This is a genomic window from Mucilaginibacter sabulilitoris, from assembly GCF_034262375.1.
GTDB lineage: Bacteria > Bacteroidota > Bacteroidia > Sphingobacteriales > Sphingobacteriaceae > Mucilaginibacter > Mucilaginibacter sabulilitoris.
Map to the genome: position 1 here is coordinate 4,093,880 of NZ_CP139558.1, position 57,228 is coordinate 4,151,107.

The following is a 57,228-nucleotide window of genomic DNA, read 5'->3' on the forward strand; positions in this document are numbered from 1 at the left end:
TAGTATTCCGGACGGTACAGGAACAGTACCATATCCGCATCCTGCTCAATTGAACCAGATTCACGTAAATCCGAAAGCATTGGTCTTTTGGAGTTACCTGGCCTGGTCTCAACCGCACGGCTCAATTGGGAAAGTGCTATTACCGGTACATTGAGTTCTTTAGCTACCGATTTTAAAGCCCTTGATATACTACCAATCTCTTGCTCACGGTTACCGCCGCCGGCTTTACCTTCGCCTTTCCCATGCATTAACTGCAAGTAGTCGATAATGATGAGCTGTATATCATGTTGCGATTTTAACCTACGGCATTTGGCCCTGAACTCGAAAATATTGAGGGCAGGTGTATCATCAATAATTAATGTAGCTTGTTCAAGACGGCCAATTTTAGAGTGGATTTGCTGCCATTCCCATTCTTCCAGTGTGCCTTTACGAATCTTTTCCTGTTCAATTTCTGTTTCACCGGATATTAAACGGTTAACCAACTGAACGGATGACATTTCGAGCGAGAACACCACAACCGGTTTATCAAAATCAACCGCCGCGTTACGGGCACAGCTTAGCACGAATGCGGTTTTACCCATCGCAGGGCGGGCAGCAATAATTACAAGGTCAGATTTTTGCCAGCCGGAGGTCATACGGTCAAGATTGGTAAATCCTGAAGGTACACCTGTTAAACCATCCTTTTTATCTTTGAGGGCCTCAATATCCTTTAATGCTTCATGAACCAGGTCGTCCATTTTACGGGCATCCCGGCGCAGGTTACTTTGTGCAATTTCAAATAGGTTTTTTTCTGCCCTGTCTAAAAGGTCAAGTACATCAGATGTATCCTCATAGGCGCTTTGAATTACATCAGTAGATATCCTGATCAATTCGCGCTGGATAAACTTTTGTATGATGATACGGGCGTGAAACTCAATATTAGCAGCCGATGCCACACGGCTGGTAAGTTCAGTGATATAATATGCACCACCAATCATTTCCAGTTCGCCCTGCTTGCGCAGTTCGGCAGTAACGGTAAGAATATCAACCGGTGATGATTTTTCAAACAGCTGTTTGATGGCTGCAAATATTTTCTGATGGTTATCGCGATAAAAAACTTCGGGTTTCAGAACGTCGATAACTGAAGATAAGGCATCTTTTTCGAGCATGAGCGCGCCCAAAACGGCCTCCTCCAGATCGGTGGCCTGGGGTGGTAGTTTACCCAGTCCGCCATAAGGGGTTGGATTAGTTATTCGGCTTCGACGGTCGTTGGTATTGGGCTTGTTTTGCAGGTTATCGTTCTCGAAAATCATAAGTTGACAAAAATATACAAAATTAGTTTCGATTTGTTTAGTAAAGCGCTAACATGCCTTTTTTAGGCCCAACTCAAACATTAACAACAACATAAATTTGAGTATTTATTAATTAACAGTTTGTGTTAAGTATCAATAAGTAATTAACACCCGATGTTGGTAATGTGTTAGTAATGTAAGTTAAGTATTGATAATCAAATTATTAAACAAATGTGGATAAACATTGCGATTGTTAATTATTTATAAAAAACCAAAATGCCTCAACAGTTCAATAAGTGCTTAATCAATTAATATAGCTACTTTTGGCAAAATATTAGAGCTTTTAGAAATGACATTTAATTCAAGACCCCAGCGCGAAAGTAACCAGATGGTTTTTGGCATCAGGGCTATTATGGAGGCCATTACCTCAGGAAAAGAAATAGAGGCTTTGTATGTCCAACGGGGCATTGGCGGTGGTTTATCACAGGAGTTAAAAGCTCTTTTAAGCGAATATAATATTACAGCGCAGCAGGTACCGGTTGAAAAGCTCAATCGTCTTACAGCCAAAAATCACCAGGGTGCTGTCGCTTTTATTTCACCAATAGTTTACCAGAAGATTGAAAACATTATTCCAGAAATATTTGAAAAGGGGGAGGTGCCGCTCATATTGGTTCTGGATTCTATTACCGATGTACGCAATATGGGAGCTATTGCCCGTACAGCGGAGTGCGCTGGTGTACATGCCATTGTTATCCCGGCCAAAGGCTCAGCTCAAATAAATCCGGACGCTATAAAAACATCGGCGGGGGCCCTGTATAAGATCCCTGTTTGCAGGCATGATAATTTTATGCAAACCGTTAAGTTTTTGCAGGAATCGGGCCTACAGTTAGTTTGCTGTACCGAAAAAACACAGGACGATATTTATAAACCTGATTATACCGCCCCAACTGCCGTAATCATGGGCTCGGAAGAGGATGGTATACGCAATGAAATTATCCGCATTGCTGACTACTTAGCCAAAATACCAATGTTTGGTGAAATTGAATCACTTAACGTATCTGTATCCACAGGAATTATACTTTACGAAGCTATAAGGCAACGCGTCGCCCCCCCAACCCCCTAAAGGGGGAGCTTTTTGATTTGTAAATGTGCAGATTTCAGATGTGCAGATATTAAAACAACAAAGCCCGATTCCTAAAAAACCGGGCTTTGTTGTTAAATAGAATTTTTAAAAAGCTCCCCCTTTAGAGGGCTGGGGGGTTAAATATACTTAGTACCGAATTTGCTTTTCACATCGGCCACTACTTGTTTTACATTCTGTTCCTGGTCGCGAGGGCATACCAGCAGGGTGTTGTTTGATTCTACCACGATGTAGTCATGCAGCCCCTGCAATATCACCAGCTTTTCGCCCGGTACATTTACCATACAGTTCGAGGAGTCATACATGATCACTTTTTCTGAAGGGATCACCGCATTGCCCACATAATCCTTTTCAGCCAGGTCATAAATGGAGGCCCAGGTACCCAGGTCGCTCCAGCCAAACTCCGAGGGCAGCACATACACATTGTCTGCCTTTTCCATTACACCATAGTCTATCGAAATATTGATGCATTGCTGGTACGCTTTATGGATATAGGCTTTCTCCTCTTCGGTGTTATAAACCGGACGGGCATCGGCAAATATCTCGTGCATTTCGGGTAAATGCTGGCCAAAGGCCTTCACGATCGCCTCGGCCGACCATACAAAGATCCCCGCGTTCCATAAAAAATCCCCGCTTTGTAAAAACGTTTTGGCTATCTCCAGCGTGGGTTTCTCGGTAAAGGTTTTTACCTTATGAAAATCATGGTGGATCACCTGGTCGGTGTACTGGATATAGCCATAGCCCGTATCCGGCCGCGAGGGTTTAATGCCCAGGGTGATCAGGCAGTCATTTTCGGCCGCTGTCTGCAGGGATTTGTCAATGGCGCTTACAAAGGCTTCCTCATCCAGGATCTGCTGGTCTGAGGGGGCTACCACAATAACGGCATTGGGGTTAAGGCGTTCTATTTTAAAACAGCCATAGGCCACACAGGGGGCTGTATTACGCATGACCGGTTCGGTCAGTATCTGCTGGTCGGTTAACTCCGGCAGCTGGCTTTTAACCAGTTTGGTATAGTTTTCATTCGTTACTATATAGATGTTCTCCTGCGGGCAAACTTTCAGGAACCTTTCGTAGGTGTTTTGTATCAGCGTTTTGCCTGTGCCCAATATATCTATAAATTGCTTCGGGTGGGATGATCGGCTAATTGGCCAGAAACGGCTCCCAATCCCTCCCGCCATTATGATCGCATAATTGTTTTTATTCATCTGTGTAAAAGAGTTATTATTTGGTTTAGCCAGGGCAAAAGTGTACAATAATCTGTTAAATAAGTATTAAATAAAACTAAATAATTACTTAGCCATTTTGTTCGCAATTTAAATGCGTTAAATAAACAAATTGTTTTTCATTCAATAATCATATTAGTATAAAATTAAAAAGTAAATCCATCGTTTATTCATTAAATTTTGTTACTTTAAACTTTTAAAAATAATACTACATCACGTTAAACAATGATAGAAACTAAGAAGTCGCTATTTGATAATCTCCAGAATTTTTTCGGATTCGACAACTTTAAGGGGGAGCAAGAAGCGATTATAACTAACATACTGGCGGGCAACGATACCTTTGTTATTATGCCTACCGGTGGTGGTAAATCCATGTGTTATCAGCTGCCTGCATTAATGAGTGAAGGCACTGCCATAGTAATTTCACCACTGATAGCCCTGATGAAAAACCAGGTAGATCAGTTAAGAGCTTTCGGAGGCTCTGATAGTATAGCCCATTTTTTAAATTCATCCCTTACCAAATCAGAGATAACCCGGGTTAAGGAAGACGTTTTAGGCGGAAAAACCAAGTTATTATATGTTGCTCCCGAATCATTGACCAAACAGGAGAATATTGATTTTTTGAGGCTCAACCAGGTTTCATTTGTAGCCGTTGACGAGGCGCACTGTATTTCTGAATGGGGACATGATTTCCGACCGGAGTATCGTAAAATACGGCAGGTAATTAGCAATATCGGCGAGAATATTCCTATCATCGCATTAACCGCTACAGCTACTCCAAAAGTTCAGCAGGATATACAAAAAAACCTGCAAATGAACAATGCAACTGTTTATAAATCATCATTTAACCGTTCCAATCTTTTTTATGAGGTGCGTGCCAAACGAAACGTAATAAAAGAGATTGTAAAGTTTGTAAGGCAAAACCAGGGAAAATCAGGCATTGTTTATTGCTTAAGCCGTAAAAAGGTAGAGGAGGTTGCTGAAGCACTTAACTTGAACGGTGTGAAAGCATTGCCATATCACGCCGGTTTAGATCCTAAAGTTCGTGCGGATACACAAGACAAATTCCTGATGGAGGATGTTGATGTAATTGTTGCAACGATAGCCTTTGGAATGGGTATTGATAAACCCGATGTGCGGTATGTTATACATCATGACGTGCCTAAAAGCATGGAAGGCTATTATCAGGAAACCGGCAGGGCTGGCCGTGATGGTGGCGAAGGCGTATGTGTGGCTTTTTACTCGGAAAAAGATATAGATAAGCTTCAGAAGTTCATGAAGGACAAACCCGTTTCTGAACGCGAAATTGGTACCCAGATATTAAAAGAAGTTATTGATTACTGCGAATCATCAGTATGTCGCCGTAAACAGTTGTTGCACTACTTTGGTGAAAACTTCAATGAAGCCGGCTGTAACAATATGTGCGATAACTGCTGCGGTTCAAAAGATCATTTTGATGGCGAGGAGCATCTGCACAGAGCGTTAAGCCTGATCAGGCATATCGGCGAAAAATTTGATGATCATCATATCATCAGTATATTGATGGGTGAGGAGAATGCCCAGATCAAGAATTATCAGCATGACCTGCTCGATTATTACGGATCGGGTAAAGAACAAGGCAAAAACCTCTGGAACTCTTTACTAAGGCAGGCTTTACTCAATAACTATCTCTCAAAAGATATTGATCAGTATGGCTTACTGCGATTAACCAAGTCTGGTAATAGCTTTATTGATAACCCACATAGCATCCGCTTTATATTAAACAAGGTTATTGAGGCTACTGATGACGATGATGATGCAGACGGCCCAAAACAGGGCGGCGGCGCATTGGATGCCCAGTTACTGCAAATGCTGAAAGAGCTGCGCAAAAAACTGGCCAAGCAAAAGGGGTTACCTCCGTTTGTTATATTTCAGGACCCGTCGCTTGAGGAAATGTGTACGCATTATCCGGTTACCACCGAAGAGTTAAAACAGATTTCGGGAGTAGGAGCAGGCAAAGCATTGAAGTTTGGTAAACCGTTTACCGATCTGATACAAAAATATGTGGATGATAACGATATTGACCGCCCTGTTGATATGGTGATCAAGAGTGCGGCCAATAAATCTGCCCTTAAGGTGTTTATTATTCAAAATATTGACCGTCACCTTAACCTTGATGACATTGCGGCCTCTAAAGGACTTACCTACGAGGAGATATTGAAGGAGGTAGAGACTATAGTTAACTCTGGTACAAAACTTAACCTGAACTATTATATTGATGAGGTGATGGACGAAGATAAACAGGACGAGGTGTTTGATTACTTCCGTACTGCCGAAGCCGACTCTATTGATGACGCGCTTGCTGAATTGGGTAATGATGATTATACCCGCGAAGAGGTACAGTTGATGCGTATCAAGTTCATATCCGAAATGGGAAATTAAAATCGAATTTTCATAAATAGAAAGCCTTTAGATTAATTACTTCTGAAGGCTTTTTATTTAAACTCTAAATAGTCCAAATTCATATTACCGTTGGCTACAATGTGTACGGTAATCATATGAACCCCCTTTTTTAGATTTATTGTAGTTAGGGAGTCGGATCTGTTCCAGTGGTGCCATTGCCGCCATTTAACTGTATCCCGGTCATCGTGGGTGGAAACTATCTTCAGGTCTTTTGCAATAGTCTTGCCATCCAGATCAAGCGCAATGGAGCCATCACCGTTAGAGGTATACATTACACCAACTCGGTAATTTCTTGATTCGTTTACATTTACAGTGTATTTAATCCATTCGCCAGGTGCTGTCCAGCCCACGTACAGCTGATCCATTTTTGGCGGTACTACATTATGCGGATTATTATCAATACTGTCATGTGCTTTGGTGTAAGATATATCTACCCCTTCGCGCATCCTGAATTCATTTAAAAATGTTCCGTTAGCCGGGTTTAGTTTGCCGCTGCCATTATTAACGCTATCGGTGTCATGATAGGCAATACCTTCACCACCGGTATTGTAATATTCACATTCTATTCTGCCGGGTATTTGCTGTATTTGATTTTGCCATGGTTTACCAGAGGTGCTAAGCATATGATTAACTGAACAGGAAACAAATACAATTGCAATAATACCGGCTAATGCTTTTCTCATTTTGAAATGATCTTAAATTCTGTCCTGCGATTTTTGGCGCGGTCTTCATCACTATCATTCGGGGCTATAGGCTGCGTTTTACCATAGCCTTTATAAATCAAACGGGTAGTAGCTATTTTATTATTTATAAGATATTGATATACGGATTTTGCCCGGTTTTCTGAAAGGGTTTGGTTGATTTGGTCGGCGCCCACATTGTCTGTATGGCCTGATATTTCTATATGCACGGTTGGGTTTGCTGTTAAAAACTCTATCAGTTTTAATAGCTCCGATTTAGATTCTGCTTCCAGATCAAATTTATTGGTGTCAAAGAATATGTTCTTGAGTATTACTTTATTACCCACTTCAATTGGCGATAGTGATACGGAAACGGTGAACGGGGTTTTGGTTTTATAACCAATCAGCGAAAAGTTCTCTGAATAAAACAGATATCCGCTTTTTGAAATATTTAAACCATAATTTTTGCCTGATGTTATAGTTGCCAGAAAGCTCCCGTCTTCTAAATTGGTATAATCCTGATAAACAGGTTGATTGCTTTGCAGGTCAATAATCTCTACAGCCGCCTCTAATGGCTCTTTGTTCCTGGAATCATTTACGTTGCCTTTTACATAGATCACTACATGCGGCCTTACCTTCACGGGCAATTCAAAAGTATAAATGTCATATCCGCCATAGCCATTTAAATTGTTTGAGGCAAAAAACGCATAGTTGCCGTTTGCTGTTAGGGTAAGCCCATTTTCGTCGCCATTGGAATTTATGGGATATCCTAAATTCTCGGGTTTTTGCCATTTACCATCCTTACCCAGGCGGCTTACAAAAATATCCTTATTACCTAAGCCCGGCCATCCGTTTGAACTAAAATAAAGGGTACTATCATCGGGGTGAATAAATGGTGATTGTTCATCATAAGAGGTGTTTATATTAGGCCCCAAGTTTTCTGGCTGGCCCCAGCCTTTATCGGTGAGGGCTGATTTCCATATATCATAACCTCCATAACCTCCGCTACGGTTACTTACAAAATACAATGTTCGTCCGTCTGCACTAATAGACGGCTGTGATTCCCAACCTGAAGTGTTTACAGGGGGGCTAAGGTCAAAGGGTTTTGCCCAATCGTTGCCCCTTTTTCGCGCTATGTAAATATCGCATCTGCCCAAACCATCGGGGCGGTTACAGCCTGTGAAAAACAAGTATTTGCCGTCTTGCGATATAGATTGCGCACCTTCATTATACTGCGCGGTATTAATCTGATCGCTAAGGTAGCTGGCTGTTTGCCATTTGCCCCCATTGTTAAGGCTTTTATAAAAATCTTCGTTATTGTTAATCTTACGTGTAAATATCAACATGCTTTCGTCGGCCGTGGCAACGGGCAGGTATTCATCATTTGCGGTGTTAATCTCCGGTCCCATATTAATGGGTTTAAAAGCTACCGGGTGCTGAACCGCCTGGATGCTGAACTTTGCATCATTGATCAGTTTTTGAGCGTATGTGTTATTTTGAGGGGTAATATTAGGGAAGGTTAAATATTTTTCGAGATGCTGTTGAGCCTGAGCGTACATCGCCTCATATATTTCACTTTCGCCAATTTTAAGATAGACTGCACGACTAAATTCAGGATTAAGTGCAATGACCCTTAAATAATGTTCAATAGCTTGCTTGTAGTAATGTTTTAAACGCGATACATCGGCCAATTGAGCTTGAGCCTCAATGAATCTTGGATCTTGTGTAACGGCTTTTTTGAGGTTGGAGATCGCGTCATCGTAAGCATGGTCATCAATGTCCTGGTGGGCTTTATTATAATAGTTTACAGCCCCCTTATCATTAGTACTGTAAGGTGTTTGCTGTGACCATGCCGAAATAGATAAAAAAATTGATAAAACCGAGATGATTACAATTTTCATCTGTTGTGATACGATAATTATATCGTAAGTTACGAATATTAGGGAATATTCAAATATTTATGTGTTTGTAAAGATATTTCCCATTGCGGGTTATTCATCACATAATCAACTATAAGCGGAGTCATTTCTTTTGATTTTGACCACTCTGGCTGTAAATACAACTTACAATCGGGCGATACCATTTTAGCATGATATTCGGCCCATTCAAAATCAGATTTGTTAAATACAATTACCTTTAACTCATGTGCGTGTTCGGCCACCATGGGTATAGGAGCTTTAAACTTTTTGGGCGACAAACATATCCAATCCCAATCACCTGAAAGTGGGTAGGCCCCGGATGTTTCGATAAAGGTTTTAATACCCTTTTCATGAAGCTGTGTTGTGAGGTAATCCAGATTGTAGATCAGGGGTTCGCCACCGGTTACAACCACTGCTTTTGACGGATGTACGGAGGCATTGCTTACAATCTGATCGGCTGCGGTAAGTGGGTGTAATTCAGCGTCCCAGCTTTCCTTAACATCACACCAGTGGCAGCCCACATCACACCCGCCAAGGCGTATAAAATAAGCTGCTTTGCCTGTATTGTATCCTTCACCCTGTATCGTATAAAATTCTTCCATTAGTGGAAGCAGCGTGCCGTCGTCTGGAATCTGGTGTGCCATAATAATTTTGCAAAGGTACCTAATTTATACTTAACGCATAGCGGTGAATGGTAAACGTAGCGTAAAACGATTTTTTTCTTTGCTTTTTATTTTCGTTAATAATATCTATTATTACTTTAATTTTTAATTAAACGGTTTGTAATTCGTTAACGCTTGTTGCTTCCGTAATTTTATCGCAGTTATGAAAGTCTGATCACCCTTAAAATCCTAAGCATGAAAAAACTTTACCTACCCCTGATTTTTTTGGCAGTGCTTTGTTTGAGTTCATGCGTGGATATAGAGGAACAATATGATTTTAAGGCCGACGGAAGTTGTAACGTGATATATGGTTTTGATATGAGCAAGGCTGTATCAGTATTGGTAAATCTCATGTCCGATTCACTGAAAGAAACTCCCCAGTTTAGTTTGGTTAAGGATACTACGCTCAATTTTTACAGCGCTATGCCCGATAGCACCCAGCAGAAAATGAGTTTGGAGGAAAGCAATATGGCCAAAAGCAGCGATCTTTCCATTAACATGAACCTTAAAAAGAGTGTCATGAAGGTTAATATTAAGCATGTTGCCAAAAATGCTGCCGATCTGCAATACTATCTTCAAAACCTTTCCAAAATAGCCCTTAATAGCCAGATCAATGCTTTTTCGAGCCCCGATAAAGCCTCCCGCACATTTGACGCCCGGCAAATGGTAGCAGGGCAGGATTATTATTCGTATGATATTACCCCTCATAAGTTTTACCGCATAATTGACAAAGCCAAGTTCAATGCTTTTTTAAAGAAAACCCAATCAACCTTTATGATGGCTAAGGCTATGCTGATTGATATGCCTTATAAGGTGATCCTGAGGTTTGCAAAGCCGGTTAAAAAATTAAACAACTCAAAAGCCGTATTATCTGCCGACAGGCGCAGCGTTACCCTGGTTACCAGTATGGATGAGGTGATTAAAAATCCTGCGGTAATGAATTTAAAGATAGATTTTTAATATCTTCATTACTTTTGAAATTCATTGATTCCCTATAGTTTATGAAGTGGTACAAAATTTCCAATATTCAAAACAGGGACAAGCCATTTATAACCAAAGTTAAAGCCGGAAGAAAAAACATTTGCCTGGTTGGGTTTGAGGGACAGGTATATGCGCTTTCATCCAATTGTCCGCATGCTGGTGCTGATTTGAGCGACGGTTTATGCGTTAACGGGAAAATTGTTTGCCCATATCACAGGTACACCTACAATTTGGTAACAGGCAAAGGTGGGGAGGGGCAAAATGATTTTGTAGCTATTTATCCGGTAAATATCAAGGATGATGAAATTTATGTAGGTATCAGCTCCTTTTGGGATAAGTTAAGAGGAAAGTAAATAACTGATTGGTTAAACCAATCAGTTATTTTAATTTATTGATATACTTCTTTATTGGCAGATGCCAGTGTATTTTTAAGCAGCCCTATGATGGTCATTAAACCAACACCGCCGGGTACCGGAGTTATCCATGACGATTTGGGCGCGACATTTTCAAAATCAACATCGCCATATAATTTATAGCCCGATTTGGTTAGGGCAGAAGTTTCGCGGTTCATACCCACGTCAACTACAACAACACCATCCTTTACCATATCGGCAGTAATAAAATTCTTTTTACCTATGGCTACAATCAGGATATCTGCCTGCAGCGTGATGCTTTTAATATCAGGTGTGCGGCTGTGGCAAATAGTTACTGTACAGTTACCTGGAGTAGTGTTACGGGCCATCAAAATGCTCATTGGCGAACCTACAATATTACTACGGCCAACAACAACGCAATGCTTGCCTACGGTATCAATACCATATTCTTTAAGCATCAGGGTTATGCCGTAAGGGGTAGCGGGTATAAATGACGGTAAATTGCGCTGCATGCGACCCAGATTAACCGGGTGAAAACCATCAACATCTTTACGGTGGTCAATTCTTTCCGTTACTTTTTCCGGGTCAATATGTTTAGGCAGTGGGAGTTGTACAATGATGCCATCAATATCGGCATCAGCGTTCAGTTCCTCTACTTTTTTTAGCAGTTCGTCTTCGGTTACATCATCCTCATAACGCACCAGGGTTGATTTAAAACCAACCTTTTCGCAGTTTTTCATCTTGCTGGCCACGTACGTTTCGCTGCCACCATCATGCCCAACCAAAACTGCTACGAGGTGCGGCTGCCTGCCGGTTTTCTGTAATATTTTAGCCGCTTCTTCGGCTATTTCAACCTTAAGTTTTTCTGATACGTATTTTCCGTCGAGTAGTTGCATTGTAGATAATGGATAAAGGATAAAAGACAAAAGAATTGCTTTTCCAATCTTTCATCTTTTGTCAATAAGTCTTTAGTCTAATTTCAAAACCGCCATAAACGCCGACTGTGGTATTTCTACGTTACCAACCTGGCGCATGCGTTTTTTACCTTGTTTCTGTTTTTCTAACAGTTTTCGTTTACGTGATATGTCACCGCCGTAACATTTGGCGGTAACGTCTTTACGTAAGGCTTTCACTGTTTCGCGTGCAATGATCTTGGCACCTATGGATGCCTGTATAATAATCTCAAACTGCTGACGAGGTAAAAGCTCTTTTAACTTTTCGCAGATTTTTTTGCCAAAATCGTACGAGTTGCTCCGGTGTATCAGTGACGACAGGGCATCTACAGGTTCACTATTCAATCTGATATCCAATTTTACGAGGTCCGATTGCCGGTAGCCAATCTGGTGATAATCAAACGATGCATAACCTTTAGATATAGTTTTTAGCTTATCATAAAAGTCAAAAACGATCTCACCCATAGGCATCTCGAAGATCATCTCTACACGGTCAGAGGTTAGGTAAGACTGATTGGTGATCATACCACGTTTTTGTATACAAAGCGACATCACAGAGCCAACAAAGTCAGACTTGGTGATGATGGTAGCTTTAATAAAAGGCTCCTCCACGAAATCTATCTTGCTTGGGTCAGGCAGATCAGAAGGGTTATTTACAGTGATAATTTCACCTTTAGTACTATGAGCAATATAAGATACGTTAGGAACGGTAGTAATTACCGTCATGTTGAACTCACGCTCCAGCCGCTCCTGGATAATTTCCATGTGGAGCATACCTAAGAAGCCGCAACGGAAACCAAAACCTAATGCCGCAGATGATTCCGGTTCAAAAACCAGTGAGGCATCATTTAGCTGCAGCTTAGCCATCGACTCGCGCAGTTCTTCATAATCTTCAGTGTCAACCGGGTAAATACCTGCAAATACCATTGGCTTCACCTCTTCAAAGCCCTGTATACCTGCTTCACACGGACGGTCAACACGGGTAATGGTATCACCAACCTTAACTTCACGTGCTTCTTTGATACCTGATATAATATAACCTACATCGCCGGTTTTTATCACATCTTTAGGTAGCTGACGAAGCTTTAAAGTACCTACCTCATCAGCGAGGTATTGCTTTTCGGTAGCCACAAATTTTACTTTGTCGCCTTTCCTGATCTCGCCGTTCACTACTTTAAAATAAGCGATAATACCGCGGAAAGAGTTAAAAACAGAATCAAATATCAAAGCCTGTAAAGGAGCTTCTGGATCACCAACCGGAGCCGGTACACGTTCAACAATGGCACGTAGTATATCATGCACGCCCATACCTGTTTTACCAGATGCTGCGAGGATGTCTTCACGTTTACAACCAATAAGGTCAACAATCTGATCTTTCACTTCCTCTGGCATAGCCCCGGGAAGATCCATTTTGTTGAGTACCGGAATAATTTCCAGGTCGTTTTCTAAAGCCAGGTAAAGGTTTGATATAGTTTGTGCCTGTATGCCCTGGGCGGCATCAACAATAAGTAAAGCGCCTTCGCAAGCCGCTATAGAGCGGGAAACTTCGTACGAAAAATCCACGTGGCCAGGAGTATCGATCAGGTTCAGCGTATATTTCTGCCCGTCAAGCTCATAATCCATTTGTATGGCATGGCTTTTTATGGTGATACCGCGTTCGCGTTCCAGGTCCATATCGTCAAGCAATTGCGCCTGCGATTCGCGTTGCGTTATGGTGTTGGTATATTCTAATAACCTATCGGCAAGTGTGCTTTTGCCGTGGTCGATATGTGCTATGATACAAAAATTACGAATGTGCTTCATTGAACCGCAAAAATAGCATTTTAAGGCGATAAATCGACATGCTGTTTTTAATTGCTGTGTAGTATCTAAAATTCAGTTTTTCAGCTATTTGTAACGTTAAATTAAACCGGTCATCTTGAGCCCGTTTCAACAAACAAAGGGGTTTCGCTCACAGTAATCTCCAATTTGCCATTGTTTGTAGTCACTGCTTTTTTATCCATGACGTCGGCGCCTGGCTTTGGCGTATAAACAGTAGCCGATGCGGTACCGGTATTTAACTGATAACTTGCGGTACGGCCTTTTTGATCTGGTATGGTTAAAACATAAATGGTGCTGTTGCCCGACTGATATTTATCTACAATGGGCTCTTTATTAATAGTTCCTTTATAAGTGTAATCTCCCATTAACTTATTAGCCTGTAATATATAATCAGCGGCCGGTCTGCGCTTTCCGTCCTCGGCCAAGCCAGATGTGGCATATTGTGTGATGCCGTTTGGGGTATCATCTAAAAGTTGATAAAAGAACAGCCGCTTAACACCGTGTCTTATATAAAGCAATGAGGAGCGTAGTATCCAATCAGCTTGGGTAAGCAACACCGACTTTTTGCCTATCGCTATTGCCTTTTGATAACTTTGCTGATTTATGTCAAACCCGTTTTCAGTTACCCAAACTTCGGGATGCTGAGGAAGGCTTATAGAAAGCGCCGCGAAGCTATTGGCTATGCTGCCAGCTGTTGAAAGCTCAGGTGCCACACCTGTTGTTACCTGCGAGTGTTGCAAAATGTTTCCGTCATTGGAATACAAGTGATAGTTTATTACATCGAAACAGAGGTCAATGCTGCCGTTGGCCCTATAGCCCCGATTGGTTTTACACCATTCAATCATGCGTTTTACATAGTTAACGTCGGCAGTGGCGAGCCCGCCCATAACTACCTGCATAGCGGGATCGGCAGTTTTTACGCCCGCGTTATTACCAAGCTTGCCTTTATTACCATCATAAAATGCCGACATATTAGCCGCATATTCTTCAGGTGTTTGTTTGGTTGCATCGCTTTTCCACCATTTGTCGCGTTCATTATCACATTCGATGTATTTAATGAGGCCAAGCCCAATTTTAACCTCATTTGGTGGGTCATTAGTCCAGCGCGGCCGACTATCAACCTTAACCAGTGCGGGGTTAACCGATGCGTTATATCCATACCGTGCCGCAAACTGGAAGGCGGTGCGGGCCTGATCTGCATAAGTTGCGGGGTCGCTGCGGCTCGGGCCGTATGGTGCAGGCACGTTTTCATCGTCCTGCAGGTTTTGCGGATAGGTGCTTACCAGCCAGGTAGGGCAGTTTTTCAAATCTGCTAATACCAGGATTCCTTCTTGTTTGCACCTTGTATATATCAGGTCATAATCCCAACTGCCGTTGTTGGTAGGATTATAAGTGTAGTTGCCTTTAGTATTTTCGAGCTTATTCCAGTTCATATAATGTCTTACGGCACTAAATGATTTAATAACAGACATATTTGCTTCATAAATATGACTTTTAAGATTTGGATTGGCCGGATCCTGCAGGAAATTCCATTCATATCCATTTACTCCGAACATGTTTTTTAAAGGCGTATTCTGAGCCGCGCTCACTGCCATGATGCTATCACTGTTAATATTTTCAATTTCATCGCCCGGTTTTACCTTATCAGGCTTACAATTATTGAAAAACAGGGTAACAATTGTTAATATTATCAGGAATTTATATGGGAATAACATGGTTATTAGTTTGCCGGATCCTTCGCTCATAAACTACTACAATTTCACCAAATAAAAATAACCAACCCCGTAAGGAGGAGTTACCTGTTTTTAGATTGAGTTTATTGATTAATTTATCTTACGTAATGCAACTTATTTAGTTGCCTAACTGTATTAAAAATGGAGTATTTAACGAAGTTTTACGTAGGTTTCAATAATTATATGATCTACTTTAAGGCTATCAATCTTTTCAATTCCTGTTTGTGTGAGCGTGTCTCCACTAAATTTAACGGTGAATTTGAAATCGAGATTTTCCCAATCCCGCGCATTACAGTAAACCAGGTGTTCTGAATAATCACTATCACGTAGGGTATAGGTTCCGCTACCAGAACTATAAACAGGGTTTGTAGTTTTTCCCTTTTTTAAATCATGAGTAAAAAAAGCGAAATCAGTGCCGTTAAATATTTTAACCATTTCCTGGTCTTTAGGTGGCGTGGTTACCGTAGTATCACCTTTCTCAATGCTTTTACTTGATATTAAATGCCAGCTGCCAATAAGCGGTTGATCCGGTTTTTGTTCAGTCTTGGTTTCTTTTTGCTGACATGATGATATGCCAATAACACAGATTAGCAGGGGAAATAATAATTTCATGGTGTATTCAGGTTTATACAATGGTAAGTAATTTAGCCCAATAAAAAAAGCGGCTTGCACAGGGCAAACCGCTTTTTATAAAATGAATAGTATTATTATTCGCCTCTTTTGAGACCGAATTTTTCAATTTTACTATAAAGGTGGCTGCGTTGTATATCAATATCATCAGCCGTTTTTGATACGTTCCAATTGTTTTTTTCGAGCTTGAACTTGATGTATTCGCGCTCGGCAAAATCTTTGTATTCCTGGAAGTTGTTAAACTGTTCAAAATCCGTTTGGGCTGCACCGCTATTATCTCCGCCCGCCACCGCCGGTGCCGATGGATTGGCAAATGCCCTTACGTCATTATCGGTTATGGTTTTATCGCTCAATATAATTAAACGCTCTACCATGTTTCTGAGCTCACGGATGTTACCCGTCCAGGGTAGAGCCTTTAACGCTTCCAGTGCTGCGTCTGATATTTTTTTAACAGGCATACCATATTCACTGCATATTTCATCCAAAAAGCTCTGGGTAAGCAGCGAAATATCGTCCTTGCGCTCAACCAAAGGTGGAACATGTATTAATATAACGCTGAGGCGGTGATAAAGGTCCATACGGAAATTACCGGCCTCAATTTCCTTCAGCAGGTCTTTATTGGTGGCAGCTACCACACGTACATCAACATCTATCTCTTTTTCACCACCAACACGTGTAATTTTATTCTCTTGCAGGGCGCGTAAAACCTTGGCCTGTGCAGACTGGCTCATGTCGCCAATTTCATCAAGAAAGAGGGTGCCACCGTTGGCCGATTCAAATTTACCAATACGTTGCTTAATTGCCGAAGTAAAGGAGCCTTTTTCGTGGCCAAATAATTCGCTTTCAATTAATTCAGAGGGGATGGCGGCGCAATTAACCTCAATGATAGGGGCGCTTGAACGATTTGATTTTTCATGCAGCCAGCGTGCTACCAGCTCTTTACCGCTACCATTGGCACCTGTAATTAATACGCGAGCATCAGTAGGGGCTACCCGGTCAATAGTTTCTTTTATTTTAACAATGGCCTGTGAATTACCCAAAATGGAACGGACCTTTGAAACTTTACGTTTTAAAACTTTGGCCTCAACAACCAGGCTTCCCCTGTCAAGCGCGTTACGTACGGTAATTAGTAAACGGTTTAGATCGGGTGGTTTTGATATAAAATCAAATGCTCCCTTTTTACTGGCTTCAATAGCTGTTTCAACAGTACCGTGGCCCGATATCATGATAAACGGCAGATCAGGTTTTATTGATAAACCTTCAGTTAATACTTCCATGCCATCCATGCGGTTCATTTTAATATCGCACAGTACGAGGTCATAATCCTTTTTTTCTATTAGTTGTAAACCGTCTACACCATTGTCTACGTCTTCAACTTCATAATCCTCATATTCAAGTATTTCACGCAAGGTATTCCGGATAGCCCGTTCATCATCAATTATTAAAATTTTAGCCATGTTTATAAGTAAATTGGAAGTAATGTTCTGGTTGCTAATATATAAGATTTTGTATAGAAAAATAAACACTTTAGCTGCTAACAAAAATAACCCCTTCCTGTTTGCAGGAAAGGGTTATATAATTCAGCAGCAAATCTGTAAGCCGGGTTCTGTATTGCCAAAAGGCAACTTCTATCATTAATCTGGCCCTGCCATTGCTGACAGGTTTAAACAACCTACCCATTCCAGAGTCGTCTGCCCGAAGGGCAGATTGCGGGAGCGAGCAACTCCGCTTCCGGAACCTATTTGGTTTTTCAACTCCTGAGGTTTACCGCCATCTCCGGTCGCCCGGAAATGCCGTGAGCTCTTACCTCACGTTTTCACCCTTACCCCGATAAATCGTGGCGGTATCATTTCTGTGGCACTTGCTGTCGCCGGCTGCCGGCGCCTTCCCGTTAGGAAGCAGGATGCTCTGTGTTGCCCGGACTTTCCTCCGCTATACAAAGACAGCAGCGATAGAACGCTTTGCAGCTGTAAAGGTAAGTAATTTTTTAATGAGCTGCTAAGGCGAGAGTACAAGTGGCCAAGCTCATTTATATATGTTTTTAATCAATGGTCAAATAAAATGAAACCCAATTAAATTCCTTTTATTAATTTAGTGATTTAACCAAAACCTGTTTACAATGATGAGAAAAAATAACCGGCAAATATGGGCAGTACTCTGTTGCCTTAGCCTGGCTTCCTGTGCCACTTTTCAGCGTAGCGACTTGTATTTCGGAAGGGGTATTCCCAACGGCGGCCAGGTAAGCGAACAACAATGGAAGGCGTTCAGCGACAGTGTTATCAGTCGCTATTTTCCCGAAGGATATACCGAGTGGGATGCTTCGGGCCGATGGAAAGACACCCAAACAAAAGTAACCATAACAGAACCGACTAAAGTAGCCACGTTTTTTGGGAAATCAAGTAAGCAAAGAGACGCTGCGTTAGACAGCATTGCTCAGCAATATATAAGGCGGTTTCATCAGCAAAGCGTATTGCGCACGGATAGTAAATCAAGTGTGCGCTTTATTAGTAAAACACCCTGATCAATCTGATAATATTAAACTACCTGCATTTAGTCAGATCGGTTTGAACCTGCTGCAAATTAATTGTACCGCCTTTATTGCCAAAGGAATTGGTAACGTAGGTAAGTACTTTGGCAATTTCAATAGGAGACAAGTCGCTGGCAGGCATTTCACCTTCAAAGGGCCTGCCGGCTATTGTTATTTTACCTTTAAGGCCGTTTTTTAGAAAACAGGCTAAAGATGTGCGATTGGTCTGTAAATAACCATTATCAGTAAGCGGAGGGATCAGCGCTTGTAAACCTTCTCCTTTTTCACCATGACAGTTTTGGCAATGGGCAAGATATATAACACTGCCACCCGAATAATAGCGGTTAAATTCTACCTGTTCATCGCTTTGGCAGGAAGCTATCAAGCCAACCAGCAAACCTATGCCAACAGTTATAAAACCTGCTTTCATTTAGCAGCATTAGCCTCATCCGGTTCGGCCTTTAACGTTTTTATATCGGCAATTAGTTTTGTTACCTGGGCCGGGTCGGTGCCATCATAGGTGCCGCGCAGGCGTTTTTGTTTATCAACCAAAATAAAATAACCGTCATGAATAAATTCTCCTTGTGGGTTTTTATCCATTACCGATACTAGGTAGTTTTTAGCAATTTGATAAATATCCTCTTTGCTTCCGTGTAAAAGCCACCAGGTATTTCCACTGATGCCCATTTTGTCGGCATATTTTTTCAATACCGGAACGGTATCATATTTAGGATCAATAGAGTGTGATAGTATCCTGAAATTGTCATCTGCCTTAAACTCATTATATACGTTTAGCATATTCCGGTGCATTATCGGACAAATAGAAGGGCAGGTGGTAAAGAAAAAGTCGGCCACATATATCTTACCGGCAAGGCTTTTACCGGTAATCGTATCGGCATATTGGTTTACAAATTTAAAATCGGGTATGGTTGAATAAACGGTATCGGTAACGGTTTGTCCGTTAACGGTTTTGGTAACCGGCTCGCGGTTGCCTAAAATGGGAAGTTTTGCCTGATCGCTTTTGCCCGATTTACATGCGCTGTATAATGATATAATAATAGTTAGCGCACTTATTAATTGTTTCTTCATTTTTTAGTAGTTGTACTCAAATATTTATTTGAACTGGTAACTGCAATATTTATTTGTGAATCAATAACGGTTATCTTCTTTTTTTGATCCGTTAAATAATCAATGATCTCCTGGTGTGATTTTCCTTTGTTTTCAGCATCAAAATTATGCATCCAGTCGCTCATGGCATCATCAGCGTCATCAACTAATTTTAAATATACTTTGGCCGAATCAACGTTTATTGTAGTTGAATCGTGCTTGATCAAACTATCAATGATCATTTTATTTTTCATTAAATGCTCGTCACTGGCCATTACTTTATCATGTACGGCAATAACGCTGTCTAAAAGTAATTTTTCCTGTTTTTTAGTATCCGCACAACCCATTGTTATTGCTGCTGTTAAAACGGCGAAGATGTATTTTTTCATGATTTTATGTCGATAGGGTAAGCAATGGCAAATATTGTAAATAAACCGGTTAAATATTACTTTTTAACACTCTTAAATAATGACTATAGTCAGTAATGGGTAAACTTTGCGCCCCTGCAAATTTTAATTGCTGACCTGCCTGAGCCCGGGTGTGCGTACCGTGATTGATCACATGAGCAAAAACGTCGCTCAGTTGATCCTGGAAATGATCGCCTTTGAAATTTTGGTAGTTAATTATTCTGCTAAAATCACTTTCAGTTAATTCTTTTAAATAGTTTATCCACGCCTCATGATATTCATTTATGAGTTCGGAGCAATGCGCGGCTGTAAACTCGGGCCAGGCATTATTCATGCCAGAGGGTAAGCCTTTACACCTTCTGAGCCATACCAGCTCTGTAGTTAATAAATGCGAAAGGAGTTGTACCGGTTTTTGAGGTTCACTTGCTTTAAATATAGCTTGTAATATGAGCTCATTGGCAAAACGGTCATAATTGAACATTTTAATAAAATGTGTTTTCATCCCGGACAAACAATTAATGAAACAAGTATCCGTGTTAAATCGTTCTGTTCAAAGTATTTGGGATTAATAATATGATAATATAACTGTTACAATTAAGTTATACGGGCGTCTTACCTTTAAGTATACAAAAAAACATAGTTATGAAACTCATCTCAGTTTTTTCAAGGCTTATCAATGGTCTCCGCGAATGGATGATCCTGAAAAGTATGAAATCATCTTTCATACATTAAGTTTTCCGTTATAATTTTTGTTTTATAAATATAATTGCACTTTTGGGCTTTGTGTAGCTCAATTTAATGGAATTAACTGATCAGGATATAAAACTTCATAGACAACTTTTTGGCGCCGATTTTATTTGGGGAGTATCCACTGCCGCCTTTCAAATTGAGGGTGCCCATGATGTGCACGGCAAAGGCGAATCTGTTTGGGATAATTTTACCGCTAAGAAAGGGAAAATATTAAATGCCGATCACGCGCGTATTTCCTGCGACTTTTATAATCGGTATAAAGAGGATATTGATCTGATCAAACAGCTTAATATTCCAAATTTCAGGTTTTCGATATCATGGACGCGGTTGCTACCAACAGGAACCGGCCAAATAAATCAGGCAGGAATTGATTATTATAACCAGGTAATTAATTACTGTATTGAAAAAGGGGTTGAACCCTGGATTACCATTTATCATTGGGACTTGCCACAGGTGCTTGAACAGAAGGGTGGGTGGACAAACCGGGAGGTTGTTGATTGGTTCAGTGAGTTTGTGACGCTGTGTGCCCAAAGCTTTGGCGATAGGGTTAAACATTGGATGGTAATGAACGAGCCTGTTGTATTTACCGGTGCGGGTTACTTTTTTGGTATACATGCCCCGGGTCGCAGCGGTATTAAAAACTTTATTCCAGCCATACATCATGTTGTTTTAAGTATTACTGCAGGGGCCAAAATTTTACGGAACTTATTACCCCAGGCGCAAATAGGTACTACATTTTCATGCTCACAAATAGAGCCGCTTACAAATAAACCGCGTGATATTGCTGCCGCCACAAGAGCCGATGCATTGATAAACAGGTTATTTATTGAACCTATTTTAGGCATGGGTTATCCAGTAAAAGAGTTACCAGTATTAAAAGGCCTGCAAAAGTATTTTTTGCCCGGGGATGAGGATAAGATGCAGTTTGATTTTGATTTTATTGGGATACAGAACTACACCCGCGAAATTGTAAAATACTCTTTTTTTACACCATATATTAACGCCCGTATGGTTAAGGCCGAAAACAGGGATGTTGAGTTAACGGCTATGCGCTGGGAGGTTTATCCTCCATCAATCTATCACATGATTAAAAAGTTTGACGCTTATCCGGGTGTAAAAAATATTATTGTTACTGAAAATGGATCTGCTTTTCCTGATTCGGTAAAAGATGATAAGGTTGATGACCCTAAACGGCTGCAATATTTACAAAACTATATTGCACAGGTTTTAAAGGCAAAAAATGAAGGTTGTAAGGTTAATGGATACTTCGTTTGGACGCTTACCGATAATTTTGAATGGGCCGAAGGTTACCATCCGCGTTTTGGTTTAATTTATGTTGACCACACTACACAACAACGCATTGTGAAATCATCTGGCCAATGGTACGCAGATTTTTTAACTGGACAATAGATCACTCCTGATTAATTACTTGGGTAGCGAAAGATAAAAAGTGGTGCCATCTTCCGTATCACTTTCAAACCATATCCGGCCATTATGTTTTTCCATGATCTGCTGACAAATGGATAGACCGAGCCCAAATGATTTTTCACCTTCTGTACCCGGACGTTTGGCATCAGTAAACATATTAAATACCTGGTTTTTTAATTTATCAGGTATTCCGATACCATGATCTTTTACCTGAATATGAACCTCCTGTTCAAGGTTTACCGCTTTAACAAGTATATGACCATTTGCCGGACTGAATTTTATCGCATTGCTTATAAGGTTGCTGATAACGCGCCATATTTTTTCCCTGCTCATCATTATTTCCTGCGGGTAGCATAGCAATTCAAGATTTATCACCTGGTTTTTTTCAGCCGCTTTAAAACGCAATAATTCTATACTATTGCTTAGTAAGGCATTTATATCAACCGGTTCCTTATTAAGCGGTGCTGTTGCCGTATTGGTAGCTTCAAGTATCTCATTAATTAGTTCGAGTGAGTTGAATGATGTTTCCTTTATGAGGTTGAGCATTTCTTTTTGTTCATCAGTATAATCGTCATCAGTCATTACACTGGTTAATGAGGCTATACCTCCTATAGGATTTCTGAGGTCATGTGCAACTGTACGTAATATCCGGTCTTTTTCCTGGTTATTTAGTTTTAGTTCGTCCAGTGTATATTCCAGATGGTTGTTCTGATCATTGATCTGATCATTTAAAGTCTTAACGGCTATAATATCCTGTTTTGATCTTTTTAAATTTCTGAAAACAAGAAAAATAATGATTACCGCCATGATGGAAAATAATACGGTTAGGTAAATGTAAATAAGCTGTAGTTTGTTATGATCCTTGAGGCTTTCTATCTGGTTTTGTTTATCAAAATTAGCCTGTTGCTGATTAACATCGGTGCTTTTGAGAGAGTTTATTTTTTTTATTGCTGAATCTTTAAGGGTGGAGTAGGTTCTTAAATAATAAAGCGCTTTTTGATAATCCTTTTTCTGAGTATAGTATTTACTCATTAAATCGTTCCAATTAGGCTCAACATCTTCATTGCTTAAGCTATCCAGTTGCACCCGAAGATGCTGTAGCAAATCAAACAATTTATCAGACCTGTTCCGGGTAAGGTACAAGCGCGCAAGTTTTATTTCGGTAAGTTGTGCGTCATGGTTATCATTGCCATTTCGCAGGTTAATGCTGATGCTTTTCTTTAGCAACTGCTCGGCTAATGCGTATTGATGGGTTATTAACGCAACTTCACCCTGATCGCCATAAATTACCCCCCTGGCCACATCAATTAGGTTGGATAAACTACTAAATCGTTTATTACCTGAATTTATATAGCTAAGTGCTTTTGTAAAATACAATGAGGCGCTATCAATCATATTAGCATTTTTATAGCTTTCGCCGATGTTACCGAGCAATTCCTGCCGCTGATAAAAAGATTTAAAGTCATCTTTATAAGCCATACTTTGCCGATAGCTAATTTTAAAATAATTGGCAGCTTGCTGATAATGGGATTGTTTAAACAATATCATCCCCATGCGATAGGTATACTCGGCCAGTATTGCGTTATTGATTAGGTTTTTACCTATAAAGTAGCCCTGATAATAATGTTTGTAAGCATCGCTATACTGGGAAAGATTGAAATAAGCATCTCCGGAGGCAAAGTTAGCTTCGGCGTAGTTAATAAGATATTGCTTTTTTGTAATGCTTCTTCGGGCAGTGATAAGCATGCTATCTGCATACAACAATGTTTTTTTGAGATTATGGGTAGTCTCTTTTTCATACAGGTAGTGGAGGCCATAAAATCTAAAAGAATCATTTACAAAAGGGTGTTTAAGTTGTTTAAAACCAGAATCGAGATAATGTACACCTATTACAGGCTCTTTTTTAATTTCATAATACTGTACAACAGTATCATATATAGGTTTAAATCCGGGCGAATAATCGCCTGTGTCTTTTTTATTATCTGAACAGGATTGTAAAAGTAAAGAAAATGCCAAAAGCAGCCATAAGGCATGGCCATTTATTATAATACGTTTTAAATTAATAAGGTATCGGGGGTCTGACATTAAATGTTGCGTAACAACAAATATAACAGTCGTTACCAAGATGAGCAATAGCAATATACTTAATTATTGCTTAATAATTAAGTGGTTGTTAATGAAATTAATCTTAATGTTTATTTAAACGCGTCTTCGCCTGTTATATCCATGCCGGTTATTAATAAATGGATATCATGTGTACCTTCATAAGTAATTACCGATTCAAGGTTCATCATGTGCCTCATGATCGAATATTCGCCCGTTATGCCCATACCGCCCAGCATCTGTCGTGCCTCGCGGGCAATGTTAACTGCAGTTTCTACGCTGTTACGCTTGGCCATTGATATTTGTGCTGCGGTTGCCCTGTTCTCATTTTTCAACACTGCCAAGCGCCAGACCAGCAACTGTGCTTTAGTGATCTCCGTTATCATTTCGGCCAGTTTTTTTTGTTGTAATTGAAAGCCAGCGATTGGTTTGCCAAATTGTATGCGCTCTTTGGAATAGCGTAAGGCCGTATCATAACAATCCATAGCCGCACCCAATGCTCCCCAGGCTATGCCGTAGCGGGCTTGATTAAGACAACCGAGAGGTCCTTTTAAACCGGAGACATTAGGCAGCAGGTTTTCTTTAGGGATTTTAACGTTATCAAAAACCAATTCGCCGGTGGCTGATGCACGCAACGACCATTTATTATGCGTTTCCGGGGTCGAAAAACCTTCCATACCTCGCTCAACAATGAGCCCTCGTATTTTACCGTTTTCATCCTTTGCCCAAACAACGGCAATATCTGCAAACGGAGCGTTAGATATCCACATTTTTGCCCCATTTAAAATATAGTGGTCGCCGGCATCTTTTATATTGGTGGTCATTCCGCCTGGGTTTGAACCATGGTCGGGTTCGGTGAGGCCAAAACATCCCATGATCTCACCAGAGGCCAGTTTGGGGAGATATTTTTTACGCTGTTCTTCAGATCCGTACATATAAATAGGATACATCACCAACGAACCCTGAACTGATGACGTTGAACGGATGCCGGAATCGCCGCGTTCAATTTCCTGCATAATGATGCCATAAGCCATATAATCAAGTCCGGCTCCGCCATACTCAACAGGTATGGTAGGGCCAAAGGCACCTATCTCTGCAAGGCCTTTTATAAGGTGCATCGGGAACTCGGCTTTTTGGGCGTAATCTTCAATTATAGGGCTCAATTCTTTTTTTACCCAGTTACGCACCGATGATCGTATTAACTTATGTTCTTCAGAAAGTAATTCATCTAATTGATAATAATCAGGCGATTCGTAAAGATCTGTTTTAGCCATAATATTTATAGTTGGTGAGCAAATATATATGATTTACCGGGGAGTTAGACAAGGTGAAATCGCTGTTTTTTTATACTACAGGCCACTTTATGTCAAAAACTATGTTTAGATTGTTTAAACCTGCTTTTTGAGTTTTTTATTTTTTATTTTTTCTCTTAAAAAGGTTCAAGAGCTTGTCGTCTGAGCATAATTTTTCGAATTTTGGTTTTGAAACAAGGAAGGTAAATCAACAAAATCAATTACTTTTGGAGCATGATTAACATTGCTTTGCAGGGCGCGGAGTTTTTTGCGTACCACGGATTTTATCCGGAAGAACAAAAACTGGGGTGCCGATTTGTGGTAGATATTGAAGTTAGCTTTGTACCGCCTGAAGGGTTAAATGATGAGGATCTGGATAATTCGGTTGATTACGAGAAACTGTATATTATAGCCTGCGAAGAAATGAAGCACCCCCGCAAACTCATTGAAACGGTAGGGCAGTCGATCACCGACAGGATCAAAAATAAGTATCCCTTTATTGAATCTATTCGGGTGATTGTTAAGAAGTTAAACCCACCGTTAATGGGCAAAGTTGCACACTCCAGTGTTATCATTAATTATCCCTCAGCAAAATGAATTATAATATAATAACGCCACCTGTATTAGAAGCAATTATTGCCATAGTAGGTGCCGATGCAGTAATTGAGCAGCATAACGATCTTGAAAAATATAGTCATGATGAAACCGAGGACCTGGTTTATTACCCTGAGGTTGTGGCAAAGCCCAGAACCCCCGAAGAGGTATCGGCTTTAATGAAACTATGTAATAAACACCTCATTCCGGTTACTCCGCGAGGCGCGGGTACCGGTTTAAGCGGCGGCGCTTTGCCCGTAAAAGGTGGCTTACTGATAGCGATGGAGCGGTTTGATCAGGTGCTTGAAATAGATGAACAGAACTTACAGGCTACTGTTGAGCCAGGCGTAATAACCGAAGAGTTTATGAACCAGGCAGCAGCTAAAGGCTTGCTTTATCCGGTTGACCCGGCAAGTAAGGGCAGTTGTTTTATTGGCGGTAATGTATCGCATGGTTCTGGTGGCCCAAGGGTAGTAAAATATGGCACCATACGTGAATATATCCTGAACCTTCAGGTGGTTTTGCCATCGGGCGAAATTATATGGACCGGGGCTAATACACTTAAGTACGCCTCAGGGTATAATTTAACCCAGTTAATGATAGGATCGGAGGGTACGCTGGGAATTGTTACTAAAATAGTGGTGAAACTGATTCCTTTGCCAACGCTTGATGCTTTGATGCTTGCTTCGTTTCCAACTAACGAAGCGGCTTGTGCCGCGGTGTCGGCCATATTCAGGGCCGGTATTGTACCTTCGGCACTTGAATTTATGGAACGCAAGGGAGTGGAGTGGGTGAAAGAACATGATGATATTGCTTTTGAGTTGAATGATGGCATTGAGGCATTTTTGCTGATAGAAGTAGATGGCAATAATCAGGATGTGATATTTGCCGATTGTGAAAAAATTAACGCGGTTTTGGAGGAGTATGATTGTCGTGATGTGCTTTTTGCAGATTCATCAGCGCAAAAGGAGGAGTTATGGCGACTGAGGCGTACTATGGCCGTATCGGTTAAATCTAATTCGGTTTATAAAGAAGAGGATACCGTTGTGCCGCGCGCGGCATTGCCACAGTTAATAAAAGGTATAAAAGAAATAGGCGGTAAATACGGTTTTGAATCTGTTTGCTACGGTCATGCGGGCGATGGAAACCTGCACGTAAATATTATTAAGGCCAATATGAGCGATGAAGACTGGAACAATAAACTGAAGTATGGTATCCGCGAAATATTTGAACTTACTGTATCACTGGGTGGCACACTTTCGGGTGAACACGGCATTGGACTTGTTCAGAAAGATTTTATGCCTATAAAATATTCAGAAGTGCATTTTGCGCTGTGGAAAGGTATTAAAAAAGTATTTGACCCTAAAGGAATACTAAACCCCGGAAAGATATTTTAAAAGAATACATGTAACAATTTCAGATGCCCATCTGAAATTGTTACATGTTGTTAGTTTGTATTCAGTATTAACCGGGGCTCATCGTATTCAATCATGTTGCGGCGTTCGTTGCCTGGGATTGATACCGATTTGTTGGCGGCGTAGTCGTAGCTGATGCAGACTGTTTTACCGGTGGTTACAATCTCTTCGCCGTGCTCGGTTATTTTTACCAGTACGTGCATTACATCAAAGCTGCTATTGCCTATGCGTACTGTGCGCACATAGCAAGCTATCTGATCGTTAATGGTAATGGGTTTCAGGTAGTTGATTTCTGAACGCCCGAGGATTATACCCGCGTGGTTCCAGTCCCAGTTTATTATTTCTTTCCAGTAATTGGTCCTTGCTATTTCGAAATAGGTTAAATATACCGCATTGTTAACATGCCCGAAGGCGTCTATATCTGAAAACCGGATGGGAATGCCAGTTTTGTACTTGTAATCAGTGAGTTTTTCAGTCATTTGTGTCAATTTGTCTGTATAAAGCCATTTGTTGCGACAAATTGTCTGCTCGTTTATCGATTTTATCGCTTGGTATAACAGTTGATTAATAGCTTACGAAGTTAACAAAAACAAAAACTTAAAGGAGATATTAAAAATGACACTTGTAAAATTTAACAACGGATTAAAAAATAACGCGGTAGGTCCATTCTTTAATGACGTGTTCGATTCAATATTGAATGACTCATACTTTGGAAATAAATTGGTTGCCCGCGTTCCTGCAGTGAACATTGCAGAAACTGAAAATGAATTTCATATTGAATTGGCCGTACCAGGCTTGAGGAAAGAAGATTTTAAGATCAACCTGGATAAAAACGTATTAACTGTATCTTCAGAAAAGAAAGAAGAAAGTGTAGAAGAAGGTAAAAAAATCAGCAAACGCGAATATAATTACAGTTCTTTCGGCAGGTCATTTACTTTGCCAGAAAGCGCTGATCATTCAAAAATTGAAGCCGATTATACCGACGGCGTATTGAAACTTATTGTCGCTAAAAAAGAAGAAGCTAAATTTCAATCAAGAGAAATAGCTGTAAAATAATTAAAGACTGTTTTCATAAAGTAGTTAGTTTGGTTTTTAAGAAGAGGCCGTTCCATTTGGAGCGGTCTTTTTTTGTTTTATGAATTTTAATTCAAAAACAATGATTATCCTTGTGTGCCAAACAATCTTATCATGAATAAAATAGTCTCCCTGCTCGCAGCAGCCGCAATGTTAACCATAGTTTCATGTGGAAACAATCAAAATAAGGCCAACTCTTCATTTGAGAATATTAAAGTAGCAAAAACCGTTAAGGCTGCAGATGTTGATGCATTTACAATAGATGTTCCGACAGGTTGGACACGTAAATTAGATGATATAAAAGTTGGAAAACAACTGTTTTTAATGGCTCCGGTGAGTGACGGTTTCCAACCAAATTTGAATGTTTTACAGGAAGATATGCAAGGCCGGGATCTGGATGCTTATGTTGAGTATAATCTTAAACACATGGGGCCCGTGGATGTTCAAACCATAGATCAGAGCGATATTGAAGTAAATGGTATAAAAGGTAAATTATTAAAATTCAAAATGAACTACCAAAACAGAGATATGGTTATAGGTTCATATATTATACCGGGTAAAAACGGTATAGCCTTTGTAGTTACAACCACTGCACTTGTTTCTCAGTATCCGGCTTTAGCGGCAACATTTGATAAGACCGTACATTCCTTTAAGCTTAAATAGAATACACAATTGGTGAAGTAATGATTAAAGGCTATATTTAGCTACCACTTATATCCTTTTTCATGAAAAAAATTATATTCTCCCTGGTATGGCCGCTAATGCTGCCATTCACCTTGTTTTCGCAGGCCAATCAGCCTATAAAGCTTCATCCTCAAAATCCTCACTATTTTTTATATAACGGTAAACCCACCATTTTGGTTGGTTCGGGGGAGCATTACGGTTCTGTAATTAACCAGGGCTTTGATTATAAAACCTATTTGCAAACAATGGGTAAAGATGGTCTGAATACCACCCGTTTATTTACCGGTGCTTATATTGAAAAACCAGGCGACTTTGGTATTAAAAACAACACACTTGCGCCATCTGAAAAAGATTTGCTACTACCCTGGAAACGCAGCGATCAAAGCGGGTTTGAATTAGGAGGCAATAAATTCGATCTGGACAAATGGGACGAGAATTATTTTACACGTTTAAAACAATTCATGACCGAAGCCGATCATAACGGCGTAGTTGTAGAAGTGAACCTGTTTTCGTCATACTATCAGCATGGTTGGGAATACAGTCCGCTGAATACCAAAAACAACATTAATAAAACAGATGATATCAGTGCAGCGCTGGCCAATACTTTGCTAAACGGTAATATCTTGGCCTACCAGGAAAAATATGTGCGCAAAATTGTAAAGGAACTTAACGGTTTCGGGAATTTTTATTTTGAAGTACAGAATGAACCTTATGCTATTCAAAAAGATACGGTTATATTACGCAATGAGTATGGGGATGTAAAGGATTTCAGGAATTTCCTGGAAATTGTATCGCAACGTTCAAATGACTGGCAGCGTAAAGTAGCCGGATGGATCAAAGATGAAGAGGGCAAGTTACCTGCAAAGCATCTTATATCTCAAAATATATCAAACTTTCATTACCCGGTTACTAATCCCGATCCTAATATTTCTGTTTTTAATTTTCATTATGCATTCCCAAAAACGGTTGATGAAAATTATTACCTGAATAAAGTAATCGGTTTTAATGAAACTGGGTTCGCAGGTAAATCGGACATTACTTACCGCAGACAGGCCTGGCGTTTTTTGATGGCAGGCGGGGCCTTATTTAACATGCTCGACTATTCGTTTGCAAGCGGTGCAGAAACCGGACAGGATACTTCATTTAAAGCCCCGGGTGGGGGTAGTCCTGAACTCCGGCAGCAATTCGGGATTTTAAAGCATTATTTTGATGCGCTGGATTTTATAAAATTTCGTCCCGATCAACAGGTTGTAAAATCCTCGCCGGGCGCCATAACGGAAGCTTTGAGCGATGGTCATCAACAATGGGTGATTTACCTGGAACATCTTGCCATGAAACCTTATTCCTTGTCGCTTAATTTGCCCAAAGGCAAGTACAAGGCAACGTGGACTAACGTGATAACCGGCACTACTATAAAAACTGAAACCTTTGGTACCGGTTCAATTACCATTCCGCAGGGATTAATGGATAAAGTTCTGTTGGTGAGTGTTATCAGGTAACGATAAAAGATCTGCCTTTCTTTATGTTCACAACTCAGAGTGCTGAGAATTAATTTTCATTGACAATCAAATTACTAAAAATATTAGTAAATTTGATTTGATATGAATGTAGAGAGGATAACCGAGAAGTTGAATATTTTGGCTGATGCCGCTAAGTATGATGTATCATGTGCATCAAGCGGAAGTAAGCGTAAGAATGAAAATAAGGGTTTGGGTAATGCCAGCAACGGCATTTGTCATAGCTATACCGAAGATGGGCGTTGCGTTTCTTTATTAAAAATCCTGCTCACTAATCATTGTATTTTTGATTGTGCATACTGCGTATCACGTAAAAATAATGATATTAAGCGCGCGGCGTTCACGGTGCAGGAAGTTGTTGACCTTACTATTAACTTTTATCGCCGCAATTATATAGAAGGGTTGTTTTTAAGCTCCGGCATTTTTAAGAATGCTGATTATACCATGGAGCGTTTAGTGCGGGTGGCTAAAAAGCTTCGTCATGAGCATAATTTTAATGGTTATATCCACCTCAAATCAATTCCAGGAGCGAGCGACGAGTTGATGCGTGAGGCGGGTTTATATGCCGATAGGCTCAGCGTAAACCTGGAAATGCCGACAGAAGCCGGGCTTAAGCTATTGGCTCCCGATAAAAATCATCAGGATATGATAGATCCGATGAATTTTCTGAAAAATGAAATTATACAGCGCACGGAAGAAAAAAAGCTGTTTAAAAAGGCCCCAATGTTTGCTCCCGCGGGCCAGAGTACCCAGGTAATAATAGGTGCCACACCCGAGAACGACCAGCAGATACTCCAATCGGCCAATTATTTTTACAAGAATTTTAATTTAAAACGGGTTTATTATTCGGGTTACGTACCTGTATTAAAAGATAAGCGCCTACCTGCATTAAATACTTCTGTACCTATGGTTCGTGAGAACCGGCTTTATCAGGCTGATTGGCTCATGCGTTTTTATGGCTTTCACGTAAACGAAATCGTAGATAATGACCAGCCATTACTTGATTTAGATATTGATCCTAAATTGGGCTGGGCAATCCGCAATATGCAGGTTTTTCCTATTGATATTAATAAAGCCGACCTACAAATGATTTTGCGTGTGCCCGGGATAGGCTTACAGTCGGCACAGAAAATTGTAAGCGCCCGCAAATTTGCAAAATTGGGGTGGGAGCAGCTAAAAAGAATAGGCGTGGCCATCAACCGGGCAAGGTATTTTATAACCTGTAAAAACAAAGAGTTTGAGCGCCGGGACCTTACGGGGCAAAATATTAAACAGTTTATCCTGGCCGAATCGCAAAGCAAGTATATCAAAAATACTCAAACCCAACTTAATTTGTTTTGATCATGTATACGCTGGTTTACGATGGAACATTTGAAGGCTTGCTTACTGCCATATTTGAAATTTACGAGCACAAGCTATTTCACGTAAAATTAATAAAAGGGGAGTGGCGTGCCGCGGCGTTATTTGAAGAGGTATTACAGGTTATTACAGATGAGAACCGCGCAAACCGTGTTTTAAAAGGACTGCGGAAAAAGCTTTCATCAACAGGTGTGCAGCGTTTGTACATTGCCCATATGGCCGAAATGGATAACGAGGAAAGTACATTGCTTGGTTTTATCCGTTATGTTTTTGATAATGATCAAAATGTGGAGGAAGATTATGGCAATCGCTACGTAATGCGGATATCCGAAATTATAAAAATGGTTCGGCGCGAAAAGCACCGCATGGAAGCCTTTGTGCGTTTTCAGAAATTAAAAGACGAAACCTTTTATTCGGCAATTGAGCCCGATTTTAATGTGCTGCCTTTGCTTATCAGGCATTTTAAAAGCAGGTATGCTGATCAAAAATGGATCATCTACGATATTAAACGCGGTTACGGGCTTTATTATGATTTGCATGATACGCAATATATCTCACTCGATTTTTCTGAAGTGAATAAACCTGATAATGTTATAACCGCCTTTAGCGAGGATGAAGGAATTTATCAGCACCTCTGGAAAAACTATTTTACCAACGTAAATATTGTAGCCCGGAAAAATACAAAGCTCCATTTAAGGCATATTCCCAGGCGATATTGGAGGCATTTAACCGAGAAAATTTAACAAAAAGTCAATTTTACGCTTTTTTAAAGTTTTGAAAAGTGTTTATCTTGAAGCTTTTTGTGAATAATGATAATGTTTATATCGATACATATTTACTGATAACATTAAGTTTAAAACCTTGTAAATCAAACAATAAAAAATGTTAATAACTATGATTTTAATGTTAATAACATGTTAATAAAAAATAAAAAAAAAGCTTGTCAAATCATTAATATGTCCCGATATTGAAATCATCAAGAACGACGTACTTTGACAACCTTTCAGGAAAACAGAAATTGAATCGGGGGAACCTTCGGGTGAACTAAAGAGCAAAAGAAGTCCCTGAGTCACATGAAAAATGAAAATTACGAAAGTCTTTGAAAAAAGATTGTGATAAAAGAGGTGTTGGTATAAGCTGCAGGAACTTCACGGAGAACCGCAACAGAACCAATGATATGGAGGTAGTCGACCGTTCGCAAGAACAATAGACGAGATCGTATCGGTCATGGATACACAAAACTTGGTGCTACTGGGATGCCACGGTTGAACAGTAGTTTGGAAACGGGAGCTCAATTCGAAAGAAAAGACTCCCGTTTTCGCTTTTATAGGCTTTTTCCTCTTGTTATAATTGACGGGTCATGCGGAAAAGTTGAGGGCTGAAAGTTTTAAGGGGTCATGCGGAAAAGTTGAGGGCTGAAAGTTTTAAGCATAGATTTTAGCGAGTCTGAACAAGAAAAAAGTGGATCATGACGAAAAGTTGGGGGGAGTAGAAGTCAAGCATAGATTTTAGCGAGTCTGAATAAGAAGAAAGTAGTGTCTCTAACGCCTCTGGAAGTCGCTCTGAAAGCTTTGATCTTGGCATTAAAAGATTCGGCAGAGGCATTTGTGCTTCTATTGTCAAAGAAGTTCAGGATAGATTCATAATGTTGATGAACGGACCTTGCCACGGTTTTAAAGGCGTCAATCCCAGATTCCTCAACATGATTATACCACAGCGCCAATCTTTTAAAGGCGATCTGCTTGCTTTTGCAGATGGTGAATATATTGCCCAGCCCGATAGCCAGTTTATACGCTTTGAGCAGTTCCGGGTATCTTGGAAAAAGCAGACCGGCTCTTTCTTTTTGTGAGATGGTCCACCTGGACTCATGTTTAAACAACAGGTAGCGGCTTCTGGCAAGCAATTGTTTTAACGTATCGCCATTGCTGAATATTTCGGGCTGATAAGATTGCTTGTTTTGCCTGGCTTGTTCAATAGCATTGCTTTCTGCATCCAGCACTTCCCAACGATATTTTATACGAGCTTCCTGCACGGCATCATAGGCTAACTTTTGTACATGGAATCTGTCGATCACACGACTGGCATTGCTAAAACACCTGCGGATGGCTTTGATCATGTTTGCCGCCATATCCATCGTCACTTCTTTCACCTTGTTCCTTTTACGTAGCGGTATGCGTTCGATAACTTTTATGATCTGCTCCGTTTGTGTGCCCCTTAGCATAGCTACAATTGCTTTCTTGCCACCTTTAGCTTCTTTATTGGTGATAATGGTATAGAGCTCGCCATTGCTCAATGCTGTTTCATCTATGCTTAGCGATGGCCCGATATTTTGTTCAAACAGCATCCATTCATCTGCATGTTCTTTTTGATCCCAGCTATGAAAATCGCTCAGAAAGTCTTTGTATTGCTGCTGTAGCTGTTTGCCATCAACTGTATATAGCCGCCCTAACAAATGACAGCTAATCGGATTATTATCCAAATATACCTTTTAAAAAAGTGCCGAATTCCGTTGTCATTCGCGCTCCTTTTCTAACTAAGTTCCAGTCCCTTGTGATGATCTCACCACTTGCTTTAACTTCCCATCTGCGTCTTTTAATGCAAAGAGCTACTTTGTGGCCCCGGATAGGAAAATCCTGGATAGCTGTCTCCGGTAAGAAACCTTTTGACTCCAGTTGTTGCTTGTCATAGCCTGCGGGCGCAAGATTCTTTTCCTCAAGGTAAATGTTCAATTGGCCGCTTTCAGAGGAGCGGACATCAGTAAGTTCAAAGTATTCCAAAAGCCCCTCGGGCAAGATCAGGCGGACAAGTGTTTCGTATGCTGTTGACAAATTGTATCGTGTTTGGTATCTGTATACAAAACAAATACTTTTTTTATTCCCCCACAATTATTCCCCTTGATCCTAATTCACCTCCTTTCGCAGCAACAGCTTATAATTACCAATACCAGGCTTACTACATTGGCTAACGTTCTTACGTTGTGCAATAATCCCCATGGGCCTTCAAACGCAAGCCGATGCGCAGCCAAATCTCCCGCAGATGCCGTGTTTACGTTTACTTTTGCCAAAGCATCGTTTAAAGGTACATTTCCAAACATAGTGACCCCGAATACGCCGATAGCATACAATAACGTGGCAATAAGTAAAAGTATAAAGCGGCTGTTATCTGCTGCGCTGTAATTGAGATATGTGCTTACCGGCAGTAATACCAATGTGCCCATAAAACTTACAAAAAATAGAGGGTTCAAAATGGCCACATTAATAGCATTCATCGCGGTAATATATTCGCGATCGTTTAGTTTGCCTAAACCTAAATTTACGGAGCAGGTATAACCGTAAAATAATCCGGCAATCAACGCAGTTGCCGTAGCTGTGATAATTAAAATCAGGGTTGTCATATTTAGTTTTTTCATGGTTACTTCCTTAATGTTTTAATATACTCAATTACGATAAGTATCTGGGCCTGTGTTAATTTTTTACTCCATTTGGGCATAAAGCCTTTACCGGTACTTATAGTTCTGAATAGCTCGTCGTCATTAAGTTTGCTGATGTGCAAGTTTTTTGCTCCCCAGCGACCTTTTGTACCGTCGTTTCCATGACATTTGGCACATTTATTTTCAAACAGGGCCTTACCGGGCGGTTGAATGGTCTGAGCCTTTAATGTTTTTGTACAGCAAAGTGTTATGAGCAGGATAAAAAGGCTGGCGACTCCGATGTGCAACCTTATTAGCGCCGGATGTCTGAATAATTTTGTGCGGCGTTCGTCTGTGTGGGGCAGACTGTTGTGTGAGGTGTGAATTAAGATCATCGTATTTATTTTTTAGTAAAATTGCGATGATCTTAAAAGAGAAAATTGAACAAAACCGACAGTCAATAAAATCCATAGGATTTTATTGACTGTAAATAGGGGTTAATTCAAAATAATGCTGCTTATAGCCTTTTCTAAAGCAGTTTCTTTTAATTCAGATTTGGCTAATCCTTCAACCCTGAATACTGAAATATCAGTTAAACCTATAAAACCCAGAATTGATTTTAAATAAGGAGTAGCGAAATCATAAGCCTGCATTGGGCCCTCAGAATATACGCCACCAGATGCAACTGCTAAATACACTTTTTTATTCTTTACCAAACCTTCAGGACCGTTTTCATCATATTTAAAAGTTACTCCGCCTCGTACAATCTGATCTATCCATGTTTTTAATGAGGAATGTATCGAGAAGTTGTAAATGGGAGCACCTATTACTAAAATATCCGCATCCATAATATCGGCAATGGCTTCGTCAGAGTATCGGGCATTTTCTATGTTTTCAGGTGTTCTATTTTCGGCAGGTGTAAAAAAAGCATTTATGTGTGCTTCCTGCAAGTGCGGAACTTGCTTTTCAACCAGGTTAACCTCCTTTACTATACTGCCTGGGTGGGCGGTTGTAATTTTGTCAATAATAGCTTTTCCTAATTGTAAGCTGTATGAAGAATCACCTTTAGGGGTAGAGATAATATGAAGTATCTTTTTCATGTTTTTAATTTTTTAACGAAGCAAATCTATGTACATTTGCTAACAAAATATTAGTAGTATGCTAAAGGTTAGTGGTAACCTTTTAGTTAGTCTACGCATAAATAGCAAGGGTATGGAAGCAAAATCAAACATAACGGAGGCGAAATGCAAGGCCAGCTTAAATGCTGTAGGCGACGCGCTTTATGTAATTGGCGGTAAGTGGAAATTAAGGGTAATTATAGCCCTGAGGGAGGGTAATACCCGTTTTAATGATATACAACGTGCAATTGATGGAATATCGGCAAGAGTGCTCTCCAATGAGTTAAAGGAACTTGAATTAAACGGTTTTGTAAAAAGGATTGTCCATAACCAAACTCCGGTAATTGTTGAATACATAGCTACCGAATATAGCACTACTTTGAGTAATGTATTAGCTGCGTTAACAGAATGGGGAACTATGCATCGTAACAAAATAAAACAGGAACGACGTCAGGAGGTTGCAGACGTCTGAATTATTTGAATACAGATTTAGTTTGTAACCTGATCTTTATACTTGATTGTAGTTACAGATTCGCTAAATTAGTGGGCTATGAATAAAGATGGTAAGAACGGCGACACCGGTAGTAAAAAAATATTTGTTTTAGATACCTCAGTGATTCTTTATGATCACAATGCATTCCAGAATTTTCAGGAACATGATGTAGCCATACCTATCCAGGTATTAGAAGAGCTCGATAATAAAAAGAACGGTAACGATACACGCAATTTTGAGGCGCGCAGTTTTATCCGTCTCATGGATGATTTGTCGCACAACAGCCTGGTAAGCGAATGGATCCCGCTTAATGGTAAAAGTAAGGGAAGTTTTAAAGTTGCCATGGATGTTAAAACCACGGCTATTGATGCCGAAGAAGTTTTTGGGTCTGACAAAACAGATCACCGGATATTAAACGCGGCTTTGGGCTTGCAGGAAGAAAACCCCGACAAGAAAGTGGTGCTTGTATCAAAAGATATATGCCTGCGCCTGAAAGCTAAAGCGCTGAACCTGCACGCCGAAGATTACGAAACAGGCAAGATTAAAAACCTCGACGAACTATATACCGGTATAACCGATGTAGATAAAGTGACCGAAAAGCTGGTAACATTATTCAATAAACAGGAAAACCTGCCTGCCGAAAATTTACATATTAAGTCGTACACCAATAACCACTTTTATATTTTAAAGAGCAAAAAGGACGATGTTTCGGGCTTTTATAATGCGCAAACCAAGCAACTTGAAAAAGTTACGGAACAGCCGGTGTTTAATATCGCTCCTAAAAACATTGAGCAGGCCTTTGCCATTCATGCTTTATTACATCCCGATATTAAACTGGTAACCATACAAGGCAATGCGGGTACTGGTAAAACGTTACTGGCGCTGGCCAGCGCTTTGGAGCAACGTAAATATTATCGCCAGATATTTGTTACGCGGCCTATTGTACCTCTGAGTAATAAAGATATTGGCTTTTTGCCCGGTGATATCAAATCGAAAATAGACCCCTACATGGCGCCTATATGGGATAACCTGAAATTTATAAAAGACCAGTTCGCGGACGATGAGAAGATGCAGGCCAAAATTGACGAACTGGTAAACAATGATAAAATATCAATAGCCCCGTTGGCCTTTATACGCGGCCGAACGCTGGCAAAAATATTTTTTATAGTTGATGAGGCCCAGAACCTTACCCCGCATGAGGTGAAAACCATTATATCCCGTGCCGGCGAGAATAGCAAATTTGTGTTTACAGGAGATATTTATCAAATTGATACACCATACCTTGATGCGGAAAGCAATGGTTTATCATACCTTATTGATAAGGCCAAAGGGCACCCTTTATATGCACACATTACATTAGAAAAAGGCGAGCGGAGCGAGCTGGCTAATTTAGCAAATGAGTTGTTGTAGGGGTTAAAACCAATTGGTTGGCTTGCAGGTTGTCTTAATAAATTATTTATTAAATGAAAATATCAAAATACCTGCATTCATGTCTTGTGTTTGACATGGTTGGCTTTAAAATACTTTTTGATCCGGGAAAATTTTCATTTGCCGAAGGATTGGTTACTCCGCAAATGTTTGCCGATGTAAAAGCGGTGATCATTACGCATATCCATCCCGATCATTATGATATTGATATTCTGAAAAGTATTCTTGAAATAAGTAATGCACAGGTAATAACCAATAGCCAGATAGGGCAGGTGCTGGATCAGGAAAATATAAAGTACACCTTATTGGAGAATAGTACGGTTAAATTGGGGCCGTTTAAGCTAAAGGCTTTTCCGGTTGCCCATGAACCAATTATGGATAACCCGTTGCCACAAATGACAGGGTTTGTAATAAACGATAAAGTGCTTCACCCGGTAGATTCCATGGAAGATAAGTTGCTTGAGTATAAAAACATTGAGTTATTACTTATGGTGAGCATGGCTCCATTTGCCAATGAACCACGAATTGCCGCCTTTGCAGATAAACTACAGCCCAAACAAATTCTGCCGGTTCATGACGGCTATGCCAAAGAGTTTTTTATTAAACAGCGCTATGCTGCATACGTAAAGCACTTTGATGCCCGGGGTATTAAATTTCATGAAGTATACAAAGTAGGCGATAGTATAAATGTTTGATAATAAATATTACTTTATCATGGGTGAATCAGTGATAGAAATAAAACAAATTGATGTTTCCGATTACCTTTCAGTGAGCCAGCTGTTTAATCAATACCGTATGTTTTACAATCAGCCATCGGATATTGCCCTGGCCGAAACATTTATTAAAAACAGGTTGCAGAATAATGAATCGGTAATATTTGTTGCATTTGCAGATGGCGTTCCGGTTGGTTTTACACAATTATATCCGCTCATATCGTCGGTAAGGGCGGTTAAGAACTGGCTGCTAAATGATCTGTTTGTTGATAATGGTTATCGTAAACGCGGAATCGGGGAAGCTTTATTAAAAGCCGCAGGTAGTTTTGCTAAAACTCATGGCGCTACATTTTTACAGTTAGAAACAGCTATGGATAATTATGCAGCCCAAAGGCTTTATGAAACTACCGGTTTTGTAAAACAGGATATAGCATCAGCTTTCTTTTGTTATCGTAAGGCAATTTGATTTATATAAGAATAAAAAAGCCCCCGCTTTTTACGGCGGAGGCCCTATGGAACCAACCTCCTGCTAAGCTGGCCCACATTAACCTTATCACACTGCTAAGGTGAAGATTAATAATGAAGAAAACATGAACTTCTGTTTTAGGCTTGGTGTAAATTTTACATCTTAGCAAAAAATGCTCGTTTTATGCAGAAACCCGATAGTTTGATATTTGACATGGACGGAACCCTCTGGGATGCCGTTGATACCTACGCCAATTCCTGGAACCTCACATTTAAAAAAATGGATATTAAACGGATCATCGGCCGCGATGACCTGATGCAACTTATGGGCATGGAAGGCAAAAAGTTAACCAAGATATTAATGCCCGATTATGATGACGACAGAGCACAAGGCATTTATATGGATGTAAATGAAATGCGCAGGCAAATACTACCCACAAGCGGCGGAACCATGTACTGTGGCGTTACCGAAGGGATTAAACAACTGGCAACTAAATACAAACTGTTTATTTTAAGCAACTGCGCGGTTGGAATCATCCCCTTATTTATAACCTGGGCCGGCATTAATAATGATATTACCGATTCAATGGCCTATGGGGAAAATAACATGCCCAAACATCATAATATGCGACTGTTAATAGATAAACATCATCTTGAAACTCCTGTTTACATAGGCGATACTAATGGTGACGCTGAACAGACACGTATGGCGGGCATACCGTTTATATTTGTGAGCTATGGTTTTGGTAAAACCGATGATTATGAATTGACATTTGACGATTTTGAATCATTAACAAAATATTATATGAGTTTGTAAAACAATCCTCAATACCTGAAATTATGCTGCCAATGATGAAACGCGTTCTTCTTTTGCTACTAACTACACTTAGTTTTTATACTTCGTTTGCACAGAACGTACGGCTTGATTCGGAAAGGTGGATTACAAAATCATTGGGACATCTGTATTTTTCTGATAAAAAGGTGTATTATAATTTTGTTGGCTTTGCAGGTATTAAAGATCATTATACCATTGTGGATGATACGCTGATCATGACGGATATTTACCACAGCAGCGCGGATAACTTTAAGAAAGAACGCCGAGATAATTTTAAATTCCTAATACGGCATATTGATCAGAACAGGGCATATATAAAAGCTATTGAAACCAATGCCATAAAACTTGCAGGTAATAGTACTTACGAGTTTTTTAATTTTAAAAACAGCTATGATAAGAATATCAAATTTGCAAAGGTATATTTCTTATCGTCTACCTGTTTTGGCGACTGTCCGCAGCTGGCCATTGAAATTTGGCCCAACGGCGATTACCATTTAAAAGCAGGTGAACATGCCGAGCCATATAAAGGCGACTATACTGGTAAATTATCACAAGGTCAGCTTGATACGCTGAATTACTGGTTAAAACACAGTGAACTAAAAAAAATGATCAACTGGGAGCAAGGTAACCAGGTAACCGATGCCCCTAATTATTATTTTGCTATTGATTTTGTTAATAATAAGAAAAAGCTTAGTATAACTACCAATGAGCCACCCTTAAATATAATTGATCTGATTAATTTCATGTTATCATCCTATAAAAAAATAAATTTAGTTCCCGTTGCCCAATAATTGAAATAAACTTGCTTTACAAGTTTTACTTGGGTATTGTTTACTTATTAAGTTTTTGTAGTTTAGATAAAAATATCTGTTATGAAAACCCGTACCAAAACTATTATCATCCTGGTTATATTGTTACTGATCACCGGTTTTGTTTATCAGCGATATTACTTTGTTTTTGGCGAAGGCACAAAAGCTGGTACTATGAACTATTTTGTAAAAAAGGGGTATATGTTTAAAACGTACGAGGGCCGTTTAATACAGAGTGGTATACGTACACCTGCACAGGGTGGTAATATTGCTTCAAATGAGTTCATGTTTTCGGTTACCGACGAAAAAGTTGCTCAGCAGCTTAGCAGCAATGCCGGATCTTTTCTGGAGTTGCATTACAAGGAATACCTGCACACTTTGCCATGGAGAGGGGTAAGTGTATTTGTTGTGGACAGTATTATATCTACGAAGCCCGCTAATCAATAATAAGGGGCATTTGTTTATAAAAGATTATCAGCTTTACCGGAGTTAGGAATTTCTATTTTGCTCAGATTGTAGTTTAGCTTACCGTTTTTATTTATCGCCTTTATCAAACCTTTGTTAAATAAATAACTAAGAATGTCCTCCGCGTTTTTCTGGTGAGTTACTGGGTCGGTCCCCGGATCAAACGAACCGAGCTTAACAGCAACTTCGTCTGCTGTGGCTTCTTTTAATTGCGCTAAAGCATATATAACATTGTCCTGGGTACATGCCCCTTTATCATATTCATGAGGAACATGTAAAGGTTTGTATTCTTCCAAAAAATCCTGATCGGGGCTGTTCATAACCTTAACTTAAAAATATGTTAAACATTAATAGTCGAGTCACGCAAGGCTTTGATGTTATCATGAGCAATCTTTAAGCTTTCAAGGTGGTTGTTAAGAATAGACACAACTTGTTCATCTTCCCATATTAGCTCTTTATCATCCAAGGCATTGCGGTAAGCCTTTTTAGCTATATCTTCACCATATTCACAATCTGATAAAATTCCATGCCTGTCTTTATTTATAAAGGCGGCTTTAACGTCCATCCATGCATGATAAAATTTACCAGATAAAGTTGTACCATCGGCTGGATTGCCTCCAAGTACCCTGATGTATTCTCTTAGCTCCGAAACATTATTTTTACTTTGATCAATATATTCGTTAAAAAGCAGGTTCAAACCTGTTTCATCCGTGCTTTCATTGGCCTTTTGATAACCTGCAATACGATCATTATTTATTTTAATCAGATCATTAAGCGCTGATATCTGATGCTGTATATGTTGTAAAAGTCCCATGGCTATTTGTTTTATAAATAATAAACATATCACTTGGGTTAATGTTTTTTTATTTACAGTAAACTGAAATGTAAAGGTATTGTACCGACAATAATAGAGAGAATTGAAGATGTTTTCTTTGTGTATTTAATAGAAATATAATTAATAAGCAAGAAAGAAATTTTTTTTATTAATTGTGAATTTTGATAATTCAAACTCTATATTTAGAGAGAGTATTATTATTAGAATTTACACATGACTGTTATTATTTGAACCAAGCCAATTTAACCGATTTCCTGTTTATGACGCTGTCATAAATTATAATTATCAAAAACAATTTACATCAAATCTGCATTTATTAACCATTTACAACTTAAACAATTAAATAACCTGAACTTACAATAGTTAGGTTAGTTACAACGAATAAACATTTGTTTACGATGACTAAATCTCATAAAAAACAACAGCAACATCATAATAAAACAGCATTGTCTAAAACTCCTACCGGAATTGCAGGATTAGATGAAATAACCGATGGCGGTTTACCACAAGGGCGGCCCACGCTTGTTTGTGGCGAGGCCGGATGTGGTAAAACACTGATGTCACTTGAATTTATTGTACGTGGTGCTATAACTTTTAATGAACCCGGAGTTTTTATGGCTTTTGAAGAAAAGGCCGATGAACTGACCATGAATGTGGCTTCCCTGGGTTTTGATTTACAGAAGCTGCAGGACGAAAACATGGTAAAATTAGATCATGTTCATATTGATCGGAGTGAAATTGAGGAAACAGGTGAATATGACCTTGAAGGTATATTTATACGATTGGGGCATGCCATTGATAGTTTGGGGGCAAAACGGGTAGTACTTGATACCCTCGAAAACCTTTTTTCAGGCCTGAGTAATCAAACCATATTACGCGCCGAGTTACGTCGTCTGTTTGGTTTTTTAAAAGATAAAGGCGTTACCGCAATTATCACAGGAGAGAGGGGCGAAGGTGGGGCATTAACACGCCAGGGTTTGGAAGAATACGTATCCGATTGTGTAATATTACTTGATCACCGGGTTATTAACCAGATATCAACCCGCAGGTTACGTGTAGTAAAATACAGAGGATCGCAGCATGGTACCAATGAATATCCTTTCCTGATTGACCAAGATGGTATTTCGGTACTGCCGGTTACTTCTTTAAAGTTAGAGAAGGAGGTGTCATCAAAAAGAGTATCGTCAGGTATTCCGGCACTTGACGAAATGCTTGGCGGGCATGGTTTTTTTAGAGGAAGCAGTGTGCTGGTATCGGGTACCGCTGGCACTGGGAAAACCAGTATAGCAGCATATTTTGCCAGTGAAACCTGCCGTCAGAAAAAGAAGTGCATGTATTTTGCTTTTGAAGAATCGCCTAAGCAGATCATCCGTAACATGAAATCTATTAATGTAGATCTTCAACAATATGTAGACGATGGTTTGTTGGAATTTCACGCATCGCGGCCAACTTTATATGGCCTCGAGATGCACCTGGTAGCTATATATAAACTTATAAAAAGGTTTCAGCCTGCAACGGTTATACTTGATCCCATCACTAATCTGATTACTGTAGGCTCGGTTAGCGAAGTAAAATCAATGCTGGTACGCTTGATAGACTTTTTACAGGAAGAGCAGATTACGGTAATGTTTACAGCGCTGTCACTGAACACCATAGTGAGCGAGCAAACCGATGAGGGTGTATCCTCATTGGTTGACGCATGGCTTTTGGTGAGGGACATTGAATCAAACGGCGAGCGTAACCGCGGAATGTATATCATGAAATCACGTGGTATGAAACACTCTAACCAGGTACGGGAGTTTATTATAACAGATAAAGGACTTGATCTGGTTGATGTTTACCTTGGGCCCGAAGGTGTGCTTACCGGATCGGCAAGAGAGGCACAAAAATTGAAGGAAAAAACCGGAGTTGCTCTACGAGATTTTGCAGTATCGCGAAAAGACAAAGAAATTGTACGTAAACGGAAAATGCTTGAGGCGAAAATATCCAGTCTTCAGGCCGAGTTTGAATCGACAGAAGAAGAGCTAAACCGCATTTATTATGAGGAGGAGCTGAAACAGGAAATTATTGAGAAAAACCGTGATGAAATAACAAAGATGAGGAGGGGAACTATTGAAGCGGAAAAAAAAACAGGAGTAAAAAGTAATGGAAACAGAAGTAATAAATTATGAGTTACGGTTGTATGTTGCCGGTAAAACCGCAAAATCTGTCAGTGCGCTGGCTAATCTTAAAAAATATTGTGAAGAACATTTAAAAGGGCAATATACTATTGAAGTGATCGACCTTTTAGTTCAGCCACAATTAGCTGAAGGTGACCAGATATTTGCTATACCGACCCTGGTACGAAAAGTACCTGAACCTATCCGCAAAATAATTGGCGACCTTTCAAACGAAGAAAAAGTATTAGTGGGTTTAAACATACGCCCTCGTTAAAACTATAAATAATGTCTGAGCAAGATCAATTTCCTTTAACTGCCGATAACCTTAACAATGAACAAGAGCCCCAGATCTTTCAGTTGCGCCTGTTTGTAACGGGGGCCTCGCCAAACTCGTCCCGCGCTATATCTAACTTAAAGGATATTTGTGAAACTCATTTGAAGGATAATTATGATCTGGAAATTATTGATGTGTATCAGCAACCTTTAATTGCTGAAACCGAACAGATCATAGCGTTGCCTTTATTGATTAAAAAGGCTCCTGGTATCGAGAGAAGATTGATAGGAGATATGTCAAACACAGGCAAAGTATTAAAAGGACTTGGGTTACATACTGAAAATTAATGGAACTGGCTAAATATACTTACGAGGAGCTGCTTAACCGTAATAATGAGCTCCAATTGCAGCTGGAGGAGGCTAACGATACTATAGAAGCTATCCGCAGTGGCCAGATTGACGCGCTTATTGTTAAAGGTGATGATGGCCACCAGTTATATACACTAAAGACCGCCGATCAGACCTACAGGGTTTTTATCGAAAAAATGAACGAAGGTGCGGTAACGCTCAATCGTGATGGAGTTATTTTATATAGCAATTCGCGCTTTGCGGCTATGATGAATTTGCCGCTTGAAAAGGTAATAGGCTTAAATTTCGAAACATTTATTCCGGAAATATCATCAGAAAAATTCAAGGGACTTATTCACAACGGCTGGAACGAGGATTGTAAAGGGGAAATATTATTGGCCAACAAAGAGTCTCTGCTAACACCTTGCCTGCTGTCGTGTACTACACTTGATTTGGATGAAGGAACAGCTCTTAGTCTTATTTTAACCGATCTTACAAATCAGAAAGAAGCTGAATGGGAGTTAAAGGTCAAGAATGAACAGTTGTTAGCTGCCCAAAATGCCGCCGAAAAACTGAATAATGAATTAGAGGATACCGTAAGGGAGCGCACCAACGATCTGCTGATAAGCAGGGAGCATTTTAAACTGCTGGCAAACAATATCCCGCAATTAACCTGGACTAATTTACCGGGCGGCGATGTTGACTTTTATAATTTGCAATGGTATAACTACACAGGGCGTCGATATAGCGAAACTGCGGGTTGGGGTTGGCAGCAAATTGTACATCCGGATGATCTATCCAATACGATGGATAATTATATTAATTCATTAAAAACAGGTAATCCTTTTGAGGTAGAAAACCGCTATAAAAGATGGGATGGCATCTATCGTTGGCATTTGAACAGAGCTGTGCCACTGCGGGATGATAAAGGAGAAATAATATTTTGGGTGGGCACCGCCACCGATATTGAAGATCAGAAAAAAGAAATGGACCGGAAGGATGAGTTTATTGGCATAGCCAGCCATGAACTTAAAACACCATTAACCAGTTTAAAAGGATATCTGCAGTTGATAACTTCTTATAAAAAGGAAGAAGTACCGCCCGTAGTTAAACAATATATTGAAAAAGCCAGCGTCGCCATAAACAAATTGCAGCGGCTGGTGAATGACCTGCTTGATGTTAGCAAAATACAGGCGGGACGATTGGAATATCCTTTGGGTGAAGTTGATCTGTCCGAGCTCTTGGGGTTCGTTATAGAAAACGCCAGGCATATTTATCCACAGCATGAATTTGAAAACCAGTCAAAAAACAATTTGTATATTATTGGAAACGCAGAGCGACTGGAGCAGGTTTTAATGAATTTTATCAACAACGCGGTCAAATATTCGCAAGATAATAAACAGGTAATTCTTAAAACAACCGTACAAAATAACATAGTAAGAGTATCAGTCACCGACTTTGGAATAGGTTTATCAGAAGCACAAATAGACCGGATATTTGAGCGTTTTTACCGGGTGGAAGATAAAAAATTTATGACGAGCGGTCTTGGCATGGGACTTTATATCAGCGCGGAGATCATTAATACCCATCAGGGCAAAATAGGAGTGGAAAGTAAGCCAGGTAAAGGGGCTACTTTTTACTTTGAACTGCCTTTAATGCGCTAAAACTTCGTTAAGTATTTAAAGAAAATTGCAGGTATGTTAAATACTTCTGATATTGGAGCATGTGTTTGTTTCTGAGCGCGATTATCTTAAATAACCCTGTAAATTATGCCGGCAACTGATAACGGAAATGTATCTTTTACAAAAACTGATAATGGCGTGGCTACTATCAGTTTTTATCACCCTGCTCAAAATTCACTTCCCGCAAGCTTATTAAATCAACTGACTGAAAATATTATTCAGGCCGATAATGATAAAGACATAAGAGCTATTGTGCTAAAAAGTGAAGGCGACCGTACATTTTGTGCAGGCGCCAGCTTTGATGAATTGTTGCAGATTAAAGATAAAGAGGCCGGTGCGGTATTCTTCGCTGGTTTTGCCAGGGTAATTAATGCCTGCAGAAAGTCATCCAAAATAATTATAGCCCGTGTACAAGGTAAAGCGGTCGGAGGCGGAGTGGGCCTTGCCGCTGCGGCCGATTATTGTCTTGCTACTCAATTTGCCTCTATAAAACTAAGTGAACTGGCCATTGGCATAGGTCCGTTCGTAATATCACCTGCCGTGATACGTAAAATAGGTTTACCGGCATTTTCACAACTTACCATAAGGGCCTCTGATTTTCAAACGGCTCAATGGGCCCTGGATAAAGGCTTATACAATGAAGTATATGCTGATATAACCGCACTTGACACTGCACTTGATGAACTTACCCAAAAACTCGCATCCTATCACCCGGATGCGCTCGCCGGGCTAAAACAAATACTATGGGAGGGCACTGAAGATTGGGACAAGGTGTTAACCAAACGGGCCGCCATTAGCGGTGAATTAGTGTTGTCGTCATTTACACAACAGGCCTTACAACGATTTTTGAGCGGTAACAGGTAGCTGCCTGAATCACATTGTCCTTGCTATTCCTCATTTTCATACAGCCGCAACTTGTTTTGTAAACTGCGCATATCTTCCTGCATTTTTTCAACTCTGTTTAATAAATGAATTATGGCTTCAATACCCGCTACATTGATGTCGAGCTGGTACAGGTTAATTAACTTTTCGAGTCTTTGCAGTTCTTTTTTATCAATAAATGTGGTTTTATCAATTATGGTGACCTTAACTAATCCGGCTTCATGCATAGCGTTTATAATGCCATAATCTATATTATGAAATAAACAAAAATCTTTCGCCATTATCAAATTTGTTGCTTTCATTTTTTTCGCACTTTACATCATGACCTTGATAGTTCTTCAAATAATTGTTTTTGTTTGTCGGTAAGGTTTTGAGGTACTTGTACATCATAGGTGAGGTAGAGGTCACCAAATTCATTTTCCTTTTTGTAAACAGGCATCCCTTTGCCTTTAAGCTTTACTTTAGTGCCGTTTTGTGTTTCGGGCTTTACCTTAACTTTTACTTTACCAGTTAAGGTGTCGGCCGTTATTTCTCCGCCCAGCACCGCGGTGTAAAGGTCAAGTTTTACGGTTGCATACAAATTGCGGCCGTCTCTTTTAAAGCGTACATCATCGGGTATATGAAATTTAATATAAAGATCGCCGGCTGGGCCATTATTTACTCCAGCACCGCCATGGCCAGCTATTTTTATAGTTTGTCCGTTTTCAATTCCCGCGGGTATGTTAATACGCAGATTTTTACCGTTAACCGTTATGGTACGTTTATGAGTTTCTGCAATATCCTGCAGGCTTAAATGCAATTCCGCATTATAATCCTGACCGCGATATTTAGTCTGCCTGTTTCCGCCCCCTCCAAACATCGATTTGAAGAAATCGGAGAAATCGCCCCCGCCAAAGCTTTCTGCATCGTTAAAACCTCCGAAACCCCCTGAACCACTATAATTAGTTTGCTGTTGCCTGGTTTGTTGTTCGTACACATCGCCATGTTGCCAGTTTTCGCCATACTTATCATACTTTTTACGTTTTTCAGGATCGCTCAATACCTCATTAGCTTCATTCAATTCCTGAAATTTCTTGTGAGCCTCGGCATCATTAGGGTTAAGATCGGGGTGATATTTACGGGCCAGTTTACGGTAGGCATTCTTTATGTCCTTATCTGAAGCGGTTTTACTTAAACCTAATGTTTTATAATAATCGATAAAAGCCATATCGGGTGCAAAATATAACGGTATATATTATTAACCCCTAAATATACGGCTTAGTTTTTTGGGTGCGTATTTTTAATGGAGATATAGTTGATGTAACTTAAATTAAACCGTGGTAGTCATAGTTTGAAACCCTGAATTATGGAAGGAGCTACAAATAAATTGCAGCATAAACTACTTGGATTATCATCAATCATGGCGCCTGTATTATTTGGTTTGTCAACCTTCTTTTGGAGAAACGGCGAATACGGCGTGATTGCCGCTACTATATTGGCCTCATCAATGGTTTTCTGGATACCTGCGTTAAGTACACTATTTGGCCTTTTAAAAAACAAAATGCCATATTACTATTCAATAGGATTATTTATAGCTATTTATGGCTGCTGTATGGGAGGGATCGGTTTTGGTTTATTGGGTTACTTTTCTACTATATTTAATATTTCGCATCAAACATATCTTAAAACCTTATCGCAATACCCTATCAGCTCGGGTATCCTGCTTTTCTGGGCTGGTCCATTATTTCCGTTGAGTTTACTTGTACTTGGCATAAATCTTACCATAAAAAAAGCTGTTGAAAACTGGCTGGGTATCATACTTTGCCTGGGTGCAATATTATTTCCCTTAAGCAGGATATTACGCATTGAGATTATAGCACACGTGGCCGACTTACTGCTGGCCATTCCTTTTATTGTAGTGGGCTGGCGTTCCTTAACCGGAGCAATAAAAATAAATGACACCAAGTAAGGATAAACAAATTGGTTATATTTTTACTTTTATAGCGGAGCTTTCAATAAAAGCTTCGTTAAATATTATGGACAACAAAGTTTTTAATCAGTTTGCAGATATTGAAATCAAAGAAATAGCTCCCGGCTTTTTCTCTAAAATAATACATACAGCTAATAATACCATTAATTTTATTGAGGTAAAAGCAGGTTGTGTGTCGGAATTGCACCAACATATAAACCATCAGTGCGCCTTTGTTATTGAGGGTAAATTTGAGCTAACTGTTGACGGCGTATCACAGATATTGGATACAGGTACTTATGCCATTATACCCCCAAATGTTATACATGGAGGCCGGGCCATTACCGATTGTAAACTCATAGATATATTTGACCCGGTTCGCGAAGACTTTAAATTGCTGTAATTATATGCCCATCACTAAAGCCACGTTTACTGATATCCCGGAGTTGAATATCTTAATTAATAGTGCTTACCGCGGTGAAGAATCCAAAAAGGGATGGACAACAGAGACTGATCTGATAGGAGGAATCAGGATAGACGAGGACATGCTGCGAGAGTATTTTAGTAATGAAGCAATAACCATATTAAAATATACTGATGATAACTCGCGTATTACCGGTTCGGTTTACCTTGAAGTAAAAGGCGATAAATTATACTTAGGTATGTTCAGCGTGTCGCCGGTATTGCAGGGTAAAGGGGTAGGCAGGGCCCTGCTTGAAGAGGCAGAATTGATTGCAAAACAACTGAATTGCCATACCATTACCATGACGGTGATTCGCAGCCGTACAGAACTCATCAGCTGGTATGAGCGGAGGGGATATGCTTTTACCGGCGAAATACAACCTTTTCATGATCATGGCCGTTTTGGTGAGCCGAAACAGCATATCGAGTTAATTGTATTGGAAAAGAAGATTTAAATTCCGTCATTCATCAGTTCCTGAAAATGATCTATGTATTGCCCAAGGTGCAGGCCATCAACCAATGCATGGTGTACATGGATAGATACCGGCATGGTTTTTTTGCCATTATTTTCGGTCATTTTACCGAAAGATATTTTAGGGCAGCTATCCGGAAATGAAAAGCTGCGCGCATGCGATAGGCTTGTGAATTTTATCCATGGCATCGACGAGTAATGAACAATATCGTCATCAAGCTTTGGAGCAAAAAGGGTAGTGGTGTTTTGCACACGCTCAATTTCTTTTTTTGCCCCAATCATAAATTCCTCGAATGACGGATGATAATTTATATATGAAAACCCGAACGTGCCATTGCTCCGGCCAATTGTAGGTCCGGCGTTTATCTGGTCATAAAGCATAACCTCATCGCCGTAAATGCGGTATTTAAATGGATCAAAATTGTTAACTGCAGTGAGTGATTTGTGCAGGTAATAAAGAAAAAAAGATATGTCGTTTTGCTTAACAAAATTGTGCGCCACAGTACAGTCAATATCAACAACAACGCCGTAAAACGGCTCTTCGAAATTTTTAAAAAAGTTAAAGTGTTCTTTTCGTTCCCAGGTTTCTAAATTTAGCCTTTGTTTCATGTAAGTATATACGGCAGAATTTCAGCAAGTGTATCAGCCTGTTTAAAATTGTCGTGACTTAAATTGGTTTCAATATGTTCGTGTGCCCAAGTGGTGTGGAAAGGTACGTGAATGGCGTGGCCACCGATATTTAAAACAGGCATTATATCTGATTTTAAAGAATTACCAACCATTAAAAATTCCGAAGGCTTAATATCCAGATGTTTTATAAGCTTTATATAATCATCTTCCTTTTTATCAGACATGATTTCGATATGGTGAAAATAATGCGCTAAGCCCGATTTTTTTAGCTTACGTTCCTGGTCGAGCAGATCGCCTTTAGTTGCCACCACTAATCTGTAATGATTTTTCAGGCTTGATAACACGTTATCTACACCATCTAACAGTTCAATGGGTTCGTTGAGCATTTCTTTGCCATAATCCATTATCCTTTCAATAGCGTCAATGCCTATTTTTCTTTCAGATATTTTCATTGCAGCCTCAATCATGCTCAGGATATATCCTTTTATACCATAGCCGTATAATGACAAATTATCAATCTCAATTTTAAACAATTCGTTTGATATGGTATGGTGCGGCAAAAAATCTTCGAGCAGGCTACAGAATTTTTTTTCGGTTTGCAGAAAATAGGGTTCATTAACCCACAGCGTGTCGTCAGCGTCAAAAGCTATAACTTTTAATTTCATGTGCCTGTATTAACGTAGTGCAATAATAATCATACAGCCTTAATTATGCTATATAAAGGTTATAATGGGCAAAGTTATAATTGATATTTTACTGTAACCTTTTTTTGAAAATAAAGTACTTAAACATGCAACCTAATTTTTAAAAGTGCGTCATATACATTAAATGATCAAACCTACATTCGTTTAAAATGGAAGAAGTAATGCCACCGTTAAAAGAATTTATTGTTGATTATTGCAACAGATATAAGCTGAATCATGTTGATCCGGGCAGCCTGAGCCTGGATACCAGTATTGATCTGGACCTTGATATATTTGATATTGAGATTGATCTTTTCCTCGCCGATTTTGCCGATCAATTTAAAGTAGATCAATCCAAATTTACCTGGTATAAGTATGGCTATCCCAAGGGCTCAACCCGGGTGCGGATGATAAAAATAATGTTCGGCTATCACAGTGCCTGGGTAAAACAGCTGGCCCAATATTGCTATAAACCCAAATTTAAAGTGCGTAATTTACAGGAGGCCGTAAAAACAGGGAGGTTATTGTAAATCATCTTCTGCAAATTAAATTGCCTATTCAAGATAAATAAAAATTGGGAAAAGACGCTTGATTACAGATCTGTAACACCAGTATGGCGACGCTTTACAAAATTGCGTATATCCAATACTATCCCTGCAAAAAAATAAAATATCAAAGGAAATCCAACAGCCAGGAAGGATGAGTATATAAAGAATAAACGGATCTTTGAGATGGAAACATTAAACTTTTCGCCAAGATAAGTGCATACACCAAAGGAGTACCGTTCAAAAAAAGTGAGTATTCTCTGTATCATGTCAGGCAAGTTTTAATATCTTATTACCAACGCCACATTGCAGGCATTTCTTATAATTACAATAATTATTCTTTAACTCCAGCAGGGCCTGCGACTCAAAAGCATTGTTAATTTTCAGCCCTAAGATAGCAAAATCTTCTGTAATATTATTTCGCTCGGCTGGTAAATTTTCCAACAACTTTAAACTGCGGCTTATATAATACTGCTGCTGATGTTGTTTTCCATAGCAGAACAAGAATAGTGCCAGTGTATTTATGAGTAATATATCAACAGATGAGGCTCCTAATGTTTTGGGCAATGGTTTCGATAACACATCAAACCGGTAATGATCATCCCAATAGTCATTTACTTTTATCGCCGAAAATAAATCACGAAGGGCATCAATATCCTTTATCTCCAGTATTTTAGAGAACAAATGGTTTGACTGTACAATGAGCGCAGCGAACTGCGCCAGCCTTATGGTTGGGAAATTTTGCGGACGCAAACGCATAAATTTCCACAAGTGATTTTCAATGGGTTTAAGATTATATTTCTTCCTCAAAAAATCATATTCCTTTTTTAATTTTAGCGGATACTCGTCTTTAAATTCGGTATCTAAAAAGCCCGCCTGTCCAAATATAAGCGCTTCAATTTGCATCGGGTTGTTTTTGTGTTTGGCAAGGGTAAGCTGCGGTAATGATTTGGCCACCAGCTCAAATGGCAGGGCATTGATTTTAAACCCAAAGTTTGCCGCCAGAAACTGGTAAAAAGTTTCTTCCCAATCGCCCCGGTTAAGGTTGAGGGTATTTACAACGGCTTCTGATCGTTTTTCAAGCCGCTCTACCAACACACGGGTAAGCCAGTTGTGCATAATCAGGCCATCAATACCTCCTATACTGCTTTCACAGGGAATGATACTTTGATTGCCGAAGATCATCTGATGGTATCTGTTATACAATTCATCTGGTACACGGTTTTTGAGCTGCAGCGTTGGCACTTTACGGCCGTTGGGCAAAACAAGAGGTTCATCATTGTGGTAAACCACATGCAGTACCACGTTGCCGTAAGCATTATCGGTAGTGTGCCCATGCTTTTGCCAGTCCGATGCAGATAGATGTACCTCTACGTTGGCAGCCCAAACGGTTTCACCTATCCTAATTCGGGCATTATGAAAATCGGGTCCCGAATCCGTATTATGCATTCCTGCAGATAATATTTCCAGTTCTTCTCCATCATCTGTTTTGAGGTCAATACGATCAAATAGCCTGAATTTCCATACGTAATGCAAAAAGTCTTAGGTAAAAAGCATGAAACAAGGTAAGTATTTTGACTGTTGATTGAAATGAATTTTTTATTTATCCATTATAAAGTTAGTCTGCGCCTGCCAGCATAAGTTAAAATTATCTCTTACATTTATCATTAAATATTTAATATCAATACCATACTATGCTGAAACAAGCCAAAGCAATATCACAAACAACCGGAGGGCGGATTAAATCAATAGTTGGAGGCTCACTCGGTAATTTGGTTGAATGGTATGACTGGTATGTTTACACCGCCTTTTCCCTTTATTTTTCTGATGCGTTTTTCCCGTCAGATAATCAAACCGTACAGCTTTTAAATACTGCGGGTATATTTGCTATCGGCTTTCTAATGCGCCCGATAGGCGGCTGGCTTATGGGCACTTTCGCTGATAAACATGGGCGTAAAATGGCTTTAACCTCATCGGTATTGTTGATGAGTGTTGGCTCACTCATAATAGCCATAACGCCGGGTTTTAAATCAATAGGAGTGGCCGCCCCGGTTTTACTGGTGCTTGCCCGCATTATACAAGGTTTAAGCGTGGGCGGCGAATATGGTACCAGTGCTACCTACCTGAGCGAAATGGCGGGCAGAAAACACCGCGGATTTTATTCCAGTTTTCAATATGTTACGCTAATTATGGGACAATTAACCGCCCTTGCAGTATTGGTGCTGTTGCAACGTGTTTTTTTAACTGAACAACAATTGCATGACTGGGGCTGGCGTATCCCGTTTGGTATTGGCGCTTTTTTGGCGATTATTACCATGTATTTGAGGCGAAGCCTGCAGGAGTCAGCCTCCTTTAAAAACGAAGATAAAAAAGCCGATACTGCTCAGGGTACGTTAAAAGCTTTAGCTAAACATCCTAAAGCGGTATTTACCGTTATCGGTTTAACTATGGGAGGTACTTTAGCGTTTTATACATTTACCACTTATATGCAAAAATTCCTGGTGAATACATCAGGTTTTAGCAAAAGCAGCGCTACCATGGTATCTACACTTACCCTGGCTATATTTATGTTGCTGCAACCAGTGTTTGGTTTGCTTTCTGACAAAATTGGCCGTAAGCCCTTGTTAATCGGTTTTGGGGTGTTGGGTACACTCACCACGATCCCCATTATGACGCGTTTGAGCGAGACTAAAGACGTTTGGGTTGCGTTCGCGCTTATATTGTGTGCGCTGATTATTGTGAGCGGATATACCTCCATAAATGCCGTGGTAAAAGCCGAACTGTTCCCGGCCAATGTTCGGGCCTTAGGGGTGGGCTTTCCGTACGCTATAGCGGTATCGGTATTTGGTGGCACTGCCGAGTATGTAGCTCTTTGGTTTAAGAATGAAAACCATCAGCAATGGTTTTATTGGTACGTTACCATTTGCATCGCTTTATCGCTTGTGTTATACGCTACCATGAACGACACCCGCAAGCATTCAAAAATAGAAGAGGAGTAACACAAAGGATCAGGTAGTTAGTATCAAGTACCAAGACTTCTAAATAGGAACATCTTAATGCCTCAATAAATCTTTATACTTACTACTTAATACTATCTACTCGTTGAATAAAAAAGTATTAATTTTGCCCCCTTACCATTATGGGAAATGCCTACGATATGGCCGATAAAAACAATCTATTTCAACTGGCAGTAACTTTACTGCAACAACTAATATCCATACCATCCTTTAGTAAAGAGGAAGACCGCACCGCCGATCTCATCAATGAGCTTTTGCAGCAGCATGGTGTTGTTACCCATCGCAAGATGAACAATATCTGGGCCTGGAATAAGCATTTTGATCCCAATAAGCCTACCATCTTACTCAATTCACATCATGACACCGTAAAGCCCAATTCGGGCTATACACGTGACCCTTATGATGCTAAAATTGAGGAAGGCAAACTTTACGGTTTGGGCAGTAATGATGCTGGTGGTTGCCTGGTATCGCTTATAGCAGTGTTCCTCTACTTTCATGATAAAGAAAATTTAAAATATAACTTTTGTCTGGCCACAACAGCCGAAGAAGAAATATCAGGTGTTAACGGTCTGGAGCTTATTATACCCGAGCTTGGTAACCTGGAGTTTGGCATAGTAGGAGAGCCTACCTTAATGCAGCTGGCTATTGCCGAGCGCGGTTTAATGGTGCTTGATTGTGTAGCTCATGGCCGTGCAGGGCATGCGGCGCGTGAAGAAGGGGACAATGCTATTTACAAAGCTTTAACGGACATAGAGTGGTTCCGTAGTTTCAAATTTCCGAAGGAATCTGAAGTGTTTGGTCCTATAAAAATGTCAGTTACCATTATCAATGCAGGTTCGCAGCATAACGTGGTGCCTGCCAGCTGTACGTTCACGGTTGATGTACGAGTGACCGACGCCTATAGGAACGAAGAGGTGTTGCAGATCATTCGCCAGCATGTGAGTTGTGAGGTTAATCCGCGTTCTATCAGGCTAAAACCTTCATCTATACCAAAGGAACACCCGATTGTACAGGCCGGTATAGCGCTGGGGCGTACTACTTATGGTTCACCTACAACTTCTGATCAATCGCTGCTTGATATACCTTCAATTAAGGTGGGGCCTGGCGATTCTGCACGTTCACACACCGCCGATGAGTTTGTTTATGTTGACGAGATCAGGGAAGGGATTGAGCTGTACATCAAAATGCTGGAAAGTATTAATTGATTTTAGACTACTCTTCGCAGGTGTTCGTTTTTTGAAAGTGCGAACGCAACCGAACGGGTGCGAACACGATAAGAAATCACTATATCCTGATAAGATAATTACAGCTCGCCGATAAATCCTGCCAGTGCGATAGCCACACCTAACAGTACAGCGATCATTTTACGCAGGTTAAAGCGGTGGTCGGCGCTCGATTCAAAAAGTATGGTGGTTGAAATATGCAGGAATATACCAATTACCACTCCCATAATACGGTTAAAGTAATGCT

62 protein-coding genes and 1 other RNA gene (2 of these 63 only partly in view) are annotated in these 57,228 nt (G+C 40.0%); 31 read left to right on the plus strand and 32 right to left on the minus strand.

The features are described 5' to 3' along the window. Positions 1-1,292: the 5' portion of a replicative DNA helicase gene (dnaB, locus tag SNE25_RS17555; protein WP_321560297.1), read on the minus strand. Its footprint begins 274 nt before the window's first position; the window shows 1,292 of its 1,566 coding nt (coding positions 1-1,292); it begins with the start codon at positions 1,290-1,292; its stop codon lies beyond the left edge, outside the window. A gap of 328 nt (positions 1,293-1,620) precedes the next feature. Between dnaB and rlmB the strand changes: the two genes are divergently transcribed. Continuing rightward, positions 1,621-2,394, plus strand: a complete 774-nt coding sequence (gene rlmB / locus SNE25_RS17560) for a 23S rRNA (guanosine(2251)-2'-O)-methyltransferase RlmB (RefSeq protein ID WP_321560298.1) — start codon at positions 1,621-1,623, stop codon at positions 2,392-2,394. Positions 2,395-2,531: 137 nt separating this feature from the next. Here the strand turns inward: rlmB and SNE25_RS17565 are convergent, their stop codons facing one another. Beyond that, on the minus strand, positions 2,532-3,617 hold the full coding sequence (locus tag SNE25_RS17565) for a mannose-1-phosphate guanylyltransferase (RefSeq protein WP_321560299.1): 1,086 nt from the start codon (positions 3,615-3,617) through the stop codon (positions 2,532-2,534). Between the two features lie 246 nt (positions 3,618-3,863). Here SNE25_RS17565 and recQ point away from each other — a divergent pair, with 246 nt between their 5' ends. After that, a complete protein-coding gene (gene recQ, locus SNE25_RS17570; protein WP_321566231.1) occupies positions 3,864-6,056 on the plus strand; it encodes a DNA helicase RecQ in 2,193 nt (730 codons plus the stop codon). 53 nt (positions 6,057-6,109) lie between these two features. Here recQ and SNE25_RS17575 read toward each other — a convergent pair whose 3' ends face one another. From SNE25_RS17575 to SNE25_RS17585, 3 genes are read right to left on the minus strand one after another with little or no spacing between them, the layout of a single operon-like run. Next, complete coding sequence (locus SNE25_RS17575) at positions 6,110-6,760, minus strand: carbohydrate-binding protein (RefSeq protein ID WP_321560300.1); 651 nt, start codon at positions 6,758-6,760, stop codon at positions 6,110-6,112. Continuing rightward, positions 6,757-8,658, minus strand: coding sequence for an OmpA family protein (locus SNE25_RS17580; RefSeq protein WP_321560301.1), 1,902 nt, complete (start codon positions 8,656-8,658; stop codon positions 6,757-6,759). Before SNE25_RS17580 ends, SNE25_RS17575 begins: the two co-directional genes overlap by 4 nt. 38 nt (positions 8,659-8,696) lie before the next feature. Then, positions 8,697-9,320, minus strand: a complete 624-nt coding sequence (locus tag SNE25_RS17585; RefSeq protein WP_321560302.1) for a 7-carboxy-7-deazaguanine synthase QueE — start codon at positions 9,318-9,320, stop codon at positions 8,697-8,699. A gap of 213 nt (positions 9,321-9,533) precedes the next feature. Here SNE25_RS17585 and SNE25_RS17590 point away from each other — a divergent pair, with 213 nt between their 5' ends. Next, a complete protein-coding gene (locus SNE25_RS17590) occupies positions 9,534-10,298 on the plus strand; it encodes a hypothetical protein (RefSeq protein ID WP_321560303.1) in 765 nt (254 codons plus the stop codon). A 41-nt stretch (positions 10,299-10,339) separates the two neighbouring features. After that, on the plus strand, positions 10,340-10,672 hold the full coding sequence (locus SNE25_RS17595) for a Rieske (2Fe-2S) protein (protein ID WP_321560304.1): 333 nt from the start codon (positions 10,340-10,342) through the stop codon (positions 10,670-10,672). 35 nt (positions 10,673-10,707) lie between these two features. On the opposite strand, the gene SNE25_RS17600 is transcribed toward SNE25_RS17595, so the two are convergent. From SNE25_RS17600 to rnpB, 6 genes are all read right to left on the minus strand, one after another. Continuing rightward, complete coding sequence (locus tag SNE25_RS17600; RefSeq protein WP_321560305.1) at positions 10,708-11,589, minus strand: bifunctional 5,10-methylenetetrahydrofolate dehydrogenase/5,10-methenyltetrahydrofolate cyclohydrolase; 882 nt, start codon at positions 11,587-11,589, stop codon at positions 10,708-10,710. A 72-nt stretch (positions 11,590-11,661) separates the two neighbouring features. Further along, positions 11,662-13,449: a translation elongation factor 4 gene (lepA, locus tag SNE25_RS17605; RefSeq protein ID WP_321560306.1), complete on the minus strand. Its 1,788-nt coding sequence runs from the start codon at positions 13,447-13,449 to the stop codon at positions 11,662-11,664. A gap of 110 nt (positions 13,450-13,559) precedes the next feature. Beyond that, entirely contained in the window at positions 13,560-15,212 is a 1,653-nt protein-coding gene (locus SNE25_RS17610; RefSeq protein WP_321560307.1) for a hypothetical protein, read from the minus strand. A 138-nt stretch (positions 15,213-15,350) separates the two neighbouring features. Further along, the gene (locus SNE25_RS17615) at positions 15,351-15,812 is read right to left on the minus strand and encodes a hypothetical protein (RefSeq protein ID WP_321560308.1); all 462 of its coding nucleotides are present in this window, start codon (positions 15,810-15,812) and stop codon (positions 15,351-15,353) included. A gap of 95 nt (positions 15,813-15,907) precedes the next feature. Then, positions 15,908-17,287, minus strand: coding sequence for a sigma-54-dependent transcriptional regulator (locus tag SNE25_RS17620; RefSeq protein WP_321560309.1), 1,380 nt, complete (start codon positions 17,285-17,287; stop codon positions 15,908-15,910). Positions 17,288-17,409: 122 nt separating this feature from the next. Next, positions 17,410-17,798: RNase P RNA component class A (gene rnpB, locus SNE25_RS17625), an RNA gene on the minus strand. A 151-nt stretch (positions 17,799-17,949) separates the two neighbouring features. Between rnpB and SNE25_RS17630 the strand changes: the two genes are divergently transcribed. Next, a complete protein-coding gene (locus SNE25_RS17630; RefSeq protein ID WP_321560310.1) occupies positions 17,950-18,351 on the plus strand; it encodes a DUF3574 domain-containing protein in 402 nt (133 codons plus the stop codon). A gap of 19 nt (positions 18,352-18,370) precedes the next feature. Here the strand turns inward: SNE25_RS17630 and SNE25_RS17635 are convergent, their stop codons facing one another. From SNE25_RS17635 to SNE25_RS17650, 4 genes are read right to left on the minus strand one after another with little or no spacing between them, the layout of a single operon-like run. Next, entirely contained in the window at positions 18,371-18,787 is a 417-nt protein-coding gene (locus SNE25_RS17635) for a c-type cytochrome (protein WP_321560311.1), read from the minus strand. Then, complete coding sequence (locus SNE25_RS17640; protein ID WP_321560312.1) at positions 18,784-19,446, minus strand: SCO family protein; 663 nt, start codon at positions 19,444-19,446, stop codon at positions 18,784-18,786. Before SNE25_RS17640 ends, SNE25_RS17635 begins: the two co-directional genes overlap by 4 nt. Further along, complete coding sequence (locus tag SNE25_RS17645) at positions 19,443-19,853, minus strand: hypothetical protein (protein WP_321560313.1); 411 nt, start codon at positions 19,851-19,853, stop codon at positions 19,443-19,445. Before SNE25_RS17645 ends, SNE25_RS17640 begins: the two co-directional genes overlap by 4 nt. Positions 19,854-19,902: 49 nt before the next feature. Then, the gene (locus SNE25_RS17650; protein WP_321560314.1) at positions 19,903-20,373 is read right to left on the minus strand and encodes a DinB family protein; all 471 of its coding nucleotides are present in this window, start codon (positions 20,371-20,373) and stop codon (positions 19,903-19,905) included. 296 nt (positions 20,374-20,669) lie between these two features. Between SNE25_RS17650 and SNE25_RS17655 the strand changes: the two genes are divergently transcribed. Next, entirely contained in the window at positions 20,670-22,031 is a 1,362-nt protein-coding gene (locus tag SNE25_RS17655) for a GH1 family beta-glucosidase (RefSeq protein ID WP_321560315.1), read from the plus strand. Between the two features lie 15 nt (positions 22,032-22,046). On the opposite strand, the gene SNE25_RS17660 is transcribed toward SNE25_RS17655, so the two are convergent. Beyond that, on the minus strand, positions 22,047-24,134 hold the full coding sequence (locus SNE25_RS17660; protein WP_321560316.1) for a tetratricopeptide repeat-containing sensor histidine kinase: 2,088 nt from the start codon (positions 24,132-24,134) through the stop codon (positions 22,047-22,049). 110 nt (positions 24,135-24,244) lie between these two features. Beyond that, a complete protein-coding gene (locus SNE25_RS17665; RefSeq protein WP_321560317.1) occupies positions 24,245-25,426 on the minus strand; it encodes an acyl-CoA dehydrogenase family protein in 1,182 nt (393 codons plus the stop codon). A 252-nt stretch (positions 25,427-25,678) separates the two neighbouring features. Between SNE25_RS17665 and folB the strand changes: the two genes are divergently transcribed. Further along, positions 25,679-26,041, plus strand: coding sequence for a dihydroneopterin aldolase (folB, locus tag SNE25_RS17670; RefSeq protein ID WP_321560318.1), 363 nt, complete (start codon positions 25,679-25,681; stop codon positions 26,039-26,041). Further along, positions 26,038-27,435, plus strand: a complete 1,398-nt coding sequence (locus SNE25_RS17675; RefSeq protein ID WP_321560319.1) for an FAD-binding oxidoreductase — start codon at positions 26,038-26,040, stop codon at positions 27,433-27,435. Before folB ends, SNE25_RS17675 begins: the two co-directional genes overlap by 4 nt. 50 nt (positions 27,436-27,485) lie before the next feature. Here SNE25_RS17675 and SNE25_RS17680 read toward each other — a convergent pair whose 3' ends face one another. Continuing rightward, complete coding sequence (locus SNE25_RS17680) at positions 27,486-27,932, minus strand: acyl-CoA thioesterase (protein ID WP_407666939.1); 447 nt, start codon at positions 27,930-27,932, stop codon at positions 27,486-27,488. Positions 27,933-28,068: 136 nt separating this feature from the next. Between SNE25_RS17680 and SNE25_RS17685 the strand changes: the two genes are divergently transcribed. The 5 genes from SNE25_RS17685 (at position 28,069) to SNE25_RS17705 (ending at position 32,830) form a co-directional block, all read left to right on the plus strand. Then, positions 28,069-28,509, plus strand: a complete 441-nt coding sequence (locus tag SNE25_RS17685) for an Hsp20/alpha crystallin family protein (protein WP_321560320.1) — start codon at positions 28,069-28,071, stop codon at positions 28,507-28,509. 132 nt (positions 28,510-28,641) lie between these two features. Next, positions 28,642-29,190: a hypothetical protein gene (locus SNE25_RS17690; protein ID WP_321560321.1), complete on the plus strand. Its 549-nt coding sequence runs from the start codon at positions 28,642-28,644 to the stop codon at positions 29,188-29,190. Positions 29,191-29,252: 62 nt separating this feature from the next. Beyond that, positions 29,253-30,710: a cellulase family glycosylhydrolase gene (locus tag SNE25_RS17695; RefSeq protein WP_321560322.1), complete on the plus strand. Its 1,458-nt coding sequence runs from the start codon at positions 29,253-29,255 to the stop codon at positions 30,708-30,710. Positions 30,711-30,812: 102 nt separating this feature from the next. Then, a complete protein-coding gene (locus tag SNE25_RS17700; protein ID WP_321560323.1) occupies positions 30,813-32,069 on the plus strand; it encodes a putative DNA modification/repair radical SAM protein in 1,257 nt (418 codons plus the stop codon). A 2-nt stretch (positions 32,070-32,071) separates the two neighbouring features. Continuing rightward, a complete protein-coding gene (locus SNE25_RS17705; RefSeq protein ID WP_321560324.1) occupies positions 32,072-32,830 on the plus strand; it encodes a TIGR03915 family putative DNA repair protein in 759 nt (252 codons plus the stop codon). 752 nt (positions 32,831-33,582) lie between these two features. On the opposite strand, the gene SNE25_RS17710 is transcribed toward SNE25_RS17705, so the two are convergent. The 5 genes from SNE25_RS17710 to SNE25_RS17730 all read right to left on the minus strand — a co-directional run bounded on the left by SNE25_RS17710 (position 33,583) and on the right by SNE25_RS17730 (position 36,596). Continuing rightward, a complete protein-coding gene (locus SNE25_RS17710) occupies positions 33,583-34,566 on the minus strand; it encodes an ISAon1 family transposase (protein ID WP_407666940.1) in 984 nt (327 codons plus the stop codon). Further along, entirely contained in the window at positions 34,559-34,915 is a 357-nt protein-coding gene (locus SNE25_RS17715) for an ISAon1 family transposase N-terminal region protein (RefSeq protein ID WP_321560325.1), read from the minus strand. Before SNE25_RS17715 ends, SNE25_RS17710 begins: the two co-directional genes overlap by 8 nt. Before the next feature lie 77 nt (positions 34,916-34,992). After that, the gene (locus tag SNE25_RS17720; protein WP_321560326.1) at positions 34,993-35,496 is read right to left on the minus strand and encodes an anthrone oxygenase family protein; all 504 of its coding nucleotides are present in this window, start codon (positions 35,494-35,496) and stop codon (positions 34,993-34,995) included. A gap of 2 nt (positions 35,497-35,498) precedes the next feature. Then, on the minus strand, positions 35,499-35,891 hold the full coding sequence (locus SNE25_RS17725) for a c-type cytochrome (RefSeq protein WP_321560327.1): 393 nt from the start codon (positions 35,889-35,891) through the stop codon (positions 35,499-35,501). A gap of 102 nt (positions 35,892-35,993) precedes the next feature. Further along, on the minus strand, positions 35,994-36,596 hold the full coding sequence (locus tag SNE25_RS17730) for an FMN-dependent NADH-azoreductase (protein WP_321560328.1): 603 nt from the start codon (positions 36,594-36,596) through the stop codon (positions 35,994-35,996). A gap of 58 nt (positions 36,597-36,654) precedes the next feature. Here SNE25_RS17730 and SNE25_RS17735 point away from each other — a divergent pair, with 58 nt between their 5' ends. The 7 genes from SNE25_RS17735 to SNE25_RS17765 all read left to right on the plus strand — a co-directional run bounded on the left by SNE25_RS17735 (position 36,655) and on the right by SNE25_RS17765 (position 41,804). Beyond that, positions 36,655-37,086, plus strand: a complete 432-nt coding sequence (locus SNE25_RS17735) for a winged helix-turn-helix transcriptional regulator (protein ID WP_321560329.1) — start codon at positions 36,655-36,657, stop codon at positions 37,084-37,086. Positions 37,087-37,164: 78 nt separating this feature from the next. After that, positions 37,165-38,517 carry a PhoH family protein gene (locus tag SNE25_RS17740; protein WP_321560330.1) on the plus strand — a complete coding sequence of 451 codons (1,353 nt, stop codon included), beginning with the start codon at positions 37,165-37,167 and terminating at the stop codon, positions 38,515-38,517. A gap of 53 nt (positions 38,518-38,570) precedes the next feature. After that, entirely contained in the window at positions 38,571-39,230 is a 660-nt protein-coding gene (locus SNE25_RS17745) for an MBL fold metallo-hydrolase (RefSeq protein ID WP_321560331.1), read from the plus strand. A 19-nt stretch (positions 39,231-39,249) separates the two neighbouring features. Further along, entirely contained in the window at positions 39,250-39,714 is a 465-nt protein-coding gene (locus SNE25_RS17750; RefSeq protein ID WP_321560332.1) for a GNAT family N-acetyltransferase, read from the plus strand. A 183-nt stretch (positions 39,715-39,897) separates the two neighbouring features. Beyond that, positions 39,898-40,530 (plus strand): HAD family hydrolase, encoded by a 633-nt coding sequence (locus SNE25_RS17755; RefSeq protein ID WP_321560333.1) that lies wholly within the window; start codon positions 39,898-39,900, stop codon positions 40,528-40,530. A gap of 32 nt (positions 40,531-40,562) precedes the next feature. Beyond that, positions 40,563-41,339: a DUF6438 domain-containing protein gene (locus tag SNE25_RS17760; RefSeq protein ID WP_321560334.1), complete on the plus strand. Its 777-nt coding sequence runs from the start codon at positions 40,563-40,565 to the stop codon at positions 41,337-41,339. An 81-nt stretch (positions 41,340-41,420) separates the two neighbouring features. Further along, entirely contained in the window at positions 41,421-41,804 is a 384-nt protein-coding gene (locus tag SNE25_RS17765) for a hypothetical protein (RefSeq protein WP_321560335.1), read from the plus strand. 14 nt (positions 41,805-41,818) lie between these two features. Here the strand turns inward: SNE25_RS17765 and SNE25_RS17770 are convergent, their stop codons facing one another. Then, positions 41,819-42,142 (minus strand): hypothetical protein, encoded by a 324-nt coding sequence (locus tag SNE25_RS17770; RefSeq protein ID WP_321560336.1) that lies wholly within the window; start codon positions 42,140-42,142, stop codon positions 41,819-41,821. A 20-nt stretch (positions 42,143-42,162) separates the two neighbouring features. Continuing rightward, positions 42,163-42,636 (minus strand): ferritin-like domain-containing protein, encoded by a 474-nt coding sequence (locus tag SNE25_RS17775; RefSeq protein ID WP_321560337.1) that lies wholly within the window; start codon positions 42,634-42,636, stop codon positions 42,163-42,165. 419 nt (positions 42,637-43,055) lie between these two features. Here SNE25_RS17775 and kaiC point away from each other — a divergent pair, with 419 nt between their 5' ends. From kaiC to SNE25_RS17800, 5 genes are all read left to right on the plus strand, one after another. Further along, positions 43,056-44,828 carry a circadian clock protein KaiC gene (gene kaiC, locus SNE25_RS17780; protein WP_321560338.1) on the plus strand — a complete coding sequence of 591 codons (1,773 nt, stop codon included), beginning with the start codon at positions 43,056-43,058 and terminating at the stop codon, positions 44,826-44,828. Further along, positions 44,803-45,090: a circadian clock KaiB family protein gene (locus SNE25_RS17785; protein WP_321560339.1), complete on the plus strand. Its 288-nt coding sequence runs from the start codon at positions 44,803-44,805 to the stop codon at positions 45,088-45,090. Before kaiC ends, SNE25_RS17785 begins: the two co-directional genes overlap by 26 nt. Before the next feature lie 11 nt (positions 45,091-45,101). Further along, positions 45,102-45,437, plus strand: a complete 336-nt coding sequence (locus SNE25_RS17790) for a circadian clock KaiB family protein (RefSeq protein WP_321560340.1) — start codon at positions 45,102-45,104, stop codon at positions 45,435-45,437. After that, positions 45,437-47,101: a PAS domain-containing sensor histidine kinase gene (locus SNE25_RS17795; RefSeq protein ID WP_321560341.1), complete on the plus strand. Its 1,665-nt coding sequence runs from the start codon at positions 45,437-45,439 to the stop codon at positions 47,099-47,101. Before SNE25_RS17790 ends, SNE25_RS17795 begins: the two co-directional genes overlap by 1 nt. Before the next feature lie 105 nt (positions 47,102-47,206). Next, positions 47,207-47,983 carry an enoyl-CoA hydratase/isomerase family protein gene (locus SNE25_RS17800; protein WP_321560342.1) on the plus strand — a complete coding sequence of 259 codons (777 nt, stop codon included), beginning with the start codon at positions 47,207-47,209 and terminating at the stop codon, positions 47,981-47,983. Positions 47,984-48,006: 23 nt separating this feature from the next. Here the strand turns inward: SNE25_RS17800 and SNE25_RS17805 are convergent, their stop codons facing one another. Both SNE25_RS17805 and SNE25_RS17810 read right to left on the minus strand, forming a co-directional pair. Then, positions 48,007-48,303 (minus strand): chaperone modulator CbpM, encoded by a 297-nt coding sequence (locus SNE25_RS17805; RefSeq protein ID WP_321560343.1) that lies wholly within the window; start codon positions 48,301-48,303, stop codon positions 48,007-48,009. Between the two features lie 17 nt (positions 48,304-48,320). Then, positions 48,321-49,208: a J domain-containing protein gene (locus tag SNE25_RS17810; RefSeq protein ID WP_321560344.1), complete on the minus strand. Its 888-nt coding sequence runs from the start codon at positions 49,206-49,208 to the stop codon at positions 48,321-48,323. A gap of 138 nt (positions 49,209-49,346) precedes the next feature. Between SNE25_RS17810 and SNE25_RS17815 the strand changes: the two genes are divergently transcribed. From SNE25_RS17815 to SNE25_RS17825, 3 genes are read left to right on the plus strand one after another with little or no spacing between them, the layout of a single operon-like run. Further along, positions 49,347-49,949: a hypothetical protein gene (locus SNE25_RS17815; RefSeq protein WP_321560345.1), complete on the plus strand. Its 603-nt coding sequence runs from the start codon at positions 49,347-49,349 to the stop codon at positions 49,947-49,949. Beyond that, on the plus strand, positions 49,936-50,352 hold the full coding sequence (locus tag SNE25_RS17820; protein ID WP_321560346.1) for a cupin domain-containing protein: 417 nt from the start codon (positions 49,936-49,938) through the stop codon (positions 50,350-50,352). Before SNE25_RS17815 ends, SNE25_RS17820 begins: the two co-directional genes overlap by 14 nt. 4 nt (positions 50,353-50,356) lie before the next feature. Then, a complete protein-coding gene (locus SNE25_RS17825) occupies positions 50,357-50,866 on the plus strand; it encodes a GNAT family N-acetyltransferase (RefSeq protein WP_321560347.1) in 510 nt (169 codons plus the stop codon). Here SNE25_RS17825 and SNE25_RS17830 read toward each other — a convergent pair. Next, positions 50,863-51,492, minus strand: coding sequence for a chloramphenicol acetyltransferase (locus SNE25_RS17830; RefSeq protein ID WP_321560348.1), 630 nt, complete (start codon positions 51,490-51,492; stop codon positions 50,863-50,865). The genes SNE25_RS17825 and SNE25_RS17830 overlap by 4 nt on opposite strands. After that, positions 51,489-52,178 (minus strand): HAD family hydrolase, encoded by a 690-nt coding sequence (locus SNE25_RS17835; protein ID WP_321560349.1) that lies wholly within the window; start codon positions 52,176-52,178, stop codon positions 51,489-51,491. Before SNE25_RS17835 ends, SNE25_RS17830 begins: the two co-directional genes overlap by 4 nt. 188 nt (positions 52,179-52,366) lie before the next feature. Between SNE25_RS17835 and SNE25_RS17840 the strand changes: the two genes are divergently transcribed. After that, positions 52,367-52,726 (plus strand): DUF1493 family protein, encoded by a 360-nt coding sequence (locus SNE25_RS17840; protein ID WP_321560350.1) that lies wholly within the window; start codon positions 52,367-52,369, stop codon positions 52,724-52,726. A gap of 62 nt (positions 52,727-52,788) precedes the next feature. On the opposite strand, the gene SNE25_RS17845 is transcribed toward SNE25_RS17840, so the two are convergent. Then, positions 52,789-53,010, minus strand: coding sequence for a PspC domain-containing protein (locus SNE25_RS17845; RefSeq protein ID WP_076373079.1), 222 nt, complete (start codon positions 53,008-53,010; stop codon positions 52,789-52,791). A 1-nt stretch (position 53,011) separates the two neighbouring features. Continuing rightward, positions 53,012-54,277, minus strand: coding sequence for a DUF2851 family protein (locus tag SNE25_RS17850; RefSeq protein WP_321560351.1), 1,266 nt, complete (start codon positions 54,275-54,277; stop codon positions 53,012-53,014). A gap of 158 nt (positions 54,278-54,435) precedes the next feature. Between SNE25_RS17850 and SNE25_RS17855 the strand changes: the two genes are divergently transcribed. Together SNE25_RS17855 and SNE25_RS17860 are read left to right on the plus strand one after the other, a co-directional pair. Further along, the gene (locus SNE25_RS17855) at positions 54,436-55,740 is read left to right on the plus strand and encodes an MFS transporter (protein ID WP_321560352.1); all 1,305 of its coding nucleotides are present in this window, start codon (positions 54,436-54,438) and stop codon (positions 55,738-55,740) included. Between the two features lie 140 nt (positions 55,741-55,880). Continuing rightward, positions 55,881-56,963, plus strand: coding sequence for a M20 family metallo-hydrolase (locus SNE25_RS17860; protein WP_407666941.1), 1,083 nt, complete (start codon positions 55,881-55,883; stop codon positions 56,961-56,963). A gap of 98 nt (positions 56,964-57,061) precedes the next feature. Here SNE25_RS17860 and SNE25_RS17865 read toward each other — a convergent pair whose 3' ends face one another. Beyond that, positions 57,062-57,228, minus strand: the 3' portion of a protein-coding gene (locus SNE25_RS17865; RefSeq protein WP_321560353.1) for a ZIP family metal transporter. The gene runs 550 nt beyond the window's last position; 167 of the gene's 717 nt are visible here — the last part of the coding sequence; its start codon lies beyond the right edge, outside the window; the stop codon is at positions 57,062-57,064.

Coding starts and splice junctions, on each gene's coding strand:
- SNE25_RS17790 (WP_321560340.1), top strand. CDS start 45,102: ATGTCTGAGCAAGATCAATTTCCTTTAACTGCCGATAACCTTAACAAT.
- SNE25_RS17815 (WP_321560345.1), top strand. CDS start 49,347: ATGGAAGGAGCTACAAATAAATTGCAGCATAAACTACTTGGATTATCA.
- folB (WP_321560318.1), top strand. CDS start 25,679: ATGATTAACATTGCTTTGCAGGGCGCGGAGTTTTTTGCGTACCACGGA.
- SNE25_RS17820 (WP_321560346.1), top strand. CDS start 49,936: ATGACACCAAGTAAGGATAAACAAATTGGTTATATTTTTACTTTTATA.
- rlmB (WP_321560298.1), top strand. CDS start 1,621: ATGACATTTAATTCAAGACCCCAGCGCGAAAGTAACCAGATGGTTTTT.
- SNE25_RS17630 (WP_321560310.1), top strand. CDS start 17,950: ATGATGAGAAAAAATAACCGGCAAATATGGGCAGTACTCTGTTGCCTT.
- SNE25_RS17845 (WP_076373079.1), bottom strand. CDS start 53,010: ATGATACAGAGAATACTCACTTTTTTTGAACGGTACTCCTTTGGTGTA.
- SNE25_RS17575 (WP_321560300.1), bottom strand. CDS start 6,760: ATGAGAAAAGCATTAGCCGGTATTATTGCAATTGTATTTGTTTCCTGT.
- SNE25_RS17600 (WP_321560305.1), bottom strand. CDS start 11,589: ATGCAACTACTCGACGGAAAATACGTATCAGAAAAACTTAAGGTTGAA.
- SNE25_RS17615 (WP_321560308.1), bottom strand. CDS start 15,812: ATGAAATTATTATTTCCCCTGCTAATCTGTGTTATTGGCATATCATCA.
- SNE25_RS17705 (WP_321560324.1), top strand. CDS start 32,072: ATGTATACGCTGGTTTACGATGGAACATTTGAAGGCTTGCTTACTGCC.
- SNE25_RS17690 (WP_321560321.1), top strand. CDS start 28,642: ATGAATAAAATAGTCTCCCTGCTCGCAGCAGCCGCAATGTTAACCATA.
- SNE25_RS17725 (WP_321560327.1), bottom strand. CDS start 35,891: ATGATCTTAATTCACACCTCACACAACAGTCTGCCCCACACAGACGAA.
- SNE25_RS17835 (WP_321560349.1), bottom strand. CDS start 52,178: ATGAAATTAAAAGTTATAGCTTTTGACGCTGACGACACGCTGTGGGTT.
- SNE25_RS17720 (WP_321560326.1), bottom strand. CDS start 35,496: ATGAAAAAACTAAATATGACAACCCTGATTTTAATTATCACAGCTACG.
- SNE25_RS17840 (WP_321560350.1), top strand. CDS start 52,367: ATGGAAGAAGTAATGCCACCGTTAAAAGAATTTATTGTTGATTATTGC.
- SNE25_RS17735 (WP_321560329.1), top strand. CDS start 36,655: ATGCTAAAGGTTAGTGGTAACCTTTTAGTTAGTCTACGCATAAATAGC.
- SNE25_RS17730 (WP_321560328.1), bottom strand. CDS start 36,596: ATGAAAAAGATACTTCATATTATCTCTACCCCTAAAGGTGATTCTTCA.
- SNE25_RS17585 (WP_321560302.1), bottom strand. CDS start 9,320: ATGGCACACCAGATTCCAGACGACGGCACGCTGCTTCCACTAATGGAA.
- SNE25_RS17580 (WP_321560301.1), bottom strand. CDS start 8,658: ATGAAAATTGTAATCATCTCGGTTTTATCAATTTTTTTATCTATTTCG.
- SNE25_RS17665 (WP_321560317.1), bottom strand. CDS start 25,426: ATGGCTAAAACAGATCTTTACGAATCGCCTGATTATTATCAATTAGAT.
- SNE25_RS17795 (WP_321560341.1), top strand. CDS start 45,437: ATGGAACTGGCTAAATATACTTACGAGGAGCTGCTTAACCGTAATAAT.
- SNE25_RS17675 (WP_321560319.1), top strand. CDS start 26,038: ATGAATTATAATATAATAACGCCACCTGTATTAGAAGCAATTATTGCC.
- SNE25_RS17800 (WP_321560342.1), top strand. CDS start 47,207: ATGCCGGCAACTGATAACGGAAATGTATCTTTTACAAAAACTGATAAT.
- SNE25_RS17610 (WP_321560307.1), bottom strand. CDS start 15,212: ATGAGCGAAGGATCCGGCAAACTAATAACCATGTTATTCCCATATAAA.
- SNE25_RS17590 (WP_321560303.1), top strand. CDS start 9,534: ATGAAAAAACTTTACCTACCCCTGATTTTTTTGGCAGTGCTTTGTTTG.
- SNE25_RS17745 (WP_321560331.1), top strand. CDS start 38,571: ATGAAAATATCAAAATACCTGCATTCATGTCTTGTGTTTGACATGGTT.
- SNE25_RS17785 (WP_321560339.1), top strand. CDS start 44,803: ATGGAAACAGAAGTAATAAATTATGAGTTACGGTTGTATGTTGCCGGT.
- SNE25_RS17700 (WP_321560323.1), top strand. CDS start 30,813: ATGAATGTAGAGAGGATAACCGAGAAGTTGAATATTTTGGCTGATGCC.
- lepA (WP_321560306.1), bottom strand. CDS start 13,449: ATGAAGCACATTCGTAATTTTTGTATCATAGCACATATCGACCACGGC.
- SNE25_RS17680 (WP_407666939.1), bottom strand. CDS start 27,932: ATGACTGAAAAACTCACTGATTACAAGTACAAAACTGGCATTCCCATC.
- SNE25_RS17660 (WP_321560316.1), bottom strand. CDS start 24,134: ATGTCAGACCCCCGATACCTTATTAATTTAAAACGTATTATAATAAAT.
- SNE25_RS17635 (WP_321560311.1), bottom strand. CDS start 18,787: ATGAAAGCAGGTTTTATAACTGTTGGCATAGGTTTGCTGGTTGGCTTG.
- SNE25_RS17740 (WP_321560330.1), top strand. CDS start 37,165: ATGAATAAAGATGGTAAGAACGGCGACACCGGTAGTAAAAAAATATTT.
- SNE25_RS17750 (WP_321560332.1), top strand. CDS start 39,250: ATGGGTGAATCAGTGATAGAAATAAAACAAATTGATGTTTCCGATTAC.
- SNE25_RS17810 (WP_321560344.1), bottom strand. CDS start 49,208: ATGGCTTTTATCGATTATTATAAAACATTAGGTTTAAGTAAAACCGCT.
- SNE25_RS17685 (WP_321560320.1), top strand. CDS start 28,069: ATGACACTTGTAAAATTTAACAACGGATTAAAAAATAACGCGGTAGGT.
- SNE25_RS17765 (WP_321560335.1), top strand. CDS start 41,421: ATGAAAACCCGTACCAAAACTATTATCATCCTGGTTATATTGTTACTG.
- SNE25_RS17695 (WP_321560322.1), top strand. CDS start 29,253: ATGAAAAAAATTATATTCTCCCTGGTATGGCCGCTAATGCTGCCATTC.
- SNE25_RS17565 (WP_321560299.1), bottom strand. CDS start 3,617: ATGAATAAAAACAATTATGCGATCATAATGGCGGGAGGGATTGGGAGC.
- SNE25_RS17640 (WP_321560312.1), bottom strand. CDS start 19,446: ATGAAGAAACAATTAATAAGTGCGCTAACTATTATTATATCATTATAC.
- SNE25_RS17760 (WP_321560334.1), top strand. CDS start 40,563: ATGATGAAACGCGTTCTTCTTTTGCTACTAACTACACTTAGTTTTTAT.
- SNE25_RS17650 (WP_321560314.1), bottom strand. CDS start 20,373: ATGAAAACACATTTTATTAAAATGTTCAATTATGACCGTTTTGCCAAT.
- SNE25_RS17655 (WP_321560315.1), top strand. CDS start 20,670: ATGGAATTAACTGATCAGGATATAAAACTTCATAGACAACTTTTTGGC.
- SNE25_RS17645 (WP_321560313.1), bottom strand. CDS start 19,853: ATGAAAAAATACATCTTCGCCGTTTTAACAGCAGCAATAACAATGGGT.
- SNE25_RS17830 (WP_321560348.1), bottom strand. CDS start 51,492: ATGAAACAAAGGCTAAATTTAGAAACCTGGGAACGAAAAGAACACTTT.
- SNE25_RS17805 (WP_321560343.1), bottom strand. CDS start 48,303: ATGAAAGCAACAAATTTGATAATGGCGAAAGATTTTTGTTTATTTCAT.
- SNE25_RS17860 (WP_407666941.1), top strand. CDS start 55,881: ATGGGAAATGCCTACGATATGGCCGATAAAAACAATCTATTTCAACTG.
- SNE25_RS17755 (WP_321560333.1), top strand. CDS start 39,898: ATGCAGAAACCCGATAGTTTGATATTTGACATGGACGGAACCCTCTGG.
- kaiC (WP_321560338.1), top strand. CDS start 43,056: ATGACTAAATCTCATAAAAAACAACAGCAACATCATAATAAAACAGCA.
- SNE25_RS17825 (WP_321560347.1), top strand. CDS start 50,357: ATGCCCATCACTAAAGCCACGTTTACTGATATCCCGGAGTTGAATATC.
- SNE25_RS17775 (WP_321560337.1), bottom strand. CDS start 42,636: ATGGGACTTTTACAACATATACAGCATCAGATATCAGCGCTTAATGAT.
- SNE25_RS17595 (WP_321560304.1), top strand. CDS start 10,340: ATGAAGTGGTACAAAATTTCCAATATTCAAAACAGGGACAAGCCATTT.
- SNE25_RS17770 (WP_321560336.1), bottom strand. CDS start 42,142: ATGAACAGCCCCGATCAGGATTTTTTGGAAGAATACAAACCTTTACAT.
- SNE25_RS17855 (WP_321560352.1), top strand. CDS start 54,436: ATGCTGAAACAAGCCAAAGCAATATCACAAACAACCGGAGGGCGGATT.
- SNE25_RS17620 (WP_321560309.1), bottom strand. CDS start 17,287: ATGGCTAAAATTTTAATAATTGATGATGAACGGGCTATCCGGAATACC.